This is a genomic window from Massilia sp. CT11-108, assembly GCF_047302915.1.
GTDB classification, from domain to species: Bacteria; Pseudomonadota; Gammaproteobacteria; order Burkholderiales; family Burkholderiaceae_D; genus Telluria; species Telluria orientalis.
In genome coordinates, this window is record NZ_JBKYMO010000006.1 from 1 (window position 1) to 49,716 (window position 49,716).

The 49,716-nt window shown below is 64.7% G+C and carries 43 protein-coding genes and 1 pseudogene; 17 read left to right on the forward strand and 27 right to left on the reverse strand.

Annotated elements, in window-relative coordinates:
* A pseudogene (locus ACEN88_RS01530) lies at positions 1-331 on the reverse strand (hypothetical protein); the annotation flags it as partial.
* Positions 332-726: 395 nt separating this feature from the next.
* Between ACEN88_RS01530 and ACEN88_RS01535 the strand changes: the two are divergent.
* From ACEN88_RS01535 to ACEN88_RS01545, 3 genes are all read left to right on the forward strand, one after another.
* Complete coding sequence (locus tag ACEN88_RS01535) at positions 727-996, forward strand: GlsB/YeaQ/YmgE family stress response membrane protein (RefSeq protein WP_413337061.1); 270 nt, start codon at positions 727-729, stop codon at positions 994-996.
* Between the two features lie 71 nt (positions 997-1,067).
* The gene (locus ACEN88_RS01540; protein ID WP_413337062.1) at positions 1,068-2,345 is read left to right on the forward strand and encodes a phospholipase D-like domain-containing protein; all 1,278 of its coding nucleotides are present in this window, start codon (positions 1,068-1,070) and stop codon (positions 2,343-2,345) included.
* Between the two features lie 10 nt (positions 2,346-2,355).
* Positions 2,356-4,515, forward strand: coding sequence for a S46 family peptidase (locus tag ACEN88_RS01545; RefSeq protein ID WP_413337063.1), 2,160 nt, complete (start codon positions 2,356-2,358; stop codon positions 4,513-4,515).
* Here the strand turns inward: ACEN88_RS01545 and ACEN88_RS01550 are convergent, their stop codons facing one another.
* A complete protein-coding gene (locus ACEN88_RS01550) occupies positions 4,516-5,742 on the reverse strand; it encodes a pyridoxal-phosphate-dependent aminotransferase family protein (protein WP_413337064.1) in 1,227 nt (408 codons plus the stop codon).
* 160 nt (positions 5,743-5,902) lie between these two features.
* Between ACEN88_RS01550 and ACEN88_RS01555 the strand changes: the two genes are divergently transcribed.
* Positions 5,903-7,003 (forward strand): alpha/beta fold hydrolase, encoded by a 1,101-nt coding sequence (locus ACEN88_RS01555; RefSeq protein WP_413337065.1) that lies wholly within the window; start codon positions 5,903-5,905, stop codon positions 7,001-7,003.
* Between the two features lie 95 nt (positions 7,004-7,098).
* On the opposite strand, the gene ACEN88_RS01560 is transcribed toward ACEN88_RS01555, so the two are convergent.
* Positions 7,099-8,586, reverse strand: a complete 1,488-nt coding sequence (locus ACEN88_RS01560; RefSeq protein ID WP_413337066.1) for an APC family permease — start codon at positions 8,584-8,586, stop codon at positions 7,099-7,101.
* A gap of 186 nt (positions 8,587-8,772) precedes the next feature.
* Between ACEN88_RS01560 and ACEN88_RS01565 the strand changes: the two genes are divergently transcribed.
* Together ACEN88_RS01565 and ACEN88_RS01570 are read left to right on the forward strand one after the other, a co-directional pair.
* The gene (locus ACEN88_RS01565) at positions 8,773-9,270 is read left to right on the forward strand and encodes an RrF2 family transcriptional regulator (protein ID WP_413337067.1); all 498 of its coding nucleotides are present in this window, start codon (positions 8,773-8,775) and stop codon (positions 9,268-9,270) included.
* A gap of 85 nt (positions 9,271-9,355) precedes the next feature.
* Positions 9,356-10,549, forward strand: a complete 1,194-nt coding sequence (locus tag ACEN88_RS01570; RefSeq protein ID WP_413337068.1) for a globin domain-containing protein — start codon at positions 9,356-9,358, stop codon at positions 10,547-10,549.
* 29 nt (positions 10,550-10,578) lie between these two features.
* Here the strand turns inward: ACEN88_RS01570 and ACEN88_RS01575 are convergent, their stop codons facing one another.
* The 11 genes from ACEN88_RS01575 to ACEN88_RS01625 form a co-directional block, all read right to left on the reverse strand.
* The gene (locus tag ACEN88_RS01575; protein WP_413337069.1) at positions 10,579-11,445 is read right to left on the reverse strand and encodes a head GIN domain-containing protein; all 867 of its coding nucleotides are present in this window, start codon (positions 11,443-11,445) and stop codon (positions 10,579-10,581) included.
* Positions 11,446-11,564: 119 nt separating this feature from the next.
* The gene (locus ACEN88_RS01580) at positions 11,565-12,680 is read right to left on the reverse strand and encodes an NADH:flavin oxidoreductase/NADH oxidase (protein ID WP_413337070.1); all 1,116 of its coding nucleotides are present in this window, start codon (positions 12,678-12,680) and stop codon (positions 11,565-11,567) included.
* 61 nt (positions 12,681-12,741) lie between these two features.
* Complete coding sequence (locus ACEN88_RS01585; RefSeq protein ID WP_413337071.1) at positions 12,742-13,728, reverse strand: succinylglutamate desuccinylase; 987 nt, start codon at positions 13,726-13,728, stop codon at positions 12,742-12,744.
* A 3-nt stretch (positions 13,729-13,731) separates the two neighbouring features.
* Positions 13,732-18,489: an NAD-glutamate dehydrogenase domain-containing protein gene (locus ACEN88_RS01590; RefSeq protein ID WP_413337072.1), complete on the reverse strand. Its 4,758-nt coding sequence runs from the start codon at positions 18,487-18,489 to the stop codon at positions 13,732-13,734.
* A gap of 152 nt (positions 18,490-18,641) precedes the next feature.
* Complete coding sequence (gene astB, locus ACEN88_RS01595; RefSeq protein WP_413337073.1) at positions 18,642-19,985, reverse strand: N-succinylarginine dihydrolase; 1,344 nt, start codon at positions 19,983-19,985, stop codon at positions 18,642-18,644.
* Between the two features lie 5 nt (positions 19,986-19,990).
* Positions 19,991-21,472, reverse strand: a complete 1,482-nt coding sequence (gene astD / locus ACEN88_RS01600; RefSeq protein ID WP_413337074.1) for a succinylglutamate-semialdehyde dehydrogenase — start codon at positions 21,470-21,472, stop codon at positions 19,991-19,993.
* Positions 21,465-22,496, reverse strand: coding sequence for an arginine N-succinyltransferase (astA, locus tag ACEN88_RS01605; RefSeq protein ID WP_413337075.1), 1,032 nt, complete (start codon positions 22,494-22,496; stop codon positions 21,465-21,467). Before astA ends, astD begins: the two co-directional genes overlap by 8 nt.
* A gap of 25 nt (positions 22,497-22,521) precedes the next feature.
* Positions 22,522-23,562 carry an arginine N-succinyltransferase gene (locus ACEN88_RS01610; RefSeq protein ID WP_413337076.1) on the reverse strand — a complete coding sequence of 347 codons (1,041 nt, stop codon included), beginning with the start codon at positions 23,560-23,562 and terminating at the stop codon, positions 22,522-22,524.
* An 81-nt stretch (positions 23,563-23,643) separates the two neighbouring features.
* Positions 23,644-24,885 (reverse strand): acetylornithine/succinyldiaminopimelate transaminase, encoded by a 1,242-nt coding sequence (locus tag ACEN88_RS01615; protein ID WP_413337077.1) that lies wholly within the window; start codon positions 24,883-24,885, stop codon positions 23,644-23,646.
* Positions 24,886-25,137: 252 nt separating this feature from the next.
* Positions 25,138-26,076, reverse strand: coding sequence for a GlxA family transcriptional regulator (locus tag ACEN88_RS01620; protein WP_413337078.1), 939 nt, complete (start codon positions 26,074-26,076; stop codon positions 25,138-25,140).
* 30 nt (positions 26,077-26,106) lie between these two features.
* Positions 26,107-27,024, reverse strand: coding sequence for a DMT family transporter (locus ACEN88_RS01625; RefSeq protein ID WP_413337079.1), 918 nt, complete (start codon positions 27,022-27,024; stop codon positions 26,107-26,109).
* A gap of 98 nt (positions 27,025-27,122) precedes the next feature.
* On the opposite strand from ACEN88_RS01625, the gene ACEN88_RS01630 reads away from it, so the two are divergent.
* From ACEN88_RS01630 to ACEN88_RS01645, 4 genes are all read left to right on the forward strand, one after another.
* On the forward strand, positions 27,123-27,593 hold the full coding sequence (locus ACEN88_RS01630; RefSeq protein ID WP_413337080.1) for a MarR family winged helix-turn-helix transcriptional regulator: 471 nt from the start codon (positions 27,123-27,125) through the stop codon (positions 27,591-27,593).
* A 1-nt stretch (position 27,594) separates the two neighbouring features.
* Positions 27,595-27,876 (forward strand): hypothetical protein, encoded by a 282-nt coding sequence (locus ACEN88_RS01635; protein WP_056123771.1) that lies wholly within the window; start codon positions 27,595-27,597, stop codon positions 27,874-27,876.
* 29 nt (positions 27,877-27,905) lie between these two features.
* Complete coding sequence (locus tag ACEN88_RS01640) at positions 27,906-28,742, forward strand: HDOD domain-containing protein (RefSeq protein WP_413337081.1); 837 nt, start codon at positions 27,906-27,908, stop codon at positions 28,740-28,742.
* A 201-nt stretch (positions 28,743-28,943) separates the two neighbouring features.
* Entirely contained in the window at positions 28,944-29,462 is a 519-nt protein-coding gene (locus ACEN88_RS01645; RefSeq protein ID WP_413337082.1) for a porin family protein, read from the forward strand.
* Between the two features lie 632 nt (positions 29,463-30,094).
* Here ACEN88_RS01645 and secF read toward each other — a convergent pair.
* The 5 genes from secF to queA form a co-directional block, all read right to left on the reverse strand.
* Complete coding sequence (secF, locus tag ACEN88_RS01650; RefSeq protein ID WP_413337083.1) at positions 30,095-31,117, reverse strand: protein translocase subunit SecF; 1,023 nt, start codon at positions 31,115-31,117, stop codon at positions 30,095-30,097.
* 12 nt (positions 31,118-31,129) lie between these two features.
* A complete protein-coding gene (secD, locus tag ACEN88_RS01655; RefSeq protein WP_413337084.1) occupies positions 31,130-33,019 on the reverse strand; it encodes a protein translocase subunit SecD in 1,890 nt (629 codons plus the stop codon).
* A 57-nt stretch (positions 33,020-33,076) separates the two neighbouring features.
* Positions 33,077-33,409 carry a preprotein translocase subunit YajC gene (gene yajC / locus ACEN88_RS01660; RefSeq protein WP_056123750.1) on the reverse strand — a complete coding sequence of 111 codons (333 nt, stop codon included), beginning with the start codon at positions 33,407-33,409 and terminating at the stop codon, positions 33,077-33,079.
* Between the two features lie 129 nt (positions 33,410-33,538).
* Positions 33,539-34,678: a tRNA guanosine(34) transglycosylase Tgt gene (gene tgt, locus ACEN88_RS01665; protein WP_413337085.1), complete on the reverse strand. Its 1,140-nt coding sequence runs from the start codon at positions 34,676-34,678 to the stop codon at positions 33,539-33,541.
* A 3-nt stretch (positions 34,679-34,681) separates the two neighbouring features.
* On the reverse strand, positions 34,682-35,725 hold the full coding sequence (gene queA / locus ACEN88_RS01670; protein ID WP_413337086.1) for a tRNA preQ1(34) S-adenosylmethionine ribosyltransferase-isomerase QueA: 1,044 nt from the start codon (positions 35,723-35,725) through the stop codon (positions 34,682-34,684).
* A gap of 149 nt (positions 35,726-35,874) precedes the next feature.
* Here queA and recG point away from each other — a divergent pair, with 149 nt between their 5' ends.
* Positions 35,875-37,959, forward strand: coding sequence for an ATP-dependent DNA helicase RecG (gene recG, locus ACEN88_RS01675; RefSeq protein ID WP_413337087.1), 2,085 nt, complete (start codon positions 35,875-35,877; stop codon positions 37,957-37,959).
* Positions 37,960-37,985: 26 nt separating this feature from the next.
* On the opposite strand, the gene ACEN88_RS01680 is transcribed toward recG, so the two are convergent.
* On the reverse strand, positions 37,986-38,246 hold the full coding sequence (locus tag ACEN88_RS01680; RefSeq protein ID WP_160410841.1) for a hypothetical protein: 261 nt from the start codon (positions 38,244-38,246) through the stop codon (positions 37,986-37,988).
* A gap of 124 nt (positions 38,247-38,370) precedes the next feature.
* Complete coding sequence (locus ACEN88_RS01685; RefSeq protein WP_413337088.1) at positions 38,371-39,051, reverse strand: DJ-1/PfpI family protein; 681 nt, start codon at positions 39,049-39,051, stop codon at positions 38,371-38,373.
* Between the two features lie 87 nt (positions 39,052-39,138).
* On the opposite strand from ACEN88_RS01685, the gene ACEN88_RS01690 reads away from it, so the two are divergent.
* The 4 genes from ACEN88_RS01690 to ACEN88_RS01705 all read left to right on the forward strand — a co-directional run bounded on the left by ACEN88_RS01690 (position 39,139) and on the right by ACEN88_RS01705 (position 44,215).
* Positions 39,139-40,173 carry a GlxA family transcriptional regulator gene (locus tag ACEN88_RS01690; RefSeq protein WP_413337089.1) on the forward strand — a complete coding sequence of 345 codons (1,035 nt, stop codon included), beginning with the start codon at positions 39,139-39,141 and terminating at the stop codon, positions 40,171-40,173.
* 95 nt (positions 40,174-40,268) lie between these two features.
* The gene (locus ACEN88_RS01695; protein WP_413337090.1) at positions 40,269-41,009 is read left to right on the forward strand and encodes a Crp/Fnr family transcriptional regulator; all 741 of its coding nucleotides are present in this window, start codon (positions 40,269-40,271) and stop codon (positions 41,007-41,009) included.
* Between the two features lie 63 nt (positions 41,010-41,072).
* Positions 41,073-43,361 carry a PAS domain S-box protein gene (locus tag ACEN88_RS01700; RefSeq protein ID WP_413337091.1) on the forward strand — a complete coding sequence of 763 codons (2,289 nt, stop codon included), beginning with the start codon at positions 41,073-41,075 and terminating at the stop codon, positions 43,359-43,361.
* A 32-nt stretch (positions 43,362-43,393) separates the two neighbouring features.
* The gene (locus ACEN88_RS01705) at positions 43,394-44,215 is read left to right on the forward strand and encodes a response regulator (protein ID WP_413337092.1); all 822 of its coding nucleotides are present in this window, start codon (positions 43,394-43,396) and stop codon (positions 44,213-44,215) included.
* Between the two features lie 30 nt (positions 44,216-44,245).
* Here ACEN88_RS01705 and ACEN88_RS01710 read toward each other — a convergent pair whose 3' ends face one another.
* From ACEN88_RS01710 to ACEN88_RS01720, 3 genes are all read right to left on the reverse strand, one after another.
* Complete coding sequence (locus ACEN88_RS01710; RefSeq protein WP_413337093.1) at positions 44,246-45,397, reverse strand: ATP-binding protein; 1,152 nt, start codon at positions 45,395-45,397, stop codon at positions 44,246-44,248.
* A complete protein-coding gene (locus ACEN88_RS01715) occupies positions 45,394-45,780 on the reverse strand; it encodes a response regulator (RefSeq protein WP_413337094.1) in 387 nt (128 codons plus the stop codon). Before ACEN88_RS01715 ends, ACEN88_RS01710 begins: the two co-directional genes overlap by 4 nt.
* Before the next feature lie 271 nt (positions 45,781-46,051).
* Positions 46,052-47,188 (reverse strand): AI-2E family transporter, encoded by a 1,137-nt coding sequence (locus ACEN88_RS01720; protein ID WP_413337095.1) that lies wholly within the window; start codon positions 47,186-47,188, stop codon positions 46,052-46,054.
* Here ACEN88_RS01720 and ACEN88_RS01725 point away from each other — a divergent pair.
* Positions 47,154-47,462: a hypothetical protein gene (locus ACEN88_RS01725; protein WP_413337096.1), complete on the forward strand. Its 309-nt coding sequence runs from the start codon at positions 47,154-47,156 to the stop codon at positions 47,460-47,462. The two genes, ACEN88_RS01720 and ACEN88_RS01725, sit on opposite strands and share 35 nt — an antisense overlap.
* A 162-nt stretch (positions 47,463-47,624) precedes the next feature.
* Here the strand turns inward: ACEN88_RS01725 and ACEN88_RS01730 are convergent, their stop codons facing one another.
* The 3 genes from ACEN88_RS01730 to ACEN88_RS01740 form a co-directional block, all read right to left on the reverse strand.
* Positions 47,625-48,113 carry a hypothetical protein gene (locus ACEN88_RS01730; RefSeq protein ID WP_413337097.1) on the reverse strand — a complete coding sequence of 163 codons (489 nt, stop codon included), beginning with the start codon at positions 48,111-48,113 and terminating at the stop codon, positions 47,625-47,627.
* Between the two features lie 49 nt (positions 48,114-48,162).
* The gene (locus ACEN88_RS01735) at positions 48,163-48,312 is read right to left on the reverse strand and encodes a lmo0937 family membrane protein (protein WP_413337098.1); all 150 of its coding nucleotides are present in this window, start codon (positions 48,310-48,312) and stop codon (positions 48,163-48,165) included.
* A 107-nt stretch (positions 48,313-48,419) separates the two neighbouring features.
* Entirely contained in the window at positions 48,420-49,043 is a 624-nt protein-coding gene (locus ACEN88_RS01740; RefSeq protein WP_413337099.1) for a glycine zipper 2TM domain-containing protein, read from the reverse strand.
* Positions 49,044-49,311: 268 nt separating this feature from the next.
* Here ACEN88_RS01740 and ACEN88_RS01745 point away from each other — a divergent pair, with 268 nt between their 5' ends.
* Positions 49,312-49,542 carry a helix-turn-helix domain-containing protein gene (locus ACEN88_RS01745; RefSeq protein WP_413337100.1) on the forward strand — a complete coding sequence of 77 codons (231 nt, stop codon included), beginning with the start codon at positions 49,312-49,314 and terminating at the stop codon, positions 49,540-49,542.
* Positions 49,543-49,716 lie beyond the last annotated feature (174 nt).

Genomic DNA, 49,716 nt, shown 5'->3' on the forward strand with positions numbered 1-49,716 from the left:
CCAGCGGACCGGCGACGACGAGGCCTGCGCCCGGGATCACGAGCGAGGTGCCGATGGCGGCCACGCCGGCAAGCACGGCGCCGATGGTGCCGCCGATACCTGCACCGGCAGCGGCGCCTTCCGCGGCCTTGCTGCCCAGCTCAGTCTCGGTGTCGGAGAAATGGGTCTTGCGGGTCGTGTCCGACATCATCAGGTTGACGTCGTCCTTCGTATAACCGCGGGTGGAGATGGCGCTGTAGGCGCGCTCCGCGCTGGCGCGGTCGGGGAACAGCCCGGTCACCATACGGTTCTGCTTGTTCTGCTCAGTGGTCGTGTTGTCGAAAATAGCCATGATGTACGTTCCTTTCAGTAATCGAAGCGGTCCGGGGTGTTACGTTTCAAGGCGTCTCGAAAAACCGTAGCGAGCGGCCGCAGTTGCGGTTGAGAAGCGCAGCTGTACGAAAGTACAGTGAGCATCGCAAACTGCAAATGCAACGCGCAGTAGGTTTTTCGACGCGCCTTTCGATGCAAAGTGATTGAACGATATGCCTGCCGAGCAAGGCGCTTCTGTTCGGTGACGCACCCAGTTAGGGACATTCCGCACCACAAGAGAACGTCGCCGGAGTTTGCGCGTCTAACGTTCGGCAACGCACCGACCCGGTACCGTGTGCATCAATAGACTTTGCACATGGCCTCGGCATTCAATTGGCCTGGAGTATGTTTTTTCCAACTTGAGGAGGACTCAACATGTTATTCATTATCTGGATCGTCGTTGGTGGTGTGCTCGGCTGGCTCGCCAGCATGGTCATGAAGACGGATGCTGAGCAAGGCATGATTCTCAATGTCGTGGTCGGTATCGTGGGAGCCTTCCTGGGTGGCTGGCTGCTGTCCCCGCTGTTTGGTAATGGCACCATCAACTCCGATGACTTCAGTGTATCTTCGCTGCTGGTCTCGTTCCTGGGCGCTGTGATCCTGCTCGCAATCGTGAATCTGCTGCGTCGCGGCCGCGTCCGCTAAGCAGGTGCAAGCCCCGCTTTGAAAACCAACGTCGGCTGGCGTTGGTTTTTTTACGTCTTCAAATCGAACTCATGCGTATCAAACGCCCCATCGTCGTCCTCATCACCTGCGTCGCCACCCTCGTGGCGGGCCTGCTCGTGCTGAACTTCGCGCCAGGCGAAAAGAAGATCGACACGCAGCTCACGCGCCTGTACGACACGGACGATCCGCAATTCCGCCGCTCGCTGGGCGTGCTGCTGGGCCCGCCCATCATCGAGGGCAACAAGGCCGAAGTGCTGCTCAACGGCGACAAGATTTTCCCCGCCATGCTGGACGCGATCCGCTCGGCGCAGACATCCATCAGCTTCGAAACCTATATCTACTGGGAAGGCACGATCGGCCGCGAATTCACGGACGCGCTGTCGGAACGGGCGCGCGCCGGCGTCAAGGTGCACGTGCTGCTCGACTGGATCGGCAGCATGAAGATCGACGACGCGTCGCTCGACGAGATGCGCCGCGCCGGCGTCGAATTGCACCGCTACCACAAGCCCGTCTGGTGGAAACTCGCGCGCCTGAACAACCGTACGCACAGAAAGCTCCTGATCGTCGACGGCAAGGTCGGCTTCACGGGCGGCGTCGGCATCGCGGACAAATGGCGCGGCAACGCCCAGGATCCCGAGCACTGGCGCGATTCGCATTTCCGTGTGGAAGGCCCGGTCGTCGGCCAGATGCAGGCCGTGTTCAACGACAACTGGACCAAGGCGACGGGCGCCGTCCTCGACGGGCCCGCCTACTTCCCCGCCCTCGTCGCGCAGGGCGACATGCCCGCGCAGATGTTCTCCAGCTCGCCCACGGGCGGCAGCGAGAGCATGCACCTGATGTATTTGCTGGCCATCACGGCCGCGCGCCGCACGATCCACTTGTCGAACTCGTACTTCGTGCCGGACGAACTGGCCGTGAAGGCGCTCGTCGCGGCGGCGAAACGGGGCGTGGACGTGCGCATCATCACGCCGGGCCCCATCATCGATTCCGACGTCGTGCGCGCCGCCTCGCGCGAGCGCTGGGGCGAATTGCTGGAAGCCGGCGTCAAGATGGCCGAGTACCAGCCGACGATGTACCACGTGAAGGCACTGGTCGTCGATTCGCTGCTCGTCTCCGTCGGCTCCACCAATTTCGACAACCGCTCGTTCATCCTCAACGACGAGGCCAACCTGAACGTGCTCGATCCTGACTTTGCCAAGCAACAAGAAGCTGTCTTCGAAGACGACTGGAAACACGCGCGCCCCATCACCTTGCAGGCGTGGCAGAACCGCCCATTCATGGAAAAAATCGGCGGCAAGCTGGCTGACCTGATCGGGGCGCAGCTATAAAGGACTAACCATGAAACAGACCCTCATTGCGCTCGCGATTTTCGCCTCGTTTTCCGCAAAGGCCGACGAGGGCATGTGGATGCCGCAGCAGCTGCCGCAAATCGCGCAGCAACTCAAGACCGCCGGCCTCAAACTTGATCCGGCGGCTCTTACCAGGCTGACCGCGTTCCCGATGGGCGCCGTCGTGAGCCTGGGCGGCTGCTCGGCGTCGTTCGTGTCGCCGCAAGGCCTCGTGATCACGAACCACCACTGCGTGTACAACAGCGTGGCCGTGAACTCCACGCCGCAACGCGACCTGCTCGCCGACGGCTTCCTCGCGAAGACAATGGCGGAAGAACTGCCGGCCGCGCCGGGCAGCCGCGTGTTCGTCACGGAGGAAGTGGCAAACGTCAGCAGCCGCGTGATCACGCCGGACGTCGCGCAGCTGACGGGCAAGGCGCGCCTGGACGCGATGGAAAAGAACCAGAAAACACTCGTCGCCGAATGCGAGAAGGACGCCGGCTACCGCTGCACCGTCGCGAGCTTCTACGGCGGCCTCGAGTTCTACCGCATCAAGCAGCTCGAGATCCGCGACGTGCGCCTCGTGCACGCGCCCCCGGTAGGCATCGGCAAGTTCGGCGGCGATACCGATAACTGGATGTGGCCGCGCCACACGGGCGACTACGGCTTTTATCGCGCCTACGTCAGCAAGGATGGCAAGGCCGCGGACTACGCCAAGGACAACGTCCCGTACCGCCCGAAGCTGTGGCTGAAAATCGCGCAGGACGGCGTGAAGGAAGGCGATTTCGTCATGGCCCTCGGCTACCCGGGCCGCACGAACCGGCACCGCCTGCCGTCCGAAGTGGCGTTCACGTTCGACTGGAATTATCCGGCCTTCGTGAAGGCGTCGGGCGAAACGCTGGCCGTCATCGAGCGCGAGACGAAGAACGACCCGGCCGCGCGCCTGAAGTACGCGGGCCAGATCGCGAGCGTCAACAACTACTACAAGAACCGCAAGGGCATGATCGCCAGCTACGAAGGCAGCGACATCCTCGCGCGCAAGACGGCCGAGCACAATGCGCTGAAAGCCTGGGTCGCTGCGGACCCGCGGCGCAAGGCCGAATTCGGCGCGGACATCGAGGCGGTCGAAAAGCTGATCGCCCGGCGCGACGCCGACTCGCGGCGCGAATTCTTCCTCGGGTATTCGGTGCCGCGCTTCCTGAACTCGGCGCGCACCCTGTACCGCCTGGCCAACGAGCGCACGAAGCCGGACGTCGAACGCAAGTCCGGCTACCAGGAACGCGACCTGCCGCGCCTGACGTCCGTCATCGGCGGCCAGGACCGGACGTACGACGAAAAGGTCGACAAGGCCCTCGTGCTGAACTTCCTGAAGCAGTACAACGCGCAGCCGGCCGACCAGCACGACGCCGCGTTCGACAGTGGGCTGGGCATCAGGCCGGGCATGAGCGAAGCCGAATTGAAAACGGCGCTGGACCGCATCTACGCGGGCTCGCACCTGCAGGATAAGGAAGTACGCACGGCGTGGCTGACGAAGACCCCGCAGGAGTTCAGGGCCAGCAACGACAGCTTCATCAGGGCCGCCGTCGCGATGTACGACGCCGACATGAAGCGCGAGGCCGAAGAAGACGAACTGGCGGGGAGCATCCAGAAGACCTACGCCAGCTACATGAAGGCGAAGATCGCGTACATGAACAGCAAGGGCCGCGCCGTGTACCCGGACGCGAACAGCACCCTGCGGGTCACGTACGGCAACGTCAAGGGCCGCGACTACGGCGCCGATGGCACCGGCTCATGGACCGCGTTCACGACCGTGAAGGGCGTCGTCGCCAAGCACACGGGCGAAGGCGAGTTCAATGCACCGGCGCGCCAGCTGGCCGCGATCCGCGCGAAGGACTTCGGCCGCTGGGCCGATCCGAAGCTGAAGACGGTGCCCGTCGACTTCCTCGCCACGCTGGACATCACGGGCGGCAATTCGGGCTCCGCGGCATTGAACGCGCGCGGCGAGCTGGTGGGCCTCGCGTTCGACGGCACGCTCGATTCGATCATCTCCGACTGGGATTTCGATCCGCGCGCCACGCGCGACATCCAGGTCGACGTCCGCTACATCCTGTGGAACATGGAGAAGGTCGACCATGCGGACAACCTTCTCAAGGAGATGGGCGTGCTGTGATCAGTCGGCCTTGGAGCGCTGCAGCGAGTTCTCGAGTTCCGCCATGCCGGACGGCAGATCCACGGTCGCGCCCAGGTCGCGCATCGTGCTGCCCAGCGCGTGCACCGTGCGGAACAGGTGATGCGCGCGGCACTGCTCGCCCATCTGCCCGATCCTGACGATCGGCAGGCCGAAGGAGCCCGAGATCTCGACCTGGTAGCGGCTCGAGATCGTGGAGCAGACGGCCTGGTTGGTGATGCCCTCCGGCAGATTGATCCCGACCACCGAATTGAGCCGAGATTCCGCGGGCGCGAACAGGGACAGGCCCATCGCCTCGATGCTGTCCTGCAGCGCGGTCGAGCAGCGCAGGTGGCGGGCGAACCTGACCGGCAGCGTTTCTTCGCACACGAGGCGCAAGGCTTCGTGCAGCGCCAGCACGCCCGACACCGGCGCCGTGTAGTGGTACGACGCCTTGTGCCAGAAGTTCTCGGCCAGCAGGGCGTCCAGGCACCAGTGCGTATTCGGCGTGGGCCGTTCGCGGATCCGGCTCCACGCGGCGTCGGAGAACGCAAGCAGCGAGACACCGGGAATCGACGACAGCCCTTTCTGCCCGCCCGTGATCACGGCATCGACCTGCCAGTCGTCCATCTCGAACGGCGTCGTGCTGAGCGTGCACACGGCGTCGACGATGACGAGGCAGCCCCGCGCCTTCGCCAGCCGCGCGATGTTCTTCACGTCGTTGTTGAACGTGGTGTTGGACGTTTCGCCCTGGACGAGCGTCAGGCAATGGGGCCGGTGTTCGTCCAGCAGCGCTTCCAGCCTGTCCAGCGACATCGAGTGCGGGAAGATCTCGTTCATCGTGACGACGTCCGCCCCCGCGCGGCGGCTCATTTCCGCCATGCGGCCGCTGAAGAAACCGTTGCAGATCGAGAGCACGCGCGTACCGGGCCAGACCAGATTGCAGATCGCCATTTCCATCGCCGCCGATCCGGGACCGGCCACGCCCAGCACCCAGTTGGAACGGGTCTGGAAGACGTATCTCGCCATGTCCTTCACCTGGGTGATGATCTTCGCCATGGTCTCGCCCAGGTGGTTGATGACCAGCGAATTCGCGCGGGCCACCGCGCTGGGGATCGGCACCGGGCCGGCGCCCATCATCAGCAACGGGTCGTCCGGCAGGATGGCGCTGAGATGGTCGACGTGGGGCGGGAGGATGTCGTTGCGGGTTGGCTGGAGCTGTGTGTTCATGGTGGGTCTTCGTCGTGTTGGCAGTCGGACAAGTGTACCAAGTATTCCATCCGCGCCATCTGCATCTCATACCGCGCAATGCGCAATCCATGCCATCGGGCCTGCCGGCTCGGAGCGGATTCCTTACACTGCCTGCACATCACGCATAAGGAGAATTGGTATGAAGCGGATCTGGATCTGGGCACTGCTCGCCGTCGCATGCGCCCACGTGCACGCACAGGACGACAAAATACGGCAAGAGCGGGCGCAGGCATGGACGCAAGCCCGCGCCATCGTGGCGGACCTCGATAAAATCGTCGCGCCGCACGGCGTGCAGGAATCGTACAAGACGCGCATCGGCGGCATCGACCAGTGGCTCACCGTGCGCGGCCAGGAGCGCGACAACCCGATGATCCTGTTCGTGCACGGCGGCCCGGCGGCGCCCGTCACGCCGACCCTGTGGCAGTTCGAGCGCCCGCTCGAGGAATATTTCACCATCGCGAACTGGGACCAGCGCGGTGCCGGCAAGACCTATGGCGAGACCGATCCCGCGCAGGTCGCGGACACCATCCGTATCGACCGCTACGTCGACGACGCCATCGAGGTGGCCGAGCACCTGCGCCGGCGCTACGGCAAGCGGAAGCTGATCCTGATGGGCCACAGCTGGGGCACCATCGTGAGCATGAAGGCGGCGCTGAAGCGTCCGGACCTGTTTTATGCCTATGTCGGCATCGGCCAGGTGATCAGCGTGCGCGAGAACGAACGCATCAGCTTCGACTACGCGCTGGCACAGGCGAAACAGCACAAGAACGAGGAAGCGCTGCGCGATTTGCAGTCGATCGCGCCCTACCCCGGCAACCAGCCGATCACCCGCGAACGCATCATCGTCGCGCGCAAGTGGCCGCAGTACTACGGCGGATTGAGCGCCTACCGCAGCGAGTCGGCCTATTATTTCGACGGTCCGCGCCTGTCGCCGGAATACGATGCGCAGCAGGTCAAGGACATCGACCAGGGCAACCTGCTCACGCTGGGCCGCATTTTGCCGGAGTTCGTGCAGGTGGATTTCTCGAACGTGAAAAGCTTCCCGATCCCGGTGGTGATGTTCCTGGGCAGGCACGATTACACGACGCCGACAGCACCGACGGAGGCGTGGCTGAAGCAGGTGAAGGCGCCGTCGAAACAGGCGGTGTGGTTCGAGCGGTCGGCGCACATGGTGCCGTGGGAGGAGCCGGGGAAGACGCTCGTCAGCCTGCTGACGTTTGTGAGGCCGTTGGCGAAATGAACCGTCGCCCCCGCGCAGGCGGGGGCCCAATTTTGCGAGCGCCGTCGCGACGCGTCCACATCAGGTCCCTGCCTGCGCAGGGACGACGTTGGTGGCTAGTGCGTCAACTCCGCCTGCGCCGCATCCGTCTTGTTCAACCGGCTGTTCCGCATCCCATACCCGAAATACGTGAGAACGGCCACCGCCATCCAGATGGTGAACACCGTATAAGTCGTGCTGGACAACCCGCCGACGAGATACAGGCACGCGAGGATCGACAGCCCCGGCACGAGGTAAGGCCCGAATGGCACGCGAAAGCCCTTGCGGCCCGTCTCGCCCTGCTTGCGGCGGATGACCGGCACCGCGATCGACACGACCATGAACGCGACCAGCGTCCCCATGCTCACCATATCCCACAGGAAGGTGGAGTCGACGAGGCCCGCCACGGCGCCCACGACGATGCTGACGATCAGCGTGTTCGTCACCGGCGACTGCGTGCGCGGATTGACCTTGCGGAAGGCGTTCGGCACGAGGCCGTCCTTGGCGATGGCGTACAGGATGCGCGTCTGGCCGTAGATCGTCACCAGCGTCACCGAGAACACGGAGATGACGGCGCCGGCCGACAGCACGAGCGCCGGCCATGCCTTGCCGGTCACGTTCTGCAGGATCACGGCGAGGCCCGCTTCCTGGCCCGCGAACATCGACGCCGGCTGGGCGCCAAGGGCCGCGATCGCGACCAGCATGTAGAACACGGTGACGATGCCGAGGGCGGCCAGGATGCCGATCGGGACGTCGCGCGTCGGGTCCTTGACCTCCTCGCCGGCCGTGGCGATGGTGTCCAGGCCGATGAACGAAAAGAACACGGTGCCCGCGGCCGCCGTCACGCCGGCCAGGCCGCCGACGCCTTTGCCGTCCGCCGGCCAGACGAACGGGTGGAAGTTGTTGATGTCGAAGCCGGACAGCGCGATCGCGGAAAAGAACACGAGGATCGCCAGCTTGATCAGCACCATGATGGCGTTCGTCGTCGCCGATTCCTTGGTGCCGCGGATCAGCAGGACGCAGCACAGCACGACGAGCAGGATCGGCGGCAGGTTGATGTGCCCCGTGTGGAATTCGACGCCGCCGTTCTTGCCCGCGACGACCAGGGGCGAGCGCAGCGCGTCGGGGATCTGCCAGCCGAGCGCGTTCTGCAGGAAGTTGTTCAGGTAATCCGACCAGCCGATCGCGGTCGCGCTGGCGGCCAGGCCATATTCCAATAGCAGGCAGGCCGCGACGATGAACGCGGCGAACTCGCCCACGGTGGCGTAGGCGAACGAATACGAGGAGCCGGCGGCCGGCACGCGGTTGGCCAGTTCGGCATAGCACAGCGCGGTGAGGCCCGCGGTGACGGCGGCCATCAGGAACGACAGCACGACGGCCGGACCGGCCTTCGGCACCGCTTCCACCATCGTGAAGAAGATACCGGTGCCGATCGTGGCACCGACGCCGATCATCGTCAGGGGAAACAAGCCCAGCGAGCGGCCCAGGGCGTGGGCATGGCCGTCATCGAGCTTGTGCTCGGACGTCTTGGTACGAAAGAGCTTTTGGCCCAGTGTCTGGTTCACGTCGTCGTCCTCTTGGCGCGGGTAGCGCTGTTGTCTTATCCAAAGTCCGCGATTATAGGGCCAGTTCCCGGCACTGCTTTCACTGCGGGAAAAAAAATACTTCCGCTAAACATGCATTTTTAATGCAGATTTAGGTAGAATACGCACATGGAGTTAGAATACGCTCGTAACCACTGAGCTGATCCGATGCGACTCACCCGATTCTCCGATATTGGCCTGCGTGTCCTGATCTATCTGGAACGCGCGGGAGAACGTCCGCATCCGGTAACGGTGGCCGAGATCGGCAAGCAATTCGACATCCCGCTGAACCACCTGGTCAAAGTGGTCGGGCAACTGGCCAAGCTGGGCTGGGTGCAGGCGACCCGCGGACGCAACGGCGGCCTGCGCCTCGCCGCCGATCCCGCCACCCTGACGATCGGCCAGGTACTGCGCAAGCTGGAAGGCGAAGACGACGAGCTGGTCGACTGCGACGGCACGGACTGCGCGCTGAAGATGGATTGCCAGCTGCGCGGCATGCTGCGCGCCGGCATGCGGGCGTTCTACGACGCGATGGACCGCTACACGCTGGCCCACGCGACCGCCGGCGGCACGGGCGAACAGGTGGTGCGCATGCATCGCATGTTCTGGGATAGCGCAGCGGCGAAAACCGCCGTGGCCCTGCCCGAGCCGGTGAGTGAGGATTAACTTCAATATTGATGGCAAGCCCGCTGTGCGGGCCTTTTTTTGAATCTTAAATCTGCATCTTAAATGCATAATTAAAGGAACCACCATGATTTCGGAAGCTTCCCGCCCCTACATCGATGCCAGCGTCCCCGTCCTGCGCCAGCACGGCCTGACGATCACCAAGCTGTTCTACACGAACATGCTGGGCGCGCATCCTGAACTGACCCGCATTTTCAACATGGGGAACCAGGCCAGTGGGGCGCAGCAGCAGTCGCTGGCATCGGCGGTGTTCGCGTACGCGGCCAACATCGGCAACCCGGGCGCGCTGGGTCCCGTCGTCGAGCGCATCGTGCACAAGCACGTGTCGGTCGGCATCCGCGCCGAGCACTACCCGATCGTCGGCAAGCACCTGCTGGAATCCATCGCGGCCACGCTGGGCGACGCCGCCACGGAACCGCTGCTGAACGCGTGGAAGGAAGCCTACAACTCGCTCGCCAAACTGCTGATCGAAGCGGAAGCGAACCTGTACAGCACGGCCGGCATCCAGCCGGGCGACACCCGTCCGATGCGCGTCGTGGAAGTCAAGACGGAATCCGTCAACGTGCTGTCGATCCGCTTCGTCCCCGCCGACGGCAAACCGGTCCCCGCGTTCAAGCCGGGCCAGTACGTCAGCGTCGCGGTCGACCTGCCGGGCGGCCGTCACCAGCTGCGCCAGTACAGCCTGTCGGATGCGCCGAATGGTGAAGACCTGCGCATCTCGGTGAAGCGCGAAGACGGCGTGGACGATACGCCGGCCGGTGAAGTGTCGAACTGGCTGCACGCCAACGTGAAGGTCGGCGCCACGCTGCAGGTGTCGCACCCGTTCGGCGAGTTCCTGCCGGAGACGGAAGGCGACGCGCCGCTCGTGCTGCTGTCGGCTGGCGTCGGCATTACGCCGATGGTGTCCGCCCTGAAGCGCGTGACGCAGGTGAATCCGCAGCGCCGCGTGATCTTCGCGCACGCCGCACGCGACGCCGGCCACCACGCGCTGCGCGCGGAAGTCGAAGGCCTGGTGTCCGTGATGCCGAACCTGTCCGTCGTGACCTTCCACGAGGACGCACAAGGTGCGGCCGGCGTGATCGAAGGCCGCATGGACGTGGCGAAGCTGCCGGCATGGCCGCACGACGAGGCGTCGGTCTACCTGTGCGGCCCGCACAAGTTCATGCAGGCCCAGTGGCTCGGTCTCCTGAATGCGGGCGTGCCGGCCGGCCGCCTGTACCGCGAGGTGTTCGGTCCGGAGCTGCTCGACCACCTGCTGTAATCGAAACGCCGGCCTTCGCGCCGGCGTTTTTAATTCACGACCTGGACGAGCTTCCCGCTCACGGTCCGCTGCGACGGATTGCCGTACACGCGGATGCCGCCGGAGCCGCTATTCTGCGCGACGAGCGACTGCCGCACGTTCGCGGTCATGCCGCCCGATCCCGTCGACGACAGGTCCGCCTGCTCGCTGACGAGGTCCGCCAGGTCCAGGTGGCCGGAGCCGTTCGAGCGCGCCGCCAGGTGGCGCACCGCACCCGTCACGCGCAGCTGGCCGGAGCCGTTCAGGTTCGCCGTCAGGCGCTCGCCCTGCATGCGGCCCGCGACGATGCGGCCGGAACCCGTCAAGGTCAGGTTGCCGCCGCTGCTCTGCAACGTCGTCGCGTCGATGCTGCCCGAACCGTTCTGCACCACGTCCAGGCTGGCCACGCGGCCCGTCAGCAGCACGGAACCCGATCCCTGCGCTTCCACGACCAGCGGTCCGCCGTTCAGCTCTTGCACGGACAGGTGGCCGGAGCCGTTGTGGCGGACGTTCGTCAGGCGCGGCACGGTATAGGTCACGCGCACGGGATTGTTGGTGCGGAACGAGCGCTCCTTCTCGATGACGAGCCGGTCGCCGCGCAGCTCCGTGCGGATGAACGGCAGCAGGTTGCTGTCCGCCTCCACGACCAGCGACGTCGCCGGGCCCACGCGCACGTCGACGGTGATCGTGCCGTTCACTTCCAGCGCCGGCACGGTGGCGATCGTGCGCTCGTCGCGCGCGGGCACGCCGTTGCCTTCGATGGAATCGCTGGAGAATGGCGTGCGGACCTGGTAGTCGCCATCGCCGCCCGGTGCGACGATGATGGCGCAGCCGCCGAGGATGGCGCAGGCGAGAGCGATGGCGAACGGAGTACGCATGGTGGATGGCCTTGTTGTTATTGACCATGCCACTGTAGCAAGGGCTTGCAGGGCCGTCCGCCTGCGTGCGACGGACGGCGTAAAACGCGGAACGAACGGAGGAAAACCAGCGACGACCGTCAGCGCTGGCCCAGGCGCGTATCGCCGAACAGATGCTTGTACTCGTGCGGCTGCGAGCGCCAGTACTGCGGCGGCGCGCTGACCGTCGCCCCCAATTCCGCGGCCGCATGCCACGGCCAGCGCGGGTCGTACAGCATCGCGCGCGCCAGCGCCACCATGTCGGCCTGGCCCGTCTGCACGATGGTCTCGGCCTGCTTCGCCTCCGTGATCAGGCCCACGCCGATGGTCGGCATGGGAGTGTTCGCCTTGATGCGCGCGGCGAACTCGATCTGGTAGCCCGGACCGACGGGGATCTTCTGGTGCGGCGACAGCCCGCCGCTCGACACGTGGATGAACTGGCAGCCGAGCCGCTCCAGTTCCTGCGTCAGCACGAGGCTCTGTTCCAGGTCCCAGCCGCCCTCGACCCAGTCGCTGGCCGAGATGCGCATGCCGACCACCATCTCGGGCGACACGGCCGCGCGCACGGCCTGGAACACTTCGAGCGGAAAGCGCATGCGGTTTTCCAGCGAGCCGCCATATTGATCGTCGCGCTGGTTCGACAGCGGCGACAGGAACTGGTGCAGCAGATAGCCATGGGCGCCGTGCAGTTCGATGGCGTCCAGGCCCAGCGCATCGGCGCGGCGCGCGGCAGCGACGAAGCCGTCCTTCACGCGCTGCAGGCCGGCGGCATCGAGCGCCAGCGGCACGGTCTCGCCCTCCGCGTGCGGGATCGCGGACGGCGCCACGGTCTGCCAGCCGTGGGAGTCCCCCACCGGAAGATTCGCGCCGCCGTGCCACGGCACCTCGCTCGACGCCTTGCGGCCCGCGTGCGCGAGCTGGATGGCGATCTTGATCGGTGCATGCTTGCGCATCGCATTGACGACGGGCTCCAGCGCGGCCGCATGCTCGTCGGTCCAGAGGCCCAGGTCGGCATAGGTGATGCGCCCTTCCTCCGTCACGGCGGTCGCTTCGATGATGAGAAGTCCCGCGCCGGACAGTGCGAGGTGGCCGAGGTGGATCATGTGCCAGTCGGTGGCGTAGCCCCGGTCGGCGGAGTATTGGCACATCGGCGCGATGGCGATCCGGTTGGCCAGCTCCAGCGGGCCGAGCTTGATCGGAGAAAACAGCTTGCTCATGGGTGAGACTCCCCTTTGCATTTCAAAGAGCCAGTCTAGCGCGCATGGCGCAAACGCGCTTTCAACCGGCGCGCACCACCATGATCCCCGCACGCAACCCCACGCGCACATCGGGATTCGGAAACACGACACACTCTTCGTCGTGCTGAACGGTATAAACAGTATCGCCGTCGCGCGCGATCACTTCCCCCTTTTTCAATGGCGTGAAGTTTTCGGTATCGCGTCCGAAGCTCATCGTGAACGCATCGGACAGCTTGGTGATCGACTGGGCCGTGTTGAACACGACGGGCTCGTTGCCGCCCTCCTGCGCTTGCCCGCGCAGCAGGCCATGCAGGGCCGAGGCCATCGCCGCGAACTGCGACAGGTCGTTCTGCCCCAGCGTGCCGATGCGTCCCAGTTCGACGGTGGTGCCCGCGGCGCCGTGCCGCTCGGCCGTCCAGTAACTGTACGTGCCCGCGGACGCGGGGTTCATGATGACGGCCTCGATGCCGCCGAGGCCGAGCCACGCGATCAGCGCGCGGCGGGGAGTCTCCGCGATCAACTCCGGCACGATCGCGAAGCGCGGATAACGCGAGCCGCGGATCGCCGTGTGCAGGTCGAGATGCCAGCGGCGCGGGCCGCTGCCCTCGAAGAATGCGGCCGTCGCCGCGATCAGCGTGTCCGCGCGGCCGGCTTCGAAGGTGCCGGCCAGGTCGCCGCGCTGGTCGCGGAACATGCGGTTCAGGTCCGCGTCGATGAAGCGCTTGCCGGCCGCGATGGCGTCGATGTTCCCGACGCACAGCATCAGGTCCACCGCGAGCTCGCCGGGCGTGCGCGACAGGGCCTCGATGGCGTAGGCCACCATCTCGATCGGCCCTGTCTCGTCGCCGTGCACGCCCACCGACAGCAGCACGGCGGGCCGCTCTGCCGACGGCGTCGCGGCCTTCACGGTCAGCACGCCCTTCGCGGGCTGGCCGACCGTGAAGCCGGCTTGCGCGAAGCGGGCGGCTACCTCGCCGAAGTCGCCTTCGGCCAGTGCCCGGATTTCCTTCGGTAAGGTGGCCGCCATCGCTTACGCCACGTTCGCGACGGTGGTGGCGACGGTCGTCGCCGCGGTGCCGGATGCGATGCGGTCCGGGCTCGAACCTTCCGACAGCGACCACACGGCCAGCATCGCCTGCTCCAGGTCCGTCGGCTGGACGTAGCCGGCCGACAGGCCCATCGCCGCGGTCAGCTCGCGCACGGCCGACTGCATGTCGCCGCTGGTGCGGCTCGCCGCCAGCACTTCCGTCAGCAGGCGTTGCTGCGTGCGGCGCAGGGCTTGCAGCGCGTAGTTGCGCAGCTGTTCCTGCGACTTGCTCGTGGCCGGCAGCTTGAGGCCGCGTTCCAGCGTGTCGATGCCCGCCTGCTCGCGCAGCAACATGCCGACGCGCAGGAACTCGGCCAGCGACATGCCTTGCGGACGCTGGATGGAGACGGCCGCGAACAGGAACGTCGCCAGCGATTCGACCGTGTCGACGGCCTTCCACGCCTGCACGAACGACGACGACAGGCCGGCGTGGCTGTCCGCCTCCGACTTCGCCGGCATCAGCTGGCGCAGTTGTTCCGGCTGGGCGAACAGGTTCGACAGCTCTTCCATGCCGCCGGCACCGGCCTGCTCCGCCGGCAGCGACAGCACGCCTTCGATCACGGTGCGCAGCATCACGCGGGTACGCGCGTCGACGGTCTGCGACACGTCGCGCGGCACGACCAGCGCGTCATGGTCCAGCGCCTCGAACACGGGCGCCAGGTGCAGCGCGGCCCACGCCTGGCCCCACGACTTGACGACTTCGGCGTCGTCGATGCGGTGTTCCAGCGCCAGGTCGCGCAGCATCAGCGGGCCGCAGCGGTTGACGGATTCGTTGGCCAGCACGGTCGCGAGGATCGCGTTGGCCAGCGGGTGCGCCAGCGGATCGCGCGTGGCGACCAGCTGCGCCGGGAAGTACGGGCGCAGGATGGTCTCGGCCCACGGCTGTTCCGTCAGCGGCAGCGCGGCCAGGGTGCGCTTGAAGCGGTTCTTGACGTTGGCGACGACGACGGCCAGTTCCGGCGTCGTGAGACCCAGGCCCAGGGCCTTGCGGCGCTGCAGTTCCGTCTCGCCCGGCAGTTGTTCCAGCTCGCGCGACACGGCGCCTTCCGCCTCCAGGCTCGCGATCAGCGCGGCGTAGCCGTCGACGACGGCGCTGTTCGATTGCGCCTGCGCCTCGCGCACCAGCAGGTGCGTCTGCAGCGTGTTGTCGCGCAGGACCAGCTTCTCGATATCGCCCGTCATCTCGGTCAGCAGGCGGTTGCGCTCGCCCTCGTCCAGCTGGCCCGCGTTGACTTCGGTGTCGAGCCAGATCTTGACGTTGACTTCGTGGTCGGAGCAGTCCACGCCGGCCGAGTTGTCGATCGCATCCGTGAAGATGCGGCCGCCGGCCAGCGCGAATTCGATACGGCCGGCCTGCGTGGCGCCCAGGTTGCCGCCTTCCGCGACAACCTTCACGCGCAGCTCGTTGCCGTTGACGCGGATGTTGTCGTTGGCGCGGTCCTTCACTTGCGCGTGGGTCTCGGTGGACGCCTTGATGTAGGTGCCGATGCCGCCGTTGTAGAACAGGTCGACCGGCGCCAGCAGGATGCGGTGCATCAGTTCTTCCGGCGTGAGCGACGTCTCTTCGATGGCCAGCGCTTCGCGCACCTGCGGCGACAGCTCGATGTGACGGGCGGTACGGGGGAACACGCCGCCGCCTTCCGAGATCAGTTCCTTGTCGTAGTCGTCCCACGAGGAACGCGGCAGCGCGAACATGCGCTTGCGCTCATTGAACGACACGACGACGTCCGGATTCGGGTCGAGGAAGATGTGGCGGTGGTCGAACGCGGCCAGCACTTTCAGCTGGCGCGACAGCAGCACGCCGTTGCCGAACACGTCGCCCGACATGTCGCCCACGCCGACCATCGTCACCGGGGTCGTGTTCATGTCGTGGCCCATCTCGTAGAAGTGGCGTTTTACCGCTTCGAACGCGCCCTTCGCGGTGATGCCCATCTTCTTGTGGTCGTAGCCGTTCGAGCCGCCGGACGCGAACGCGTCGCCCAGCCAGAAGCCGCGCGAGACGGCGATGCTGTTGGCGATGTCGGAGAACGTCGCCGTGCCCTTGTCGGCGGCGACCACGAGGTACGGGTCGTCCTGGTCATAGCGCACCGTGTCGGCCGGCGGAACGATCTCGCCGCGCACGCGGTTGTCCGTCACTTCCAGCAGGCTCGCGATGAACAGGCGGTAGACGGCTTCGCCTTCGGCCGCGACGACGTCACGCGCCGCATCCTTCGGCATCTGCTTGCAGACGAAACCGCCCTTCGAGCCGGCCGGCACGATGACGGCGTTCTTGACCATCTGCGCCTTCACGAGGCCCAGCACTTCGGTGCGGTAGTCTTCCATGCGATCGGACCAGCGCAGGCCGCCGCGGGCGACCGGGCCGCCGCGCAGGTGCAGGCCTTCGAAGCGGCGCGAGAACACATAGATCTCGCGGAACGGGCGCGGTTCCGGCACGAGCGCCAGGTGGCTCGTGTCGAGCTTGAAGATGATCTTCTCGCCGCGATTTTCCTTCGTTCCTTGATAGTAATTGGTGCGCACGGTCGCCATCACGAGATCGACCAGCGCGGCCATGATTTCCTCGGTGTCGGCGTGGTTGACCTTGGCCAGGCCCGCCTTCAGCGCGACCAGTTTCGCATCGCCCTCGGCGCGCTCCTCGGCGCTGCGTTTCGGGTCGAAGCGCAGTTCGAAGCCTTCGACCAGTTCCTTGACGAGGTTCGCGCGCGGGCGCAGCGTCTCGGCCATGTAGCGGGTCGAGAACTTGCTGCCGGCCTGGCGCCAGTAGCTGATGTACGCGCGCACGAGCTGCACTTCGCGCATCGCCAGGCCGCCTTCGATGGTGAGGCCGTTCAGGCGGCCGTCTTCCGCTTCGTCGTTGAACAGCGCGGCGAACAGTTCGCCGGCCACTTCCGCGACGCCCGGCTTGGCCAGCTTGGCGGCCGAATCCGCGTCGACGATCAGGCCCGTGATGTAGCGGCGGGTACCGTCGGCCGTATCGATCCAGAAGCTTTGTTCGCGGTCGATGGCGACGCCGGCGTTCTGCAGCGCCGGCAGGATGCGCGACAGCGACGGCATCGTGTTCGTCGAGTACAGGCGCAGCGACGTGATGCCCGCTTCATCCGTCTCGATGCGGACCGAGACGTGGCCCTGCTGGCCGTTCGCGATGATCGCGCTCACGTCGCGGAAGGCGATTTCCGGTGCCGTCGCGGCCACGTAGTTCACGGGCAGCGTCGGCAGGATCTTGCGCAGCGCGTTGCGGGTCGGGACGTCTTCGACGGTGTCGGTCAGCGCCGTGTAGCGGTCATGCCAGCCGTCCAGCACGGACAGCAGCGGTTTCTGGATGTCGGATTCCAGGTCGAGCGGATAGCGCGCGGCCTGGGCGATCAGGTAGACGCGGGCCAGCGGGCCGTCCGCGACGAGCGTCTGCGTGCGCACGTCGACGGCGCCCGAGCTTTCCTTCAGCGCCTGCGCCAGCCCGGCGACGACGGCGGCGCTGTAGCGTTCGCGCGGCAAATAGACCAGGACGTTCAGGTGGCGTTGATAGACGTCGCGGCGTGCAAACACTTTCGCGCGCGGCTGCTTGTACAGCGAGACGACGGAGCTGCACACCTGGGCGAGCCAGTCCGGATCCGCTTCCAGCGCTTCCGTGCGCGGCAGCGACTCCAGGATCTCGAGGAATTTCTCGGCGCGGAAGCCTTCCTGGCGCACGCCGGCGATGGACAGCACTTTCGCCACGCGGCCGCGCGCGAACGGCAGGCGCGCCAGCGGGGTCGACGTGGCGGCGCGGGTGAACAGGCCGACGAAGCAGTGTTCGCCGATCGTGTTGCCCTGCGTGTCGGTGTCGCGCACGCCGATGAAGTCCAGCGGCTGGTCGCGGTGCAAGGTGCCGGCCACGTCGGCCTTCACGATCGACAGCGTCTCGTCGCGCTTGGACAGGATCTCGAAGTCGCCCGGGATGTTCTGCAGGCAGGTGCCGTAGACGGGGTGCGACGTATCCTGCAGCACGCCGATGCGGCTCGGGATGTCGCGTTCGAGTTCGCGCACGCCCGGCTTCACGAAGTAGTAGGCGTAGCCGAACGGCTCGAAGCCTTCGTTCTTGGCCCAGTCGAGGAACGCGGCCACTTCCTGGCCGGACGGCGTACCTTGTGCGGCGGCGGCGGCGGCAACGGCGGTCATGCGGTCGGCCATGGCGACGGCGTCGCGGTGCACGATGGCGGCGTCGCGCGCGACCATCTGGATGCGCTCGATGAGTTGGGAGAGTTCGTCCTGCGGCAGGTCTTCCGCCAGCAGGCACAGGACATACGATTCCAGCGGCGCGCCCGCTTCGCCGACGGCGACCACGCGGCCGGCTTCGTCGCGGCGCACGGGCAGCACCGTATTCAGCACGCCCGACGCGACGACGCGCTGGCGGCGCAGCGCCATCACGAACGAGTCGACGAGGTAGGGCATGTCCTCGTTCAGGATCAGCAAGGCGGTCGACATGCCGCAGCGGCCGTCCGTATAGCGATTCTCCGCGATCTGGCAGCCGTCGGTCGTGCGCTGCGCCACCTGGGCGAAAGCATCCCACAGGATGGCGGCGAGGTTGCGGGGATCGATGCCGGCGAGGTCGTCCTCGTCCAGGGCGCCGATCCAGGCGCCGATCAGCGCGCCCACTTGTTCCGAAGCGCCCACCGGCTTGTTCTCGTTAACCAGCGCGAGGGTTTGCGTGCGCAGATCGTGAGGCATGTCTTTGTTCATGTTTAGCTTCTCCAAAAGCTGGTTGTTGCGCCGGGTTCGGCGCGGCTTGTGGCCACATGTTCCCGGCTGGTACGGACAGGGTTGTCCCGTCCAGATCTCTTATTTAAGGTTCCTGTTCCCGGAAACGATTCGCCATTAAATCATGAAAGGTCGTAAAGACCGGGCAAGCCCAGGATGCGTTCCAGGTCTTCCAGCGCGGCCGCGCATTCGATGGCCAGCTGCGGGTCTGCGAGATCCTTCGGCTCCACGCGGTCGCGGTAATGACGCTCGACCCACGGCACGAGGCGCGCATACAAATCGTCCGTCATCAGCACGCCCTGGTGCATCGCGGCCGCTTCCTCGTCCGTGAGCACCACGCGCAGGCGCAGGCACGCGGGGCCGCCGCCGTTGCGCATGCTCTGGCGCAGGTCGAATTCGATCAACTCGTCGATCGGGCCACCGGATGCGACGAGCTGCTCGAGGTAGCGGGCCACGGTCGCCGTCTCGCGGCATTCGTGCGGGACGACGAGCGCCATGCCGCCGTCCGGCTTCGACAGCAGCTGGCTGTTGAACAGGTAGCTGGCGACGGCATCGGCGACGGGGACGACGCCCGTGTCCACGCGCACGGCGCGCAGGTCGGTGCCGGTGACGCCCAGCGCGCGGCGCAGCGCGTCCAGCGTGGACGCTTCGTCGGCGAACGCCTGGTCGTGGTAGAACAGCACGTTGCCGTTGCCGACCGCGATCACGTCGTTATGAAACACGCCCTGGTCGATCACGGCCGGGTTCTGCGACGCGAACACGGTGCGCGCCGCGTCCAGGCCGTGCAGGCGGGCGACGGCCTGCGATGCCTCCAGCGTCTGGCGCGCCGGGTATTTCACGGGTGCCGGTGCGGACGGGTCGAATTCGACGCGGCCATAGACAAAAAACTCGACGCCGGACGCGCCGTGTGCGCTGGCGAAGCGCGTGTGGTTGGCGGCGCCCTCGTCGCCGAACGCGGGCGTCGACGGCAGCGGGTCGTGCACGACGAAGCGGTCCGGGTTCGCGAACAGGGCGCGCAGGGTGCGCGTCGCCTGCACATGTTCTTCCGCGCGGTGCAGTTTATTGTTCAGGTTCGCGGCGGTGAAGTGCACGCGGCCGTCCGCCGTGTCGGCCGACGGGCTGACGGTGGCGGCGTTCGCGGTCCACATCGGCGATGCGGAGTACGCGCACGCGAGGATCACCGGCGATTCGCGGTACGCCTGCGCCAGCACGTCGGCGTCCGTGCCGGAAAAGCCGAGGCGGCGCAGCAGGCGGAAGTTCGGACGCGCCTGCGGCGGCAGCAGGCCTTGCGCGAAGCCGCGTGCGGCCAGCGCGCGCATCTTGGCGAGGCCCTGCAATGCGGCCTGGCGCGGGTTCGACGCGCTCCGCACATTGTTGAACGAGGCGACGTTGCCGAACGACAGACCGGCGTAGTTGTGCGACGAGCCCACGAGGCCGTCGAAGTTGAATTCGCGTGCGTTGCGCATATCGTTCAGAAGTTAAGGCCCGGGGACAGTTTCGCCGGCATTTCCAGCTCGGACGTTTCGATCGAGGCGACCGGGTACGCGCAGTAGTCGGCCGCGTAATAGGCGCTCGGACGATGGTTGCCGGACTTGCCCACGCCGCCGAACGGCGCGGAGCTGGCGGCGCCCGTCGTCGGACGGTTCCAGTTGACGACGCCCGCGCGCGCCTTGATCGCGAAGCGCTTCCACAGCTCTTCCGACGGCGACAGTAGCGCGGCGGCGAGACCGTATTCCGTCGCGTTGGCGGCGTCGATGGCGGCGTCGAAATCGGCCACGCGGACAATCTGCAGCAGCGGTCCGAACCACTCTTCGTCCGGGATGCCCGTCGCATCCGTCACGTCGACGATACCGGCGGTGACGAAGCCCGCGTTCGGATCGAGCTGGCGCATGCGCAGCAAAACGTTACCGCCCTGCGCTTCCATCATCTCTTGCGCCTGCACGAGGCGTTTCGCCACGGCGGCCGAGACGACGGGGCCCATGAACGGCTGCGGCTCCGCATTCGACGGACCGACCGCGAGCTTGCTCGCCACGTCCACGAGGCGGTCGATGAAGGCCTGGCCTTCCGGCGTGTCCTGCACGATCAGGCGGCGCGCACACGTGCAGCGCTGGCCGGCGGAGATGAACGCGGACATGACGGCGTGGTGCACGGCCGCGTCCCGCATTTTCTCATCCTCCTGCACGTCCCAGACGACGAGCGGGTTGTTGCCGCCCATTTCCAGCGCCAGCATCTTGCCCGGCTGGCCGCCGAACTGTTTATGCAGCGCGACGCCCGTCTGGCTGCTGCCGGTGAACAGGATGCCGTCCACATCCGGGTGCTGCGACAGCGCGACGCCGGTCGCGCGGCCGCCGTTCACGAGGTTCAGCACACCCTGCGGCAGGCCGGCCTGTTCCCACAGCTGCACGGTACGCACGGCGGTGCGCGGCGCATATTCGCTCGGCTTGAACACGAGCGTGTTCCCCGCGATCAGCGCGGGCACGATGTGGCCGTTCGGCAGGTGGCCGGGGAAGTTATAGGGTCCGAACACGCCGAACACGCCGTGCGGACGGTGGCGCAGCACGGCGTTGCCGTCGGCGACCTTCGCAGCCGTTTCGCCCGTGCGCGCGGCATGCGACTGCACCGAGATGTCGACCTTGTTGGCCATCGTCGTCACTTCCGTGCGGGCTTCCCACAGCGGCTTGCCCACTTCCTCGGCGATGATCGCGGCGAGTTCCTCGTTGTGCTCCTTGAGCAGGTCGCGGAAGCGCTGGCAGATGGCGATGCGTTGTTCGAGCGGCGTGAGCGCCCAGTCTTCGAACGCGGCGCGCGCGGCTTTTACGGCGCGGTCCACATCTTCTGCCGTGGATTCGTTGCTGGTCCAGGTCTGGCGGCCGGTGGACGGGTCGATCGTGTCGAGCTGGGGACCGGAGCCGGCCAGCCATTCACCGCCGATAAAGTTAGAGACGTTAGCCATTGTTCTTCCTTACGTTGAGGGCCAGCGAGCGGATAAGGTCGCCCGGCTGGCAATGCAGCAGTTGGAGTTCGCGCACGGATAGCGCGACCTTGCGGCCGCCGTCGCAGGCCTGGGTAAGGACCATGCGAAAATCGTCGAGCTTCGTGTTGGAGACGAGCGTGACTTCGCACTCGCCGTCCGGTTGGCCTTCCTCGGCCGTGGTCAGCACGCTGTCGCGCACGGCGCGCAGCTCGGCCACGCGGCCCTGCAACACGGGGCCCGCGTCGAAGATGTCGACGTAACCCTCGTAGTGCATGCCTTCCTGTTCCAGCAGCTTGCGCGCCGGGAGCGTGGAGCGGTGCACCTGGCCGATCACGGCCTGCGCGTCTTCCGGCAGGTACGCCACGTACAGCGGCTGGCGCGGCATGAGCTCCGCGATGAACGATTTCTTGCCGAGTGCCGTGAGGCCGTCGACGTGGTTGAAATCCATCTTGAAGAAGTGGCGGCCGAGCCCCTCGTAGAACGGCGACGTGCCGTCCTCCGCCTGGTAGCCACGCATCTCGGCGATGATCTTTTCCGTGAACAGGTGCTGGAACTGGGCCATGAACAGGAAGCGGCTCTTGGACAGCCACTTGCCGTTGTAGCCCGTGCGGTATTCCGGCATCAGGAACAGCGAGCACAGTTCCGTGGAACCGGTCAGGTCGTTGGACAGGTACAGCGTGTCCATGCGCGTGAACACGCCCAGTTCGCGGCTGGAATGCACCAGCGTGCCGATGCGGTAGTTATAAAACGGCTCCGTGAGGCCGACGGCGGCCTTGATGGCGCACACGCCGGCCAGGCGGCCGTTGGACGTGTCTTCCATCACGAACATGTAGTCGCGTTCCTCGGGCGGGATCGTCTGCGCGAACGATGCCACCGCGGTCTCGACGCGCTCGCCCAGCATGGCGCGGTCCGGCTTCAGCGTGGTCATGCCGCTGCCGACCTGGCGCGCCATCTCGATCAGCGGATCGATGTCGTTCAGGGTGATTGCGCGGATTACGAGCATGGGTTCCTCATAGTTTTCCAAAGCGTCAGATACGTACGCAGATGACGCTGTCGCCGGTCTCTCTGCCTAACGCCTCGCGTGCCGCGGGCGGCAGGCAGATGGATTCGGAGCTCTCGGCCGGGTCGCACGGCAGCACGATCGCGCGGAACTTGCGCTCGCTGCTGGCCACCGCGTAATTCACCATCGCGGCCTTGCCGCCGCGCGTGGGCGGCTGCAGTTCGGCGTTCGCGACCTTCTTCACCATCGAGCCGGAGAACGACCGCAGCGCGTGCTTGTGCGCCTGCAGGATCGGACCGCCGTCGAAGATGTCGATGTATTCGTCGGCCTCGAAGCCCTCTTCCGTCAGCAGGTCGAACGCGAGTTCGCCGCTCGGGTGGATCTGGCCCATCACGGCCTGCGCGGGGCCGGGCAGCAGCGGCACGTACACGGGGTAGTGCGGCATCAGCTCGACGATCAGCGTGCGGTTACGGGCGCCGCCGATCGTGCGCTCCGCATCGAGGAAGTCCATCTTGAAGAACTTGCGGCCCAGCGCATCCCAGAACGGCGACTGGCCGCCCTCGTCGGTGACGCCGGCCAGCGGCACGAAGAAGCGGTCGCCGAAACGGTGCGGCGCCAGCACGGCATATAACAATCGGGCGCGCGACAGCAGCGCGGCTTCGCGCCGCGCCGTGTCGCGGTCGCGAATATAAAAGCCGGACAGCTGCGAATACGCCGTCAGCTCCGAGCAAAGGGTCAGCGCGTGCACGCTGTGGCTGATGTTCAGGTCGCGCGAGACCTGCTGGATCACATCGTTGCGGAACGCGAAATAAGTGCCGTTCGAACCGGCCGACGCGTGGATCGCGGCGGTGCCGACCAGCTCGCGGCTGTCGACGTCTTCGAGCACGAACAGGTAGGACTCTTCGCTGGGAATGTCGACGTGGGCGGCGAACGACGCCACGGAACGCTCCACGAACGCGGCGATCTTTTCGCGCGTGCGCGGCAGGGTGTGCACTCCCGGCGTGGACGCGGCGAGCAGCGTCTCGAGGGCGCCGACATCCGCTGGTTCTACCGGACGAACTACATACATGGATTCTCCCGACAAAGGCATCGAACGAACGGAGCCGGCCGGGCTGGGGTGGCCCCCTTCCGGCCGGGTGGTGCAGGCGTATCAGCCGGCGAGGAACGCGTCGGCGGCCTGGCGCATGATGCGATCCGCGTCCGCGATCTGCTCGTCGGAGACGACCAGCGCCGGTGCCAGGCGGACGACGTCCGGACCGGCGATCAGCAGCATCAGGCCGAGCTTTTCCGCGACCTTCGTGTAGTCCTTCGACTTGCCCTTGTAGCCTTCGGCCATCGGCAGGCCGAGCAGCAGGCCCTTGCCGCGCGGCTTGGTGAACAGCTGCGGGTAGTCGGTGGCCAGCTTCTCCAGGTTCGCGACGATCTTGCCGCTCGCCTCGCGCACGCGCGCCAGGAAGGCCGGCTGGTTGATCTGCTCGATCACGGCCAGCGCCACCGACGTCGCCAGCGGGTTGCCGCCGTACGTGGTGCCGTGGCTGCCGACGGCCAGGTACTGCGCGATCTCGTTGGTGGTCAGCATGGCGCCGATCGGGTAGCCGTTGCCCAGCGCCTTGGCCGAGGTCAGCACGTCCGGGGTCACGCCCACGTTCATGTAGTCGTAGAAGGTGCCGGTGCGGCCCACGCCCGACTGCACTTCGTCGAAGATCAGCAGGGCGCCGGTCTTGTCGCACAGTTCGCGCAGCGTTTTGAGGAATTCGATGTCGCCCGGGATCACGCCACCCTCGCCCTGGATCGGCTCGACGATCACGGCGGCCACGTCATCGCCGATGGCGGCGCGTGCGGACTCGATGTCGTTGTAGTTGATGTGGTTGATTTCCGGCGGCAGCGGCTCGAAGCCTTCGGTGTACTTCGACTGGCCGCCGACCGACACGGTGAACAGCGTGCGGCCGTGGAACGAGGAATAGCACGACACGATGCGCGACTTGTGCGGGCCGAACTTGCCGTGCGCGTACTTGCGCGCCAGCTTCAGGGCGGCTTCGTTGGCTTCCGCGCCCGAGTTGGCGAAGAAGCAGCGGTCGGCGAACGTGGCCTCGATCAGGGCCGACGCCAGGCGCAGGACCGGCTCGTTCGTGTAGCCGTTGCCGACGTGCCAGAGCGTGGTGGCCTGGCGGGTCAGCGCCTCGACGACGACCGGGTTGCAATGACCCAGGCTGCTGACGGCGATGCCGGAGGTGAAGTCGAGGTAATGCTTGCCGTCCTGGTCCCAGACGTCCAGGCCCGACGCGCGCACGGGCACCATCGCGGCGGGTGCGTAGGTCGGGACGAGCACCTCGTCGAAAGTCTGGCGTGTGACAGGCCGCGTGGCGACACCCGAGTCGAGCTTAGCATTCATGACGTTTTCCTCATCCAAATAAAAGGTTGCGCGGACTCCAGCAGCCGCGCCGAGCGACTCATTATAGAGAAGCCAATCGTTGCCGTTCTTTCCAAACTGCGACAGGCATTTTCATTTTTGGACGAGCAACAATTGCTCAGATTCGGGGTCAGGTCCCATTAATTTCCAAACTTCGGCCAAGCCGCGGCGATGCTCGGTCTATGTCGGTCAACGTCGGCGACGTCGCAAAAATAATGTGCTCTGACCCCGAATTTATTGGCTGAGCTTGCGCTGGCGTTCTTCGCGGGGCGTATTGCCGAACAGGGCGCCGAAGGCGGTAGAGAAGTGGGAGCCGGACGAGAAGCCGCACATCAGCCCCACCTGCACGATGGAGTAGTTGGTGTCGCGCAGCAGCTGGCGCGCCCGTTGCAGGCGTAGTTCGAGGTAGTAGCGCGACGGCAGGCTGCCCAGGTATTGCTTGAACAGCCGCTCCAGCTGGCGGCGGGACACGCCCGCCAGCTGGGCGATGTCGTCGGTCGACAGCGGTTCCTCGATGTTCGCTTCCATCAGGGTGACGGCTTCCGTCAGTTTGGGCTGCAGCACGCCGAAGCGCGCCTGCAGCGCGACGCGCTGGCGTTCGTCCGGGCCGCGCACGCGGTCGACGCACAGGATTTCCTTCACCTGCGCCTGGACCGTCGCGCCGAACAACAGGTCGACGAGGGTCAGCGCGAAGTCGATGCTGGCCGCGCCGCCGCAGGACGTCAGGCGCGCACCGTCGATCTCGTACAGGTGCGGACTCAGCAGGGCCTGGTCGGCGCGCATGTCGACGTCGGGATACAGCGACCACGGCAACGCGGCGCGCGCACCGTTCAGCGCGCCCGCCTCCGCCAGCCACAGCACGCCCGCGCCGACGCCGCCCCAGCACGGCGCCGCGCGGCAGCGGGAGATCACGGTGCGCAGGTTGGCGGGACGCAGCCCCGCCTCGGCCTCGTCGGCGACGAGCAGCACGAGATGCCAGTGGCGCTGGTCGGCCGCGAATTTGTCGGGGGTGCGCACGTCCACGTGCAGGCGTTCAGGCCCCAGCACCTTGGCCGCGAGGCGCAGCGGCTGCACGAGGCCGGACCACGTCAGCGAATCCGGCTCGCCCGCATGCACGAGCAGCACGCGCAGCGGCGCCTCTAGCGCGAGGCGGGATAATTCAAGTTGCTGCATTAGGAAAATGAGCTGGACAATGAGGGATCATCACTCGGGGGCGAGCGCGGCGGTCGGCCGGCTTTCGGCATTCCATTGACTGACTATCATACCGGAGATCAACAAAGCCGCGCCGAGCCAGCCCCGGCCGCCCATCGCCTCGCCCAGCCAGAAATATGCGAAAAACGCGGCGCCGCCGGGCTCGAACGCATAGATGACGGCCGCCTCGTTGGCGCTCGTGCGCGCCTGGCCCCACGCCTGCATCGAGATGATGGCGGCCGTGCACAGCACGCCGAGATAGGCGAAATTCGGCGAATAGTGAAGCAGCCCGTGGCCGATGTAGGCCCAGTAGTTGGCGGCATCGGACGCCACGTCGATGCTGCCCCGCGGCACCTCGCGCGCGAACAACCACAGCGCCGCGCACAGGGCGACGGTACCGATCTGCGCGGCCGTCACGGCCATCAGGCGGACGGCGCGCCGCGTATACACCTCCATGACCTTGATGTAGGCGCCGAACGTGAGCGCGGCCAGCAGCGCGAGCGTGTCGCCGCGGCCCCAGCCGCCCCCGCCATCCCAGCACAGCGCCACGAGCCCCGCGATCGCGAGCAACAGCGCGATGACGATGCGGCGTTCCGGCAGGCGTCCGCCGAGCAGGCCCAGCAGCGGCACGACGAGCACGTTGAGGCCGCAGATGAAGGCGTTGCGGTTCGAGGTCGTCAACGCGAGACCTTCCACCTGGAACAGGTAGCAGAAGAACAGCAGCAAGCCGAGTATGCCGCCCAGCATCAGGTCCGTGCGGCGTGCGCGCCACAGGAACGGCGACAAGAGCGCCGTCGCGATGGCGAAACGGGTCAAAATGATCCAGACGGGAGAAAAATAAGCCGTCAGTTCCTTCATCGCAGGAAACGTCGTCCCCCACACGAGGACGACGACGACGAGGGCGAGGATGCCGCGCAGATGCTGGGTCATGAAACGTGAAATAAATTCTGGCAAGATTGCTATGGTACCGGACCCGGCCGCAACGACGAAGACTGGGGCCGGCCCGCGCTGGCGGCTATAATCGTTTCATGGGTGAACGATATCTGAAGAGTGTGCGCCTGCTGGCCGAATGCCTGCAAGGGTTCGAGCGCTTCGTCGCCGAACCGGTGCGCCGGCATGGGCTGACGCATCCGCAATTCGACATCATCGCCACCCTCGGCAACACGCCCGGCATGACCTACAAGGAACTGGGCGAGCGGACCCTGATCACGAAGGGGACGCTGACCGGCGTCATCGACCGCCTCGAACAGAAGGGACTCGTGGAACGCGCGCGCAATTGCGACGACAAGCGCTCGTTCCTCGTGCGCCTGACGGCGGACGGGGAGTGCCTGTTCCGCACCGTGTTTCCGGCCGTGGTCGCACACGGCAAGCAGCTGTTCGCCGATTATGGCGACGGCGATTTCGAACAACTTGACCACGCGCTGCGCCGGCTGCGCACCCGGCTCGATGCGCCGGGCCTGGTCACACCGGGCGGGCACGTTCCCGCCGACGAAGGATGATATGAATACAGCACTACTGGAAGGCAAAAAGCCGCCTCATTTCGACAAGCACATCATCGGCAACCTGCTGCTGGACGTGGCATCGCCCGCCGAAGTGCGCGAGGAACCGATGGTGATCGGCGTGCGCAACGATGACGGCGAGATCTACCGCCTGATCGGCGCCGCCACCCTGAACAGCTTCATGAACGCGGTCGAGGAATTGTTCGACCTCGGCCTCGTCGACGAGCTGCAGGACACCGAGGAACCGAAAGACGGCTGCGACGCCATTTTCAGCGAGCCTTGACGAAGTTCCTGGGGGTATAATTTTTTCCCATGGACAGAATCGACGCCCTCAAGAGCATTGCCGCGCAGGCCGGGCGCGGCGACCTCCACTTCCCTACCCACGTCGACGCGACGCTCAAGCTGCAGCGCGCGCTGACCGATCCGGAATGCCACATCGACGAAGCGGCGCGTCTCGTGCAGACGGAGCCGTTGCTGGCCGCCCGCACCGTCGCCATCGCCAACTCGGCCGCCTATAACCGCTTCGGCAACGACGTCACCAACGTCAAGGCGGCCGTGCAGCGCGTCGGCTTCCGCACGCTGGGCGCGCTCGCCGCCGCCGTCATCGTGCGCCAGCTGGCGAGCGAAATCCACGATCCCGAGTTGCGCGCCAAGGCCGATCGACTGTGGCTCCACTCGACCCACGTGGCCGCGTTGTCGCAGGTGATCGCGCGGCGCGTGTCGTTCGTCGATCCGGAAACGGCGATGTTCGCCGGCATCGTGCACGAGGTCGGCGGCTTTTATCTGCTGTCGCGCGCGCCCGAGTTCCCGGGCCTGCTCGACGGCGGCGCCGACGAATGGATCGAGCACGGCGAAACCGCCATCGGCCGCGGCGTCCTGCTCAAGCTGGGCGTGCCCGCCCCCGTGATGGGCGCCATCGAGGCGCTGTGGAACGGGATGCGCGCGCTGCCGCCGGAAACGCTGGGCGACACGCTGCTGCTGGCAAACGACCTGTCTCCCGTCGCATCGCCGCTGCTGGAACGCGATACCGGCGTGTCCGGCATCCAGGTGGGCGCCACCATCGACTTCGCCGTCGGCGAAGGCACGCTGAAAACCATCCTCCAGGAATCGGAGGATGAAGTGCACAGCCTCACGGCCGCGTTGGCCTGATTCCCGTTCTCACGTTCACGTCGACACCGGCCGCTGCATGCGGCCGGCGTCGTTTCGACCATATGTGACTTTTCAGTCACTTACTTTCATCTTGTTACATTCCTTACCGTTTAAGAACTTCTCTTAGGGAAACATGGTGCTATCTTGGCCATATTGCGATTCACGACGAATCGCGAGCCCTAGAACACCAAGGAGTGAACCATGAAGAAACTGCTGCTCGCACTGATCGCCACCTCCGCCGTCGCCGGCGTCGCACAAGCCCAGACCACCACGCCGCACGCCTACGTCGGCATCGGCGCCGCCACCGCGGACAACAAGTCGACCGACGACTACCACACGAACGCCAAGATCTACGGCGGCTATGAATTCGACCAGAACTGGGGCGTCGAAGCCGGCTACACGAACTTCGACAAGCAGGACACTTCCCTCGGCAACGTGAGAGGTTCCGGCACCTATGTCGCCGGCAAGTACAGCATGCCGCTGGGCGAGCGCTTCACCGGCTACGGCAAGCTGGGCGTCTCGTACAACGAGCGCAAGTACAGCAGCAGCACCCTGGGTCAGGTCAACAGCTACGACACCGGCCTGTACGGCGGCGTCGGCGTCGAGTACAAGCTGAACCAGAATCTGGCCCTGAACGCCGAGTACGAACGCTACGGCAAGGACAAGGCATTCGGCGCCAAGGCCGATGTCTACACCGTCGGCCTGAAATACGGTTTCTGATTCCGATTCCCCTCCCCGGACCCGGCAACGGGTCTGCTGCACCGGCGTCGTCCCTGCGCAAGCATGGACGACGTTTTTTTTATGGCATCCGGATAAAAAAAATGCCCACTCCGGGGAGTGGGCAAAGTCCAAAACTAGGGATGTCCTGAAAGAGACGAGTCCATCTTAGTTCCCACGGCGCGTGCACTCTGTGCGTGAACTCACATTTGTTAAATATTTTGACTAATTCGTGCCCAAGCGCAAAAAGGACGGGCCACCCACCTTGGTTGCTACACACTGACAATGTAGAGGTAAATTCGGTAGCGTCCAATCTTTGAACCGATATAAGCCCAGCTTTCTGTTCAGCTTCGGTTCACCATGGAGGCAATAGACGAACAACCCCGGGACAATGCCAGCGACTTGACCTACCGCAGCGGTGTAGGAAGGGATTCCGCTGCCGCCGGCCTGATAAAAAAAAACCCGCTCCTTGCGGGAGCGGGTGAAGTCCAAAACTAGGGATGTCCTGAAAGAGACGAGTCCATCTTACGGCCGCCTTGTGTCAGCGCTCTGTGCGCTGTTTCACACATAGTAAAAACAAAAGCCGCCACGGCCAGGCCGGGCGGCTTTTTTTGTACCGAAGACGATGCGCGTACTTACACGACGGCGCCGTCCGTTTCGTCCTTGGCCTTGATCGGCTTGATCAGGTCTTCGCGCTTGACGCCCAGCCACATGGCGATGGCGGCCGCGACGAACACGGACGAGTAGATACCAAACAGGATACCGATGGTCAGCGCGATCGCGAAGTAGTGCAGCGTCTGGCCGCCGAAGAACAGCATCGACAGGACCATCATCTCGGTACAGCCGTGGGTGATGATCGTACGCGAGATCGTGCTCGTGATCGCGTGGTCGATGACCTGGGTCACGGACAGCTTGCGCTCCTTGCGGAAGGTCTCGCGGATCCGGTCGAAGATCACGACCGATTCGTTCACGGAGTAGCCCAGCACGGCCAGCACGGCGGCCAGCACGGTCAGCGAGAATTCCCACTGGAAGAAGGCGAAGAAGCCCAGGATGATGACGACGTCGTGCAGGTTGGCGACGATCGCCGCGACGGCGAACTTCCACTCGAAGCGCACGGCCAGGTAGATCATCACGCCGACGACGACCATGATCAGGGCGTTCAGGCCGTTCTGCGCGAGCTCGTCGCCGACCTGCGGGCCGACGAATTCCACGCGCTGCTGGCTCAGCACTTCCGCGCCGGCCGCGTTGACGCAGCTGGTGCGGGCGACTTTCTCGCCCTTGTCGCTGGTCTGCTCGATCTGCTTCGGCGTGCCGGCTTCGGCCGCGCACAGCGCGTTGAAGACAGTCGCCGACGTGCCCGAACCGGCGACGTCCTTGCGGATCGGCAGGCGCAGCATGACGTCCTGCGCGGTGCCGAAGCTCGTTACTTCCGGCTGCTCGTAACCCAGTTTTTCCAGCGTGTGGCGGATCTTTTCCTGGTCGGCCGCGTGCGGATAGCGCAGCTCCATCACGGTACCGCCCGTGAACTCGACCGAGAAGTGCAGGTGCTTGGTCACCAGGAAGAACACTGCGGCGACGAAGGTCAGCGCCGAGATCACGTTGAAGATCAACGCGTGGCGCATGAACGGGATGTCCCGTTTAATCTTGAAAAATTCCATGGTCTACCCCGGTTATCCTTTCTTGACGGCCGTCTTGGCCGCGGCGGCATCCGCGTTCCACACGGTGCCGATGGCGAGCTTGCCGAGCTTCTTCTTGCGGCCGTACCACAGGTTCACGACGCCGCGCGACAGGAACACGGCCGAGAACATCGACGTCAGGATGCCCAGGCAGTGCACGACGGCGAAGCCGCGCACGGCGCCCGAACCGAACACCAGCAGTGCCAGGCCGACGATCAGGGTCGTCACGTTCGAGTCGAGAATGGTCGCCCACGCGTGGCTGAAGCCGGCCGAGATGGCCGCCTGCGGTGTATTACCCGCCCGCAGCTCCTCGCGGATGCGCTCGTTGATCAGCACGTTGGCGTCGATCGCCATACCCAGCGCCAGCGCGATTGCCGCGATACCCGGCAGGGTCAGGGTCGCGCCCAGCATCGACAGCAGCGCGAGCAGGAACAGCAGGTTGCACGCGAGCGCGACGACGCTGAAGAAGCCGAACAGCTGGTAATAGATGATCATGAAGATCGCGATGGCCACGAAGCCCCACAGCGTGGAGTGCAGGCCCTTGGCGATGTTCTCGGCGCCCAGCTGCGGACCGACGACGCGTTCCTCGACGAATTCCATCGGGGCCGACAGCGCGCCGGAGCGCAGCAGCAGCGCCAGCTCGGCGGCGGCCTGCGGGCTGGCCATGCCGGTCGTCTGGAAGTTCGAACCGAATTCGCTCTGGATGGTCGCGACCTGCAGCACGTTGTACTTGCCTTTTTCCTTCAGCAGCGTGGCCATGCGCTTGCCGACGCGCTCGCGGGTCATCGCGCGCATCTTGCGGCCGCCGTCAGCGTTCAGCTCGATGTTCACGGCCGGACGCTGGTTCTGGTCGAAGCCGGCGACGGCGTTGATGACCGAATCGCCGCTCACGAGGACGTCCTTCGACACGACGACCGGTGCGCCGGCGCCTTCGGTGAACAGTTCCGAATTCAGCGGGATCGCGGCGGACAGCTCGGTGCCCGGCGTGACGGTATCGTCGGTCACGCGGAATTCCAGCGTGGCGGTACGGCCGATGATGTCCTTCGCGTGGGCGACGTCCTGCACGCCCGGCAGCTGGACGACGATGCGGTCGCGGCCCTGTTGCTGGATCACGGGCTCGCTCACGCCCAGTTCGTTGATACGCTTGCTCAGCGCGCTGATGTTCTGCTTGACGCCCTCTTCCACCACGCGCTGCAGTGCGGCCGGCTTCAGGGTGACGACCAGCTTCAGGTCGGAGCCGTCGGCGGCGTCGGAGAACGCCAGGTCGGCGTTCTGCGCGGCCAGCACGTTGCGCGCCTGCGTACGGGTGGCTTCGTCGCGGAACTTGATCTCGACATTGTTGCCGACGCGGTCGATGCCGGCGTGGCGGATGTTCTTGTCGCGCAGCTCGCTGCGGACGCTGGACAGGACGCCCTTGATGCGGGTTTCCTCCACGGCCTTCGCATCCACCTGCAGCAGGAAGTGCACGCCGCCGCGCAGGTCGAGGCCCAGGTTCAGCGGCTTGGCGTTGATGGCCTGCATCCAGGCCGGCGTGTTCTTGACCAGGTTGACGGTGACGATGTAGTCGGGGTCGGCCGGGTCACGGTTCAGGTCGCGCTCCAGCGCCGCCTTGGCCTTGAACTGGATATCGGGGGTCGCGAAGCGCGCGCGCACCGAAGCGCTGTCGCCCGAGCCTTCCAGACCCACGGCTTCGGCAGGAATACCGTCACGCTTGAGCGCTTCGGCAACCCGGGCAGCCGTGTCGCTGTTGACCTTGACGGTCGCCTTGGAGGTCGTCACCTGCAGTGCCGGCGAGTCGACGAAATAGTTGGGCGCCGTGTACAGCAGGCCAACGAGTACTGTCACGAGGATCAGTATGTACTTCCAGAGGGGGTAACGATTCATGATGTTCCAGCGTTCAGGATCGGGCGGGAAGCGCGGCGCGCAGGCCGCGCGGCCGGATTACAGGGACTTCAGCGTGCCCTTCGGCAGCAGCGCGGTCACGGCGTTCTTCTGCACGACCACTTCGGTGCCGGCCGACACTTCGACGGTCACGTACGTGTCGGTGACCTTGGTCACGCGGCCCAGCATGCCGCCGACGGTGATGACTTCGTCGCCCTTGGCCAGCGCGTCCATCATGGTTTTCAGTTCTTTCTGGCGCTTCTGCTGCGGACGGATCATGAGGAAGTACATGACCACGAACATCAGGATCAGCGGGGCGAACGTGGTGAGGTTACCCATCAGACCCGGATCGGCTGCACCGGCGGTTTGCGCGTAAGCGTTGGAAATGAACACAAGGACTCCGATTGTATAAGATGAAAAAACAAGCGCTGTATTCTAGCACCGGCAAACTGGCAACAGCCAATTCCCCCGATGTGGGAACTGGCATGCCGAAATGCAAGATATTATCGGAAATTTAATTGTTTACACGCCGCGGGCGCGGTCGGCGTTGAATTTCAGGCGGAAGGCGTGGAACCGATCCGCATCGATGGCGTCGCGGATCTCCTGCATGAGGTTCAGGTAGTAATGCAGGTTGTGGATGGTATTCAGGCGCGCGCCCAGGATCTCCTTGGAGCGGTGCAGGTGGTGCAGGTACGCGCGCGAGAAATTCTTGCAGCAGTAGCACGAGCACGACTCGTCCAGCGGCGACTGGTCGTCCTTGTAGCGGGCGTTCTTGATCTTGAGGTCGCCGAAGCGGGTGAACAGCCAGCCGTTACGCGCGTTCCGGGTCGGCATCACGCAGTCGAACATGTCGACGCCGTTCGCCACGCCTTCCACGAGGTCTTCCGGCGTGCCGACGCCCATCAGGTAGTGCGGCTTGTTTTCCGGCAGGCGCGGGCCGACGTGCTGCAGCACACGCATCATGTCTTCCTTCGGCTCGCCCACCGACAGGCCGCCGATGGCCAGGCCCGGGAAATTAATCTCTTCCAGGCCGGCGAGGGATTCGTCGCGCAGGCGCTCGTACATGCCGCCCTGGACGATGCCGAACAGCGCGTTCGGGTTCTCGCCCTTGCTGAATTCGTTCATCGAGCGCTGGGCCCAGCGCAGCGACATGCGCATCGACTTGGCCGCTTCCTCGGCGGTCGCCGGGCGGCCGTCGATCTCGTATGGCGTGCACTCGTCGAACTGCATGACGATGTCCGAGTTCAGCGAGCGCTGGATCTGCATCGAGATTTCCGGCGACAGGAACAGGCGCGAGCCGTCGATCGGGGACGCGAACTTCACGCCCTCTTCCGTGATCTTGCGCATCGCGCCCAGCGAAAACACCTGGAAGCCGCCGGAGTCGGTGAGGATCGGCTTGTCCCAGCCCATGAAGCCGTGCAGGCCGCCGAACTTGTCCATGACGTCCGTGCCCGGGCGCAGCCACAGGTGGAACGTGTTGCCGAGGATGATCTGCGAGCCCACTTCCTTCAGCTCGTTCGGCGCCATCGCCTTGACGGAGCCATAGGTCCCGACGGGCATGAAGATCGGCGTCTCGATGGTGCCGTGGTTCAGTTTTAAACGGCCGCGGCGGGCGTGCGACAGGCCGCTCGTGTCTTTTTTAAGAAGGGTAAATTCGAGCATGGTTCAATTCTTGTTTGCGCGTGAGTGCGTCGTCAGCAGCATCGCGTCGCCGTAGCTGAAGAAGCGGTATTCGCTGGCGATCGCGTGCGCGTACGCGGCGCGGATCTCGTCGTAGCCGGCAAAGGCCGAGACGAGCATCATCAGCGTCGACTTGGGCAGGTGGAAGTTCGTGATCAGCCGGGTAACCGTCTTGAACAGGTAACCCGGGGTGATGAACAGGTTGGTGTCGCCGCTGCCGGCCGCAAGGGCGCCCAACTGCGACGCCGACTCCAGTGCGCGCAGCGACGTCGTGCCCACGGCGACGACGTCACGGCCCGCGTCCTGCGCGGCGCGCACGGCGTCGACGGTCTCTTGCGGGATCGTGTACCACTCGCTGTGCATCTTGTGCTCGGCGAGATTTTCCACGCGCACGGGCTGGAACGTGCCGGCGCCCACGTGCAGCGTCACGTACGCGATGCGCACGCCCTTGGCCGCGACCTTGTCGAGCAGCGCCTGGTCGAAGTGCAGGCCGGCGGTCGGCGCGGCGACGGCACCCGGCGCCGATGAATAGACCGTCTGGTAACGCTGCTCGTCGAAATCGTCGGCGTCATGCTCGATGTACGGCGGCAGGGGCAGGCGGCCGTGGGCCTCGATCAGCTCGAACACGTCGCCGTCGAAGTGCAGCGTGAAGAACTCGCCGGCACGCTCGCCGACGCCGACCTCGAACGCGTCCGCGAGGCGGATGCGCGAGCCGGGCTTCGGCGACTTCGACGCGCGCACCTGCGCGAGCACGGTGCGCGGGTCGAGCACGCGCTCGACGAGCACCTCGACCTGGCCACCGGTGTCCTTCTGGCCGAAGAAGCGGGCCTTCAGCACCCGGGTGTTGTTCATCACGAGCGTGTCGCCGGCCTGCAATTGGTCGACGATGTCGGAGAATTGACGGTCGGTGATGCGGTCGCCGTCCAGCTGCAGCAGGCGCGACGCGCTGCGGTCGGGCAGCGGCACCTGGGCGATGCGCTCGGGCGGCAGGTCGAAATCGAAGTCGGAGAGGGAGTACGTTTTGCTCATCTGGGAAAAACTCGTCGAGCCGCCTTACAATATGGGCTACAGCGTGCGGCGAACCCATTATTTTACACCCGGATTCCGGCCGGCGGGCGCAGGCCATAACCGTTATGCCCAAATCCTGATAAGCCGACAACACGCGCCAACGAACCGCCATGCCAGCCACGAACGCCAAACCGGCGGCCAAAGCCGCAGCCAAACAAGCACCGAAAAGCATCGAGAGCAAGCTCGCCAAGCTCGGCCTGCGCACGGACATGGACCTCGTCCTGCACCTGCCGATGCGCTACGAGGACGAGACGCAGATCGTCCCCATCCGCGAAGCCTGCCTGCGCGGCGGCCACGTGTCGCAGGTCGAAGGCGTCGTCACGAAGAACGAAATCGCCTATAAACCGCGGCGCCAGCTGCTGGTGACCATCGCCGACGAGACGTCCGACATCCAGCTGCGCTTCATGAATTTCTACGGCAGCCAGGTGAAACAGCTGGCCGAGGGCACGCGGGTGCGCGCCCGCAGCGAGATCCGGCATGGTTTCTTCGGCGCCGAGATGGTCCATCCGGTCTACAAGATCGTCAACGAGGGCGCGCCGCTCCCCAACTCCCTCACGCCCGTGTACCCGGCGGGCGAAGGGCTGTCGCAGACGATATTGCGGCGCGCGATCGCGGACGCGATGAAGCGCGTGGACTGGACCGACACCGTGCCGCGTGCCGTGCGCGAGAAGCTGAACCTGGCCGAATTCCAGCCGGCCGTGCGTCTGCTGCACTACCCGCCGCCGGACGTCGACGAACACGCGCTGACGGAACGCAGCCACCCCGCGTGGACGCGCGTGAAGTTCGACGAACTGCTCGCGCAGCAGCTGTCGCTGAAACGCGCGCAGCAGGCACGCCGCGAAAAAGGGGCGCCGGTGCTCGGTGCAGTCGGCGCATTGTCGTCGTCGTTCCTGGAAGCCCTGCCGTTCAAGCTGACCAATGCGCAGCAGCGCGTGGTCGAAGAGATCCGCCGCGACCTGCGCGAGGATTACCCGATGCAGCGCCTGCTGCAGGGCGACGTCGGCAGCGGCAAGACCGTCGTCGCGGCCCTCGCCGCCGCGCAGGCCATCGACAGCGGCTACCAGGCCGCGCTGATGGCGCCGACGGAGATCCTGGCCGAGCAGCACTTCCGCAAGATCGCCGCATGGATGGAACCGCTGGGCGTGAAGGTCGCGTGGCTGACGGGCAGCCTGAAAAAGAAGGAAAAGACGGCGGCCAGCGAGATGGCGGAATCGGGCGAGGCGCAGCTCGTGATCGGTACGCACGCGCTGATTCAGGACTCCGTGCAGTTCGCGAAGCTCGGCCTCGTGCTCGTCGACGAACAGCACCGCTTCGGCGTCGGCCAGCGCCTCACGCTGCGCAACAAGGGGTCGGACGGGCTGGTGCCGCACCAGTTGATGATGTCGGCGACGCCGATCCCGCGCACCTTGGCGATGACGTATTACGCCGACCTGGAAGTCTCCGTCATCGACGAACTGCCGCCCGGTCGCACGCCCATCGTCACGCGCGCCATCGACCAGAACCGGCGCGACGAAGTGATCGAGCGCGTGCACGCGGCCGCGCAGGAAGGCCGGCAGGCGTACTGGGTCTGTCCGCTGATCGAGGAATCGGAAGCGCTGCAGCTGCAGACGGCCACCGAGACGTACGAAACGCTGGCGGAAGCGCTGCCCGACCTCGTCGTCGGGCTCGTGCACGGCCGCATGAAGCCGGCGGAAAAGCAGGTGATCATGGACGCGTTTTCCGCGGGCGAGGTGCACGTGCTCGTGGCGACGACGGTGATCGAGGTGGGCGTGGACGTGCCCAATGCATCACTGATGGTGATCGAACACGCCGAGCGCTTCGGCCTGTCGCAGTTGCACCAGTTGCGCGGCCGCGTGGGCCGGGGTTCGGCGGCCAGCGTGTGCCTGCTGCTGTATCAGAGCCCGCTGGGGCCCGTGGCGAAACAGCGCCTGATGACGATGCGCGAGACGACGGACGGCTTCGAGATCGCGCGGCGCGACCTGGAAATCCGCGGCCCCGGCGAATTCCTCGGCGCGCGCCAGTCCGGCCAGGCGATGCTGCGCTTCGCGAACCTGGAGACGGACCAGTGGATCGTCGAACAGGCGCGCGACGTGGCGGCGTGGCTGCTGGAGTCGGATCGGCCGGAAGCCGAGGCCATTGTGGATGCGCACCTGCAGCGGTGGCTGGGCGGGCGCGAGGAGTTCTTGAAGGTGTAACGTGGGCACGGGGTGCCCACCATGCATCACTTCGTCGCAGCAGGCGCCGTCGTATCGGCCGCCGCATCCTTCGCGGCTTCCTTGGTCTCGGCCTTCTTCGCGTGCTTGGCCTTCTTCACGTGCTTCGTGGTCTTCTTCGCTTCCTGTTTCTCGTGCGTCGCCTCGGCCTTGGCGACGGCCGGCGGCGTGGCCGAATCCGGCGTGGTCGTCTGGGCCGGAGCCGGGGTCTGGGCGAAAGCAGCGGTGGCGAACAGGCCGGCGATCAGGGTGGCGACGATTTTTTTCATGATGAAGGGTCCTTGGTAGTTTTGGGTTTCTGCGACCACGTTTGCGCGTCGCTTGTGCCTGAAAACGGCCAGGAACGCTCCCCTGTTGACGCGATTTACAAATGCTTACGCTCCTGACAATCTCTTACAGCCCAGCCGCTTGCGCCAGCGCCGCCTCGACCCGCGCCAGCCGCGGTGCCACCATCTCGCGGTAGCGCGCCACGAGCTCGGCGCCGGCGCCCTGCGGCGAGCCGGCATCGAACGGCGGCTGCGGGTCGTATTCGAGCGCCAGCTGGATCATGCGCGCGGCGTCGTCGCCGGCCAGTTCGGCCGCCAGCGCGAGGCCGAAGTCGATCCCCGCCGTCACGCCGCCGCCCGAGATCCGGTTACGGTCGCGCACGATCCGCTCCGCGACGGGTACGGCGCCGAAATGCGTCAGGAACGGCAACCAGATCCAGTGGCATGCGGAGCGGTAGCCGTCGAGCAGCCCGGCCGCGCCCAGCACGAGCGAGCCGTTGCACACGGACGTGACATAGCGCGCGTGCTGTCCCTGACGGCGCAGGAAGGCCAGCGTGTCGGCATCGCCGAACAGGTCTTCGATGCCGAAGCCGCCCGGCACGCACAGCACGTCCAGCTGCGGGCAGTCGGCGAAGGTGGTCGTGGGGTTGATGGTGAAGCCGACGTCGGTCGGCACCGGATCGCGCGTCTTCCACACGAGGTGTACCCGGGCGCCGGCGACGCGGCTCAGGATCTGGGCGGGACCGGTCAGGTCGAGCTGGGTCACGCGCGGGAACAGCAGGAATCCGATGTGCAGGGTGTCAGTCATGGCAGGCTCCGTTGTCGATGGATGGTGACGCCATTCTAGGAACCGGCTAGCATTGGCAGCAATGTCAAACTTGTGTCGATTCCTGCCATGCCATCCAGGCCTTCCAAAGCGCGCCAGGTTGCCCTGATCGCCTTCGACGACGTCCAGGTGCTCGACGTCACCGGCCCCGCCGCCGTGTTCGGCGCGGCCAACGACGCCGCCGTCCACCTCACGGGGCGCGCGTTCTATCGCATCCACATCCTGTCGCCGCGGGGCGGCCAGGTGACCACGAACTGCGGCCTGGCGGTCGTGACGACGCCGCTGGCCGCCGTGAAGCCGGGCGCGATGGACACGGTGCTGGTCGCCGGCGGCAGCAAGCGCGGCTTGCAGGCGCTCGCGCAAGACCCGGCCGCGCAAGCGTGGCTGCAGCGCGCCTGTGCCCGCGCGCGCCGCTACGGGTCCGTGTGCACGGGCGCGTTCGCGCTGGCCGCCTGCGGTCTGCTGGACGGCAAGCGCGTCGCCACGCATTGGGAAGCGACGGACATCCTCGGGCGCAGGCATCCCGGCGTCGACGTCGATGCGAATGCGCTGTACGTGGAGGACGGTCGCGTGTGGACGTCGGCCGGCGTCACCACCGGCATCGACATGTGCCTGGCACTCGTCGCACGCGACCTGGGCGACGCCGTCGCCAACGCCATCGCGCGCCGGCTCGTGCTGTATGCGCGCCGGCCCGGCTACCAGTCGCAGTTCAGCACCGTGCTGGCGGCGCAGGAAAAGGCGGACAGCCCGTTCGCGGGCCTCGTCGACTGGATCCGCACGCACCTGGACCAAGAACTCGACGTGGCCAGCCTGGCGGCGCGCGCGGGCATGTCGCCGCGCACGTTCCACCGCCGCTTCACGGACGCGCTGGGCGAGACGCCGGCGCGCTTCGTCGAGACGCTGCGCCTCGACCACGCGCGCACGCTGCTGCAGACGTCGATGGCGCTGAAGACGGTGGCCGCGCAGGCGGGGTATGCGACGCCGGGCCAGTTGTCGAAGGCGTTCGCGCGCCGCTTCGGCGTGAGTCCCGGGCTGTTCCGCGCGATGCACGGGGACGAACGGCACGGCCCGCCGGCATGCTTAGCGCGCATTGCGACAACTTAAAACAGAATGTTGTAGTCCTTCATTTTTGACGTCCGCAGCTATGGTATCCTGCATATCAAGACAATCAGCCGGACCGAAAAGCCGAAACGCCGCATATGCAGTCCGCGCACGACCCCAATCAGAACCATCTTCTCGCGGCCCTGCTGGACACGGAATTCGCCCGCCTTTCCCCGCATCTTCAGTTGGTTCCCCTGCTGCTCGGCGACGTGCTGTGCGAATCTGGTGGCAAGCTGGATCAAGTCTATTTCCCGACCACTGCGATCATTTCGATTCATTACCTGCTGGAAAATGGCGGCTCCTCCGAAATTGCCGGGGTCGGCAATGAGGGCATGCTGGGTGTCGCTCTCTTCATGGGTGGGGGTAGCACCCCGAACCGCGCCGTCATCCAGACCGGCGGTTTCGGGTATCGGCTACCGGCGCGCATCCTGATGGACGAATTCAATCGCAATGGCCCGGTGATGCGTCTGTTGTTGCGCTACACGCAGGCACTGCTCACGCACATGTCCCAGACCGCTGTGTGCAACCGCCACCACACCGTCGAGCAGCAACTGTGCCGCTGGCTGCTGCTCACGCTGGATCGCCTCGCGAGCAACGAACTGACGATGACGCAGGAGCTGATCTCCAACATGCTTGGTGTGCGGCGGGAGGGCGTGACGGAAGCTGCCGGCCGGCTGCAAGGACGTGGCTATATCAGTTACCGGCGCGGCCATATCACGGTGCTCGACCGGGCCGGCCTGGAACGGCATGTGTGCGAATGCTACGGCGTGGTCAAGAAAGAATTTGCGCGTTTGCTGTCGGACACGCGCCAACGGCAGCCGGCGGCCCAGGCTGCCTGACAACGCATTGTCATCACCCCGGCGCCGGGGCTTGGGCGCATTGTCGGGACATCGAATCTACTTATGCAAAACATCAAACCTCTTCCTGTCGAGCGCCTGGTCGTGATCGGCTTTGCGGCGACGTTCGCAGTGCTGCTGCTGGTGGGCGCCCTCGCGCTCACGCAGGGCGCTACCGGCGAGGCAAGGGCGTTGCACATCGAATCGAGTATCGGATTGCTGCTGTGTTTTTTGGGCGGCTTGTTCGCACTGGCGAAGCGGCAGGCGCGCGTGCAGGCGGCCCGGGACGCCGGAAATATCGTCGCCCCTCTGTTGAAGACAAGCGCGTTGCAGGATGCCATTTTCAATAGCGCGAACTTTTCGAGTATCGCCACCGACGCCGACGGCGTGATCCAGATCTTCAATGTGGGCGCGCAGCGCATGCTCGGCTACGCCGCGACGGACGTGATCAACAAGCTGACGCCTGCCAATATCTCGGATGCGCATGAACTGATCGAACGCGCCGCATCCCTGAGCAAAGAATTCAATGTCGCAATCCGGCCTGGCTTCGATGCGCTGGTCTACAAGGCGATGCGAGGCATCGAGGACATCCATGAACTGACCTACATCCGCGCCGACGGAACGCGCTGTCCGGCGCTGGTGTCCGTTACGGCCTTGCATGGCGCCGATAACAAGCTGATCGGTTTCCTGCTCATCGGCACCGATAATACGGCCCGCAAGGAGGTCGAGGCTGAACAGGCCCGGCTTGACCAGCGCTTGCGCGACCAGCATTTCTATACCCGCTCGCTGATCGAATCGAACATCGATCCACTGATCACGACGGACCCGCGCGGCATGATCAGCGACGTCAACCATGAGATGGAAATGCTGACAGGCCGCACCAGGGACGAACTGATCGGCGCGCCATTCAAGAGCTGCTTTACCGAGCCGGAGCGTGCGGAGGAAGCAATTGCCCGCGTGCTGAACGAAGGCAAGGTCAGGAACTACGAACTGACCGCATTGGCGCGCGACGGCCAGCAGACGGTGGTGTCCTTCAACGCGACCACGTTTCACGATCGTGACCGCACATTGCAGGGCGTGTTTGCTGCAGCCCGCGATGTCACCGAGCGCAAGCATTTCGAGCACGCCCTGCAGGAAACCAACGTCGAGTTGCAAGCGGCACGCGAAGCCGCCGAGAAAGCCAACCGTGCGAAGTCCGAGTTCTTGTCGAGCATGAGCCATGAATTGCGCACGCCGCTCAATGCGGTGCTCGGCTTTGCCCAACTGATGGCGTCGGAAATGCCGCCGCCCGGCCCGCGCCAGCAGCGTTCCATCGACCAGATCCTCAAGGGCGGCTGGTACTTGCTACGCCTGATCAATGAGATTCTTGACCTGTCGATGATCGAAGCAGGCAAGGTGACGATGTCGCAGGAATCGATGTCGATCAATGAGGTGCTGCAGGATTGCAAGGGCATGATCGAGCCGCAAGCCGCCAAGCGTGGCATCGCGATGACTTTCCCGGATCTCGACAACGTGTTCTACGTGCACGCCGATCGCACCCGGATCAAGCAGGTCATGATCAACCTGCTGTCGAATGCGATCAAATACAACGGCATCGGCGGCAGCGTGACTGTCCAGTGCGCCAAGAGCGACAACGACCGCGTTCGGATCAGTGTCAAGGATACCGGCGCCGGGTTGTCCGCGGAACAGCTTGGGCAATTGTTCCAGCCCTTCAATCGCCTCGGCCAGCACGACGGCGTCGAGGAAGGTACCGGCATCGGGCTGGTGGTGACCAAACAGCTGGTCGAACTGATGGGCGGCGCCATGGGCGTGGACAGCGTGGTCGGGCTGGGGACGGTATTTTGGGTCGAATTCACGGCGTCCGCCGCGCCCACGCTGGCGCTCGAGAATATCGATGATGTGACGCTGGAGCGCAGGCAGACACCGGCCCGGTTGCCGGACGATCAGCCGACCCTGCTGTACGTCGAGGACAATCCCGCCAATCTTGCGTTGGTCGAGCAATTGATCGCGCGCCGCGGCGACTTGAAACTGCTGACCGCGATCGATGGTCACCTCGGCATCGAACTGGCGCGTGCCTACCAGCCGGATGTGATCCTGATGGACATCAATCTGCCAGGCATCAGCGGCTACGGCGCACTCAAGCGCCTGCACGAAGACCCGGCCACGGCGCACATCCCGGTACTGGCGCTATCGGCGAATGCCGTTCCGCGCGATATCGAAAAAGGCTTGCAGGCCGGGTTCTTCCGCTATCTGACCAAGCCGATCCGCGTCCACGAATTCATGGCTGCGCTCGACGTCGCCTTGCTGCACGCTGCCAGCACCAACCCATTCCAGCAGGCTGAACATGGCCAATAACACGATGTTAATGCCTATCTCGAGGAGTTCCGATGCTTGAAGCTGCTGAAATTCTGAACGCCGCCATCCTGGTCGTCGACGACGAGGAAGCGAACGTTGAGCTGATCGAGGAAATGTTGCGCAACCAGGGCTATACCAACGTCACCACGACCCAGCGGCCGCGTGAAGTCTATGGCCTGCATGAACGACACCGCTACGACCTGATTCTGCTCGACCTGCACATGCCCGACATGGACGGTTTCGAGGTCATCGAGGAACTGCGCAAGATCGAGCGCGCCAGCTACTTGCCGGTATTGGTCATCACGGCGCAGCCCGCGCACAAATTGCGCGCCCTGAAAGCCGGTGCAAAAGATTTCGTCAGCAAGCCCTTCGATTTCCTCGAACTGCAGACGCGCATTCACAATATGCTCGAGGTGCGGCTCCTCCATCGCAAGCTCGACGACTATAACCGGGTACTGGAACGAACCGTGCTCGAACGGACCGCGGAGTTGCGCCGCAGTGAAGCGCGTTTCCAGCGTTTTACGGAGCTCTCGTCGGACTGGTATTGGGAGCAGGATGCCACCGGCAGGCTGACCCAATATTCCGGTCCGGTCGAAGAAATGCTGGGTATCGGCAGCGGCGCCTCGCTCGAAGAACTCGCGGCCGCGGGCTGGAACATGGAGGAAAGGGCGGCACTCGAGACCAAAATCGCGAACCGGCAGCCGTTCCTCGACTTTGTCTATAGCCGGACCTTGCCCGACTCCCGTATCCAGTATCTTCAGGTCAGCGGTGAGCCGATCTTCGATGACGCCAGCGGATTTGTCGGCTATCGCGGGATCGGGTTGGACGTCAGCGAACGCATGCGGCGGGCTTGATGGCCCCACGTTGCCCTGGACTGTGGATGATCAGTCATCCTTCCTGCGGTGCGGCGTCACGCGCGGAATGTGCAACGAAAAGGCCACGCCGTCCTCCTCGCTGGAAGTGACGGAAATCGCGCCACCGTGTGCATCCACAATTTGCTTCACCACATAAAGACCGAGTCCCAGGTTTTGCGTGCCCGCGCCTACTCGCTCGCTCGCCGGACGTATGGCAAAACGTTTCACCGGATCGAAGAGTGTTCTTAGCTTCGCCGGCGGAATGATGTCGCCTTCGTTCTTGACCTGGTACATCACCTCGTCCGGGAAGCCGCAGATCGAGACCTTGATCGCTCCTTCGGGCTTGCCGTGCTGAATGGCATTCGAAATCAGGTTGGCAAACACCTGGGCCATCCGGTCTCCGTCCCACACCCCGGTCAACTCACCCTCGCACATCAATTCGATCCTGCGGTCGGGATGGAAAGTATTCGCCTCTTCCACGACACCGTGGCATATTTCCAGAAGATCGACGGTACTGGGATCGACCGGTATGCCGTCACCCAGGTGCGACGTCGAAAAATCAAGCAGATCCCGGATGATCGCGTCCATCCGTTTTGAACTATTGAAAATACGCAGGCCTACCTTGAGAACCTTGGATGGGAGCGTTTGATCCTGCAGCAATACCTGGGCGCCCATGCTGATCGCACCAAGTGGGCTTCGCACATCGTGGCCGAGAATTGCCAGGAACAGGTTTTGGGCCTCGCGCAACATTTTTGCATAACGCGCCATCGATTCCATCTGGGCCTGGTCGATGGCCTCGTTGAAGCGGACCATGTCCTGTATGTCGTTAGCGGTCGTTATCTCGACCTGGCGCGCCCATAGACGCAGCACACTCGAGCGCAGGGCGCGGTACTCGGCCATGACCTGCTCGCCCGTGAAACCGATCGAAACCCGGTCGGCGCCATGAATCTCGGCCGCCGTGTCAAGAGCCGCCTGCGGCCCCAGGCCTTTGGATTTGGCGATGCTCTCGCTTTCGCACTGCGGTGTTTTCAAATCGAGGGCAATAACCTGCAGAACTTCGCTCGCGTGATCTCGCAATTCTTTTTTGTTGGCGTCCACGAGCGGTTCGATCGTCGATGCGAAATCTTCCCACTCCTGTAAGATGGGCTCGAGGTGAGCCAAAATGAAGTCGGATAATCTCATGAGTTTCCTTTTTCGCTGGAAACCGCACTGGTACAGTTCGCCAATAGTTTACGCACTTCGCCCATCAGATCTTCCGCCAGAAATGGCTTTCGCAAGAATCCATCGTAACTCGTTCCGGGAGCGACCTTGCCCCGCAGCGAACCGCTCATCAATAAAACTGGGAATTGGTGACCGGCCGGCCTCGTCCTGACTTCCTCGCTCAACTGCAATCCGGTCATATGCGGCATGCTGCAGTCGGAAATCAACAATTCAGGTTGCTGTTCCTGAATCTTTGCCAATGCTTCCAAACCATTCGATACCACCGCCGCCTCATAGCCGTGCGATTCAAGCATCATCGAACAAGTCTCGGCAAAATCAACATCGTCATCTGCAATTAAAATCATTATTATCTCCCTAATACCTAAATTTTGTTACCGAACGGCATGCAAAAGTCGGCAAAGGGCGAAAGGATATCCCGATTGACAGTATGCACTGTTTTGATCACCCCGTCCGATTATTCGGCTTATTTTGGAAAATCTCCAAAGCATTATCAATCTTGAACAATGATTTGATGTTTTTCGGCCAGGCGGAATAAAATGGCAAACTGAATTCCATAGTCATTATGAAATTCATTTTCGGTAACGCGGAAACGGAATTGGAAGTTTTATCCCGGTTTTATCGGGCGCCGTAATCCGGACTCTTATCGTCGGCTTCCGCGGCCTCGGCATTCTCCTTTACCTTGCGCTCTTCCGATATTTCCAGCGCAACGCCGGCCGAAGCCTCGGCTGTCATGCCTTCGGTCCGACGCAGGTATTCGGCCTCGCCGATGACATCGTTCCGATCCGTCGTCACATCGTCCGGTTGCGCGGTTTCGCCCGGTAGTTCGAGCTTCAATTCCTCTGCAAGCATCAACAGCGTTGCCGCGACCGGCAGCGCCGGCAGGGCGCCGCCGATGCCGTACAGCGTGCCGCCGGTGATCAGCGCAAACAGCACGATCGACGATGGCAGGCGTAGTGCGCGGCCGTAAATGATCGGGATGATGACGCGACTTTCGAATTCTTCGTAACACAGCAGTAGAACGAACACGACGGTCGCGGCGGCGCTGCCGCTGGCAAGCGCTGCCAGCACGGCCGGAATCATGGTCAGGAAAATGCCTACGAACGGCAGCACGTCGGCAATGCCGCCGAATGCGGCGATCGCGATGGCATTCTGGACGCCGCATGCGCTCAACAGGATAAACAGGAAAATCGCCATCATCGCGCAAGTGACGACCTGGCCACGCACATAGCCGCCGACGATGGTTTCCAGGTTGAGCATGATGCGCGACAGCTTCATGTGATGCGCACGCGGGACAACGGCAAACAGGGCACCGCGCAGCCGGGCGCGGTCGATCATGATATACAGCGCAAGGAAAAAGGAACCCGCGCCATAGGCGACGATACTCAACAAGCTCTTGGAAAACGCCACGGCTTCGGTGCTGTACGACTTGAACAAGGCGCCGTACTGCAAGTGGCGCAATGTGCCGGCCAGGGAGGTCGTGAGCGGATACGAGGCAAGGAAGCTGACGGCGCGTTTGCGCAATTCCGGTTCCTGTTCCACGAGGCTCGTCACCTGCATCAGGAACGCGGGCACGGTAAAAACGGCCAGCGCCAATGCCAGCAGCAGCAGCGATGCGAACACGAGCGTGATGGCGCTCAAGCGACCGACCCGGCGCCGCTCCAGCCATTCGACTGCCGGGCCGAGCGTGCCGACCAGCATCAACGCCGCGATCAGCACCATGATCACCGGCACCAGCTGGGTGAGCAGCGCCACGCCCATCCCGATGAGCATGATCGTAATGATCGTCGACGGCGCGATGCCGATCCGTAGCGTACGTGTGTATGTGCCTGGACGTTTGAACGCGGCGGTTGCCGCATTCGCGCCAGGTTTGCCAGGGACCTGGCTGCTCGGGATGGGCATGATGGGTGGACTGTTCGTTGTTTTGATTCGAGCGCACTGCGTGTACGCAGCGGTTCCGGATGTTTTTACGAATGCCGGCATGGCGCTCAAACCGCTCGACGATTTATGCATTCATGCGCCAGTGTAGTACCACGCGCACCGTTCATTATGCGCGGGGCCGGCAGGAAGGCGCGTTTTGTGCCGTACGCAATTACATCAAAATATTGCGCATCGCGTCCGATGCGGAAATGCGCATATTGCCGGCGCAAAAAAGCAGATTATCCTGGCTTCATGCGCCCGATCCAGCCGTTTATTTCACGGCCGCCGCGCGGATATCGGCATTGCCCTTATCCTTGACTGCCAGCGTATGGCTTGCTGCAATTGTTTTCCTGGACATCGCATCGGCTTCGGCTTTTTGCATGTCGGCATTTGCATTAACGGTCGTCTTGATCATTTTTTCGTCGGCAGCGGCAATCGTTTTGTCTGCTTTGGCAGCCGCGCCCACTTCGTTACCGGGCGCTGCCTGTGCCGCTTGCACCTCGGCCTTGGCCCGGGCCTTGTCGGCCTTTGCCTGCGCCTTGGCTTTCTTGGCAGCCGACCTCGTCGCTACCTTCGCCATTTTGGCGTCGGCCTTGGCATCGACCTTCGCTTCCGCGGCGTTGGCCTTGACGTCGGCCTTTTCGGCTTTTACCTGCGCCTTGATAGTGGCCGGCGTCGGGGAGGATTCGGCCGCAGGCGTTGCCGCCATTGCGGAAATGGCGAACAGACTAGAAATCATGGCAGCGATAAATTTATTCATTGAAAACCTTAAGGTGAAATGTCGAGAAAAAGATTGGAGCGGTCGGCGATCAAAGGACTTTACGTCCGCTGATAACTCGCAGCAGGACGACGACGATGGCGATGACGAGCAGAATGTGGATCAGTCCACCGGCGGTGACCGCAGTGACCATTCCGAGAAGCCAAAGAATAATGAGTACGACAGCGAGGGTATAGAGCACAGTTACTTTCTAATTGTAGGGTGAGGCGATTATTGACTGGCCGGCTTTGTCTTGCCGGTACAGATGCCGTGTCTTGCAGGACCGCTGCGCGGCGCTGGTTACATCGCTTAACTGGTCAGCCGCACGACACCATCGACGATCCTGACGTGGTCGCCGTCATGCCACTGCGGCTCGGCGGCCTGCGAGACGGCGCGGGTCGATCCATCGTTCATGCGCACGACCGTTTCGTAGCTGCGGGTCGCCTCGACCCGCTTTTCTATTTGATTGCCGGCGATCGCACCGCCGATGGCGCCGGCCACGGTCATCGCTTGCCGGCCATGGCCGCTGCCGACCTGATTTCCCAGCAGGCCGCCGACGATTGCGCCGCCAGCCGCGCCGATTCCGCTGCCGTCGGCGCGGGTGATCAGCTCACGTGTCGATTCGACGACGCCGCAGTTGCCGCATGCGACGGCCGGATGATGGACGGGTTGGACGCGTGACCTTTCGTAGGCGGCCGCCGTAGGGACCGCGTGATGCGGTGCCCGCACGGAAGCGTAGGCCGGCGCTTGCACCGGCATCGCGGACCCGATCGATGGCGGCAGGGCCGGATCCTGCGTACGGCCCATCGAACTCGGGATCCATCCCATGAGGGCGGCGGTGCCGGTCAGGCAAAAAATCACGGCGGCGGTGCCGGCGACGATCACCATTGGATGGGCACGGGTTTGGGGGGTAGCGGCGGTGGGCATGTTCATGTTGTTCTCTTATGTTTGTTGCGGTGACACCGTTATCCGCCCATCGGGAGCCGCGCTCGGTCGGTTACCGCACATAGCGAAAAATAAATTTCTTAAGAGACAGTGCACTGTATGTAAAAGGCAGCGCCGCGCAACAGGGTCGCTTCATCAGCGGAGATTGAAAGGCCACCGCACCGCGGCGATGCCGGTGAATGCGCAAGCCGTGCGCGCCCTTCCATGGAAGCGGGCTGCCAGACGGGTGAAGAGCCGCTCACGGCAGAATTGGGAGTTGGTACTGTCACGCCTGCTGGACGACGCGCTGGGCGAAGCGCCGGCACGCTTCGTCGAGACGCCGCGCCTGGACCACGCGCGTGCGCTGCTGCGGACGTCGATGGCGCTGAAGTCGGTGGCTGCCCAGACGGGTTACGCGACGGCGGACCCGTTGTCGAAGGTGTTCGCGCGGCGGTTCGGACTCGGTCCGGGCCTGTTCCGCACGATGCACACGGAGCAGGCGACATAAAAAAGCCCGCATCGCGCGGGCTTCGTGAGGCGGCGTGCGGGCTTACTGGGTGACAGGTGCGGCAGGTGCCGGCGCGGCTTCCGGTGCCGGGGTAGCTGGCGTGGCAGGAGCAGCCGGGGTCGCCGGGGCAGCCGAGGCGTCCGACGTGCCCGAGGTACCCGAGCTGCCCATGGC

What these genes read in the sequence shown, in the direction of transcription:
- ACEN88_RS01705 (WP_413337092.1), top strand. Translation starts at nt 43,394, where the DNA reads ATGCTTGAAGCTGCTGAAATTCTGAACGCCGCCATCCTGGTCGTCGAC.
- ACEN88_RS01685 (WP_413337088.1), bottom strand. Translation starts at nt 39,051, where the DNA reads ATGACTGACACCCTGCACATCGGATTCCTGCTGTTCCCGCGCGTGACC.
- ACEN88_RS01620 (WP_413337078.1), bottom strand. Translation starts at nt 26,076, where the DNA reads ATGCAGCAACTTGAATTATCCCGCCTCGCGCTAGAGGCGCCGCTGCGC.
- ACEN88_RS01565 (WP_413337067.1), top strand. Translation starts at nt 8,773, where the DNA reads ATGCGACTCACCCGATTCTCCGATATTGGCCTGCGTGTCCTGATCTAT.
- ACEN88_RS01570 (WP_413337068.1), top strand. Translation starts at nt 9,356, where the DNA reads ATGATTTCGGAAGCTTCCCGCCCCTACATCGATGCCAGCGTCCCCGTC.
- ACEN88_RS01700 (WP_413337091.1), top strand. Translation starts at nt 41,073, where the DNA reads ATGCAAAACATCAAACCTCTTCCTGTCGAGCGCCTGGTCGTGATCGGC.
- ACEN88_RS01580 (WP_413337070.1), bottom strand. Translation starts at nt 12,680, where the DNA reads ATGAGCAAGCTGTTTTCTCCGATCAAGCTCGGCCCGCTGGAGCTGGCC.
- queA (WP_413337086.1), bottom strand. Translation starts at nt 35,725, where the DNA reads ATGAGCAAAACGTACTCCCTCTCCGACTTCGATTTCGACCTGCCGCCC.
- ACEN88_RS01535 (WP_413337061.1), top strand. Translation starts at nt 727, where the DNA reads ATGTTATTCATTATCTGGATCGTCGTTGGTGGTGTGCTCGGCTGGCTC.
- ACEN88_RS01725 (WP_413337096.1), top strand. Translation starts at nt 47,154, where the DNA reads ATGATCACCGGCACCAGCTGGGTGAGCAGCGCCACGCCCATCCCGATG.
- ACEN88_RS01695 (WP_413337090.1), top strand. Translation starts at nt 40,269, where the DNA reads ATGCAGTCCGCGCACGACCCCAATCAGAACCATCTTCTCGCGGCCCTG.
- ACEN88_RS01690 (WP_413337089.1), top strand. Translation starts at nt 39,139, where the DNA reads ATGCCATCCAGGCCTTCCAAAGCGCGCCAGGTTGCCCTGATCGCCTTC.
- ACEN88_RS01630 (WP_413337080.1), top strand. Translation starts at nt 27,123, where the DNA reads ATGGGTGAACGATATCTGAAGAGTGTGCGCCTGCTGGCCGAATGCCTG.
- ACEN88_RS01625 (WP_413337079.1), bottom strand. Translation starts at nt 27,024, where the DNA reads ATGACCCAGCATCTGCGCGGCATCCTCGCCCTCGTCGTCGTCGTCCTC.
- ACEN88_RS01585 (WP_413337071.1), bottom strand. Translation starts at nt 13,728, where the DNA reads ATGGCGGCCACCTTACCGAAGGAAATCCGGGCACTGGCCGAAGGCGAC.
- ACEN88_RS01550 (WP_413337064.1), bottom strand. Translation starts at nt 5,742, where the DNA reads ATGAACACACAGCTCCAGCCAACCCGCAACGACATCCTCCCGCCCCAC.
- ACEN88_RS01715 (WP_413337094.1), bottom strand. Translation starts at nt 45,780, where the DNA reads ATGATTTTAATTGCAGATGACGATGTTGATTTTGCCGAGACTTGTTCG.
- ACEN88_RS01740 (WP_413337099.1), bottom strand. Translation starts at nt 49,043, where the DNA reads ATGAACATGCCCACCGCCGCTACCCCCCAAACCCGTGCCCATCCAATG.
- ACEN88_RS01610 (WP_413337076.1), bottom strand. Translation starts at nt 23,562, where the DNA reads ATGTATGTAGTTCGTCCGGTAGAACCAGCGGATGTCGGCGCCCTCGAG.
- astB (WP_413337073.1), bottom strand. Translation starts at nt 19,985, where the DNA reads ATGCGCAACGCACGCGAATTCAACTTCGACGGCCTCGTGGGCTCGTCG.
- ACEN88_RS01555 (WP_413337065.1), top strand. Translation starts at nt 5,903, where the DNA reads ATGAAGCGGATCTGGATCTGGGCACTGCTCGCCGTCGCATGCGCCCAC.
- ACEN88_RS01710 (WP_413337093.1), bottom strand. Translation starts at nt 45,397, where the DNA reads ATGAGATTATCCGACTTCATTTTGGCTCACCTCGAGCCCATCTTACAG.
- ACEN88_RS01730 (WP_413337097.1), bottom strand. Translation starts at nt 48,113, where the DNA reads ATGAATAAATTTATCGCTGCCATGATTTCTAGTCTGTTCGCCATTTCC.
- ACEN88_RS01635 (WP_056123771.1), top strand. Translation starts at nt 27,595, where the DNA reads ATGAATACAGCACTACTGGAAGGCAAAAAGCCGCCTCATTTCGACAAG.
- tgt (WP_413337085.1), bottom strand. Translation starts at nt 34,678, where the DNA reads ATGCTCGAATTTACCCTTCTTAAAAAAGACACGAGCGGCCTGTCGCAC.
- astD (WP_413337074.1), bottom strand. Translation starts at nt 21,472, where the DNA reads ATGGCTAACGTCTCTAACTTTATCGGCGGTGAATGGCTGGCCGGCTCC.
- ACEN88_RS01615 (WP_413337077.1), bottom strand. Translation starts at nt 24,885, where the DNA reads ATGAATGCTAAGCTCGACTCGGGTGTCGCCACGCGGCCTGTCACACGC.
- recG (WP_413337087.1), top strand. Translation starts at nt 35,875, where the DNA reads ATGCCAGCCACGAACGCCAAACCGGCGGCCAAAGCCGCAGCCAAACAA.
- ACEN88_RS01575 (WP_413337069.1), bottom strand. Translation starts at nt 11,445, where the DNA reads ATGCGTACTCCGTTCGCCATCGCTCTCGCCTGCGCCATCCTCGGCGGC.
- ACEN88_RS01645 (WP_413337082.1), top strand. Translation starts at nt 28,944, where the DNA reads ATGAAGAAACTGCTGCTCGCACTGATCGCCACCTCCGCCGTCGCCGGC.
- ACEN88_RS01540 (WP_413337062.1), top strand. Translation starts at nt 1,068, where the DNA reads ATGCGTATCAAACGCCCCATCGTCGTCCTCATCACCTGCGTCGCCACC.
- ACEN88_RS01640 (WP_413337081.1), top strand. Translation starts at nt 27,906, where the DNA reads ATGGACAGAATCGACGCCCTCAAGAGCATTGCCGCGCAGGCCGGGCGC.
- ACEN88_RS01590 (WP_413337072.1), bottom strand. Translation starts at nt 18,489, where the DNA reads ATGCCTCACGATCTGCGCACGCAAACCCTCGCGCTGGTTAACGAGAAC.
- astA (WP_413337075.1), bottom strand. Translation starts at nt 22,496, where the DNA reads ATGCTCGTAATCCGCGCAATCACCCTGAACGACATCGATCCGCTGATC.
- ACEN88_RS01545 (WP_413337063.1), top strand. Translation starts at nt 2,356, where the DNA reads ATGAAACAGACCCTCATTGCGCTCGCGATTTTCGCCTCGTTTTCCGCA.
- secF (WP_413337083.1), bottom strand. Translation starts at nt 31,117, where the DNA reads ATGGAATTTTTCAAGATTAAACGGGACATCCCGTTCATGCGCCACGCG.
- ACEN88_RS01680 (WP_160410841.1), bottom strand. Translation starts at nt 38,246, where the DNA reads ATGAAAAAAATCGTCGCCACCCTGATCGCCGGCCTGTTCGCCACCGCT.
- secD (WP_413337084.1), bottom strand. Translation starts at nt 33,019, where the DNA reads ATGAATCGTTACCCCCTCTGGAAGTACATACTGATCCTCGTGACAGTA.